This window comes from Pedobacter sp. UYP1 (assembly GCF_040547305.1).
GTDB lineage: Bacteria > Bacteroidota > Bacteroidia > Sphingobacteriales > Sphingobacteriaceae > Pedobacter.
On record NZ_JBEPPL010000004.1, the window covers coordinates 1 to 57,671 of the forward strand.

Annotated in this window: 50 protein-coding genes (1 of these 50 running past the window's edge); 34 read left to right on the forward strand and 16 right to left on the reverse strand. The window is 40.2% G+C overall.

Features of this window, described 5'->3' with window-relative positions:
- Positions 1–109 precede the first annotated feature (109 nt).
- Positions 110–1,345, reverse strand: a complete 1,236-nt coding sequence (locus ABIB30_RS10130) for a RagB/SusD family nutrient uptake outer membrane protein (RefSeq protein ID WP_354301635.1) — start codon at positions 1,343–1,345, stop codon at positions 110–112.
- A gap of 23 nt (positions 1,346–1,368) precedes the next feature.
- Complete coding sequence (locus tag ABIB30_RS10135) at positions 1,369–4,215, reverse strand: TonB-dependent receptor domain-containing protein (RefSeq protein WP_354301637.1); 2,847 nt, start codon at positions 4,213–4,215, stop codon at positions 1,369–1,371.
- Positions 4,216–4,413: 198 nt separating this feature from the next.
- Between ABIB30_RS10135 and ABIB30_RS10140 the strand changes: the two genes are divergently transcribed.
- The 3 genes from ABIB30_RS10140 to ABIB30_RS10150 all read left to right on the forward strand — a co-directional run bounded on the left by ABIB30_RS10140 (position 4,414) and on the right by ABIB30_RS10150 (position 6,747).
- Complete coding sequence (locus tag ABIB30_RS10140) at positions 4,414–5,067, forward strand: type II toxin-antitoxin system HigB family toxin (RefSeq protein ID WP_354301639.1); 654 nt, start codon at positions 4,414–4,416, stop codon at positions 5,065–5,067.
- Positions 5,068–5,171: 104 nt separating this feature from the next.
- Positions 5,172–6,164, forward strand: coding sequence for a sulfite exporter TauE/SafE family protein (locus ABIB30_RS10145; protein ID WP_354301641.1), 993 nt, complete (start codon positions 5,172–5,174; stop codon positions 6,162–6,164).
- Between the two features lie 94 nt (positions 6,165–6,258).
- Positions 6,259–6,747 (forward strand): hypothetical protein, encoded by a 489-nt coding sequence (locus tag ABIB30_RS10150; protein WP_354301643.1) that lies wholly within the window; start codon positions 6,259–6,261, stop codon positions 6,745–6,747.
- A gap of 15 nt (positions 6,748–6,762) precedes the next feature.
- On the opposite strand, the gene ABIB30_RS10155 is transcribed toward ABIB30_RS10150, so the two are convergent.
- A complete protein-coding gene (locus ABIB30_RS10155) occupies positions 6,763–8,187 on the reverse strand; it encodes an aminotransferase-like domain-containing protein (protein WP_354301645.1) in 1,425 nt (474 codons plus the stop codon).
- Positions 8,188–8,276: 89 nt separating this feature from the next.
- Here ABIB30_RS10155 and ABIB30_RS10160 point away from each other — a divergent pair, with 89 nt between their 5' ends.
- From ABIB30_RS10160 to ABIB30_RS10185, 6 genes are all read left to right on the forward strand, one after another.
- Positions 8,277–8,855 carry a GNAT family N-acetyltransferase gene (locus ABIB30_RS10160; protein WP_354301646.1) on the forward strand — a complete coding sequence of 193 codons (579 nt, stop codon included), beginning with the start codon at positions 8,277–8,279 and terminating at the stop codon, positions 8,853–8,855.
- Positions 8,856–8,937: 82 nt separating this feature from the next.
- Positions 8,938–9,420, forward strand: coding sequence for an FKBP-type peptidyl-prolyl cis-trans isomerase (locus tag ABIB30_RS10165; protein ID WP_354301648.1), 483 nt, complete (start codon positions 8,938–8,940; stop codon positions 9,418–9,420).
- Between the two features lie 287 nt (positions 9,421–9,707).
- Complete coding sequence (locus tag ABIB30_RS10170; RefSeq protein ID WP_354301650.1) at positions 9,708–10,649, forward strand: ion channel; 942 nt, start codon at positions 9,708–9,710, stop codon at positions 10,647–10,649.
- 214 nt (positions 10,650–10,863) lie between these two features.
- Complete coding sequence (locus ABIB30_RS10175; protein WP_354301652.1) at positions 10,864–11,403, forward strand: hypothetical protein; 540 nt, start codon at positions 10,864–10,866, stop codon at positions 11,401–11,403.
- Between the two features lie 160 nt (positions 11,404–11,563).
- Positions 11,564–12,319 carry a M57 family metalloprotease gene (locus tag ABIB30_RS10180; RefSeq protein ID WP_354301653.1) on the forward strand — a complete coding sequence of 252 codons (756 nt, stop codon included), beginning with the start codon at positions 11,564–11,566 and terminating at the stop codon, positions 12,317–12,319.
- A gap of 100 nt (positions 12,320–12,419) precedes the next feature.
- Positions 12,420–13,013: a hypothetical protein gene (locus ABIB30_RS10185; RefSeq protein WP_354301655.1), complete on the forward strand. Its 594-nt coding sequence runs from the start codon at positions 12,420–12,422 to the stop codon at positions 13,011–13,013.
- Here the strand turns inward: ABIB30_RS10185 and ABIB30_RS10190 are convergent.
- Positions 12,991–13,083 (reverse strand): hypothetical protein, encoded by a 93-nt coding sequence (locus ABIB30_RS10190; RefSeq protein WP_354302339.1) that lies wholly within the window; start codon positions 13,081–13,083, stop codon positions 12,991–12,993. The two genes, ABIB30_RS10185 and ABIB30_RS10190, sit on opposite strands and share 23 nt — an antisense overlap.
- Positions 13,084–13,216: 133 nt before the next feature.
- Positions 13,217–14,629 (reverse strand): MFS transporter, encoded by a 1,413-nt coding sequence (locus ABIB30_RS10195; protein ID WP_354301657.1) that lies wholly within the window; start codon positions 14,627–14,629, stop codon positions 13,217–13,219.
- 105 nt (positions 14,630–14,734) lie between these two features.
- Here ABIB30_RS10195 and ABIB30_RS10200 point away from each other — a divergent pair, with 105 nt between their 5' ends.
- Complete coding sequence (locus ABIB30_RS10200) at positions 14,735–15,223, forward strand: Lrp/AsnC family transcriptional regulator (RefSeq protein ID WP_354301659.1); 489 nt, start codon at positions 14,735–14,737, stop codon at positions 15,221–15,223.
- Between the two features lie 42 nt (positions 15,224–15,265).
- On the opposite strand, the gene ABIB30_RS10205 is transcribed toward ABIB30_RS10200, so the two are convergent.
- Positions 15,266–16,159, reverse strand: coding sequence for a bifunctional UDP-sugar hydrolase/5'-nucleotidase (locus tag ABIB30_RS10205; protein ID WP_354301661.1), 894 nt, complete (start codon positions 16,157–16,159; stop codon positions 15,266–15,268).
- Between the two features lie 201 nt (positions 16,160–16,360).
- On the opposite strand from ABIB30_RS10205, the gene ABIB30_RS10210 reads away from it, so the two are divergent.
- Genes ABIB30_RS10210 through ABIB30_RS10235 form a run of 6 tightly spaced genes read left to right on the forward strand, consistent with a single transcriptional unit; the run spans position 16,361 to position 27,757 of the window.
- Positions 16,361–16,891 (forward strand): phage tail protein, encoded by a 531-nt coding sequence (locus ABIB30_RS10210; protein WP_354301663.1) that lies wholly within the window; start codon positions 16,361–16,363, stop codon positions 16,889–16,891.
- A 24-nt stretch (positions 16,892–16,915) separates the two neighbouring features.
- Positions 16,916–17,476, forward strand: coding sequence for a phage tail protein (locus ABIB30_RS10215; RefSeq protein WP_354301665.1), 561 nt, complete (start codon positions 16,916–16,918; stop codon positions 17,474–17,476).
- Positions 17,477–17,487: 11 nt separating this feature from the next.
- Positions 17,488–18,045, forward strand: coding sequence for a phage tail protein (locus ABIB30_RS10220; protein WP_354301666.1), 558 nt, complete (start codon positions 17,488–17,490; stop codon positions 18,043–18,045).
- Between the two features lie 5 nt (positions 18,046–18,050).
- A complete protein-coding gene (locus ABIB30_RS10225; protein WP_354301668.1) occupies positions 18,051–19,202 on the forward strand; it encodes an ABC transporter substrate-binding protein in 1,152 nt (383 codons plus the stop codon).
- A 51-nt stretch (positions 19,203–19,253) separates the two neighbouring features.
- Positions 19,254–26,852, forward strand: coding sequence for a YDG domain-containing protein (locus ABIB30_RS10230; protein ID WP_354301670.1), 7,599 nt, complete (start codon positions 19,254–19,256; stop codon positions 26,850–26,852).
- Positions 26,853–26,863: 11 nt separating this feature from the next.
- Positions 26,864–27,757 (forward strand): PorP/SprF family type IX secretion system membrane protein, encoded by an 894-nt coding sequence (locus ABIB30_RS10235; protein WP_354301672.1) that lies wholly within the window; start codon positions 26,864–26,866, stop codon positions 27,755–27,757.
- On the opposite strand, the gene ABIB30_RS10240 is transcribed toward ABIB30_RS10235, so the two are convergent.
- Positions 27,737–28,114: a DoxX family protein gene (locus tag ABIB30_RS10240; protein ID WP_354301673.1), complete on the reverse strand. Its 378-nt coding sequence runs from the start codon at positions 28,112–28,114 to the stop codon at positions 27,737–27,739. The two genes, ABIB30_RS10235 and ABIB30_RS10240, sit on opposite strands and share 21 nt — an antisense overlap.
- Before the next feature lie 203 nt (positions 28,115–28,317).
- Here ABIB30_RS10240 and ABIB30_RS10245 point away from each other — a divergent pair, with 203 nt between their 5' ends.
- The 4 genes from ABIB30_RS10245 to ABIB30_RS10260 all read left to right on the forward strand — a co-directional run bounded on the left by ABIB30_RS10245 (position 28,318) and on the right by ABIB30_RS10260 (position 34,460).
- Positions 28,318–28,674 (forward strand): hypothetical protein, encoded by a 357-nt coding sequence (locus tag ABIB30_RS10245; RefSeq protein ID WP_354301675.1) that lies wholly within the window; start codon positions 28,318–28,320, stop codon positions 28,672–28,674.
- Between the two features lie 102 nt (positions 28,675–28,776).
- Positions 28,777–29,916, forward strand: coding sequence for an efflux RND transporter periplasmic adaptor subunit (locus ABIB30_RS10250; protein ID WP_354301677.1), 1,140 nt, complete (start codon positions 28,777–28,779; stop codon positions 29,914–29,916).
- A gap of 18 nt (positions 29,917–29,934) precedes the next feature.
- Complete coding sequence (locus tag ABIB30_RS10255) at positions 29,935–33,054, forward strand: efflux RND transporter permease subunit (protein WP_354301678.1); 3,120 nt, start codon at positions 29,935–29,937, stop codon at positions 33,052–33,054.
- A 23-nt stretch (positions 33,055–33,077) separates the two neighbouring features.
- Entirely contained in the window at positions 33,078–34,460 is a 1,383-nt protein-coding gene (locus ABIB30_RS10260) for a TolC family protein (protein ID WP_354301680.1), read from the forward strand.
- A 4-nt stretch (positions 34,461–34,464) separates the two neighbouring features.
- Here the strand turns inward: ABIB30_RS10260 and ABIB30_RS10265 are convergent, their stop codons facing one another.
- The gene (locus ABIB30_RS10265; protein ID WP_354301682.1) at positions 34,465–35,334 is read right to left on the reverse strand and encodes a lysophospholipid acyltransferase family protein; all 870 of its coding nucleotides are present in this window, start codon (positions 35,332–35,334) and stop codon (positions 34,465–34,467) included.
- A gap of 325 nt (positions 35,335–35,659) precedes the next feature.
- Between ABIB30_RS10265 and ABIB30_RS10270 the strand changes: the two genes are divergently transcribed.
- The gene (locus ABIB30_RS10270; protein WP_354301684.1) at positions 35,660–36,070 is read left to right on the forward strand and encodes a nuclear transport factor 2 family protein; all 411 of its coding nucleotides are present in this window, start codon (positions 35,660–35,662) and stop codon (positions 36,068–36,070) included.
- Between the two features lie 12 nt (positions 36,071–36,082).
- Here ABIB30_RS10270 and ABIB30_RS10275 read toward each other — a convergent pair whose 3' ends face one another.
- The gene (locus ABIB30_RS10275; protein WP_354301686.1) at positions 36,083–36,781 is read right to left on the reverse strand and encodes a L,D-transpeptidase family protein; all 699 of its coding nucleotides are present in this window, start codon (positions 36,779–36,781) and stop codon (positions 36,083–36,085) included.
- Positions 36,782–36,868: 87 nt separating this feature from the next.
- On the opposite strand from ABIB30_RS10275, the gene ABIB30_RS10280 reads away from it, so the two are divergent.
- From ABIB30_RS10280 to ABIB30_RS10305, 6 genes are all read left to right on the forward strand, one after another.
- On the forward strand, positions 36,869–37,684 hold the full coding sequence (locus ABIB30_RS10280) for an alpha/beta hydrolase (RefSeq protein WP_354301688.1): 816 nt from the start codon (positions 36,869–36,871) through the stop codon (positions 37,682–37,684).
- 11 nt (positions 37,685–37,695) lie between these two features.
- A complete protein-coding gene (locus ABIB30_RS10285) occupies positions 37,696–38,166 on the forward strand; it encodes a RidA family protein (RefSeq protein WP_354301690.1) in 471 nt (156 codons plus the stop codon).
- 154 nt (positions 38,167–38,320) lie between these two features.
- Positions 38,321–38,890: a Crp/Fnr family transcriptional regulator gene (locus tag ABIB30_RS10290; protein ID WP_354301693.1), complete on the forward strand. Its 570-nt coding sequence runs from the start codon at positions 38,321–38,323 to the stop codon at positions 38,888–38,890.
- Between the two features lie 60 nt (positions 38,891–38,950).
- Entirely contained in the window at positions 38,951–39,841 is an 891-nt protein-coding gene (locus tag ABIB30_RS10295; protein WP_354301695.1) for a pirin family protein, read from the forward strand.
- 62 nt (positions 39,842–39,903) lie between these two features.
- On the forward strand, positions 39,904–40,185 hold the full coding sequence (locus ABIB30_RS10300) for a GNAT family N-acetyltransferase (protein ID WP_354301697.1): 282 nt from the start codon (positions 39,904–39,906) through the stop codon (positions 40,183–40,185).
- Between the two features lie 12 nt (positions 40,186–40,197).
- Positions 40,198–40,665: a DUF1572 family protein gene (locus tag ABIB30_RS10305; RefSeq protein ID WP_354301699.1), complete on the forward strand. Its 468-nt coding sequence runs from the start codon at positions 40,198–40,200 to the stop codon at positions 40,663–40,665.
- Positions 40,666–40,739: 74 nt separating this feature from the next.
- Here the strand turns inward: ABIB30_RS10305 and yiaA are convergent, their stop codons facing one another.
- Positions 40,740–41,159 carry an inner membrane protein YiaA gene (gene yiaA / locus ABIB30_RS10310; protein WP_354301700.1) on the reverse strand — a complete coding sequence of 140 codons (420 nt, stop codon included), beginning with the start codon at positions 41,157–41,159 and terminating at the stop codon, positions 40,740–40,742.
- 131 nt (positions 41,160–41,290) lie between these two features.
- Here yiaA and ABIB30_RS10315 point away from each other — a divergent pair, with 131 nt between their 5' ends.
- Together ABIB30_RS10315 and ABIB30_RS10320 are read left to right on the forward strand one after the other, a co-directional pair.
- Positions 41,291–42,304, forward strand: a complete 1,014-nt coding sequence (locus ABIB30_RS10315) for an alpha/beta hydrolase (protein ID WP_354301702.1) — start codon at positions 41,291–41,293, stop codon at positions 42,302–42,304.
- Positions 42,305–42,432: 128 nt separating this feature from the next.
- Positions 42,433–42,681 carry a hypothetical protein gene (locus ABIB30_RS10320; RefSeq protein WP_354301703.1) on the forward strand — a complete coding sequence of 83 codons (249 nt, stop codon included), beginning with the start codon at positions 42,433–42,435 and terminating at the stop codon, positions 42,679–42,681.
- On the opposite strand, the gene ABIB30_RS10325 is transcribed toward ABIB30_RS10320, so the two are convergent.
- Positions 42,668–46,726 carry a CheR family methyltransferase gene (locus ABIB30_RS10325; protein ID WP_354301705.1) on the reverse strand — a complete coding sequence of 1,353 codons (4,059 nt, stop codon included), beginning with the start codon at positions 46,724–46,726 and terminating at the stop codon, positions 42,668–42,670. The genes ABIB30_RS10320 and ABIB30_RS10325 overlap by 14 nt on opposite strands.
- A gap of 247 nt (positions 46,727–46,973) precedes the next feature.
- Between ABIB30_RS10325 and ABIB30_RS10330 the strand changes: the two genes are divergently transcribed.
- Positions 46,974–47,699 carry a M949_RS01915 family surface polysaccharide biosynthesis protein gene (locus ABIB30_RS10330; RefSeq protein ID WP_354301707.1) on the forward strand — a complete coding sequence of 242 codons (726 nt, stop codon included), beginning with the start codon at positions 46,974–46,976 and terminating at the stop codon, positions 47,697–47,699.
- Between the two features lie 54 nt (positions 47,700–47,753).
- Here the strand turns inward: ABIB30_RS10330 and ABIB30_RS10335 are convergent, their stop codons facing one another.
- The 4 genes from ABIB30_RS10335 to ABIB30_RS10350 form a co-directional block, all read right to left on the reverse strand.
- Positions 47,754–47,960: a hypothetical protein gene (locus tag ABIB30_RS10335; protein WP_068401833.1), complete on the reverse strand. Its 207-nt coding sequence runs from the start codon at positions 47,958–47,960 to the stop codon at positions 47,754–47,756.
- A 130-nt stretch (positions 47,961–48,090) separates the two neighbouring features.
- Positions 48,091–48,771, reverse strand: a complete 681-nt coding sequence (locus ABIB30_RS10340; protein WP_354301710.1) for a type 1 glutamine amidotransferase domain-containing protein — start codon at positions 48,769–48,771, stop codon at positions 48,091–48,093.
- An 11-nt stretch (positions 48,772–48,782) separates the two neighbouring features.
- Positions 48,783–49,778: an NADP-dependent oxidoreductase gene (locus ABIB30_RS10345; protein WP_354301712.1), complete on the reverse strand. Its 996-nt coding sequence runs from the start codon at positions 49,776–49,778 to the stop codon at positions 48,783–48,785.
- 80 nt (positions 49,779–49,858) lie between these two features.
- Positions 49,859–50,296, reverse strand: coding sequence for a MarR family winged helix-turn-helix transcriptional regulator (locus tag ABIB30_RS10350; RefSeq protein ID WP_354301714.1), 438 nt, complete (start codon positions 50,294–50,296; stop codon positions 49,859–49,861).
- A gap of 118 nt (positions 50,297–50,414) precedes the next feature.
- Here ABIB30_RS10350 and ABIB30_RS10355 point away from each other — a divergent pair, with 118 nt between their 5' ends.
- Complete coding sequence (locus ABIB30_RS10355; protein ID WP_354301715.1) at positions 50,415–50,951, forward strand: hypothetical protein; 537 nt, start codon at positions 50,415–50,417, stop codon at positions 50,949–50,951.
- Here ABIB30_RS10355 and ABIB30_RS10360 read toward each other — a convergent pair.
- Positions 50,948–51,394, reverse strand: coding sequence for a DUF2059 domain-containing protein (locus ABIB30_RS10360; RefSeq protein ID WP_354301717.1), 447 nt, complete (start codon positions 51,392–51,394; stop codon positions 50,948–50,950). The two genes, ABIB30_RS10355 and ABIB30_RS10360, sit on opposite strands and share 4 nt — an antisense overlap.
- Positions 51,395–51,656: 262 nt before the next feature.
- Here ABIB30_RS10360 and ABIB30_RS10365 point away from each other — a divergent pair, with 262 nt between their 5' ends.
- The 3 genes in view from ABIB30_RS10365 to ABIB30_RS10375 are tightly spaced (at most 44 nt apart) and all read left to right on the forward strand, a layout consistent with a single transcriptional unit that may run on beyond the window.
- Positions 51,657–52,928, forward strand: a complete 1,272-nt coding sequence (locus tag ABIB30_RS10365; protein ID WP_354301719.1) for a Gfo/Idh/MocA family oxidoreductase — start codon at positions 51,657–51,659, stop codon at positions 52,926–52,928.
- Between the two features lie 44 nt (positions 52,929–52,972).
- Positions 52,973–56,392 (forward strand): DUF1080 domain-containing protein, encoded by a 3,420-nt coding sequence (locus tag ABIB30_RS10370; protein ID WP_354301721.1) that lies wholly within the window; start codon positions 52,973–52,975, stop codon positions 56,390–56,392.
- 7 nt (positions 56,393–56,399) lie between these two features.
- Positions 56,400–57,671: the 5' portion of a Gfo/Idh/MocA family protein gene (locus ABIB30_RS10375; RefSeq protein WP_354301723.1), read on the forward strand. The gene runs 189 nt beyond the window's last position; only the first 1,272 of its 1,461 coding nucleotides appear in the window; its start codon is at positions 56,400–56,402; its stop codon lies off the right edge, out of view.

The window sequence follows — 57,671 nt, forward strand, 5'->3', positions numbered from 1 at the left end:
GTCATAACGTTTTCCATTTCTTGGAAGAGCTAATCCTCCACCTTTTTTATTCTCCATACACTGTTTTTAGTGTATAGCTTTTTTAGGAAGTGACAATAACAACTAGTGATTACCTGGTCTCAATTTCAGGGACACCAATCCAGTGCCAGTTCCTTTTAGTAAAGCCTGGGATCAAATCTCCGTCGATATTGAACCTTCTCAGATCAATTAAACGAGTTCCTCTCCACGATAAAAAGATCCTGCGGATTGCTATGATATCGGTCAGGGTCAGGTTTTGCGCCGGAAAGTTAGATTTTCCTGTCGGATCGTATTTCATAATTACTGTGTTTACCGCGTCAACAGCGTTTCCAGTTAATAATCCACGGACAACCAGTTCTGCTCTGATGAGCTGCATCTCGTCAAAATCGGTAACCAATAGTGGGTCTCTTTCTTTAAAATAAGTTAATGACCAGTGTCCTTTAGGTGCTTTTACTACCGGATTACGTGCTTTATCTGCTGTAGTTTTTAATACAGCAACCAGCGTTGGGTCAACTGCTGCGTCTCTTACATTAATACTTAAAGCAGAAAAGAAGGCATTGCTTACTGTACCTACTGTATTTAAGAAAGCAAAGTTTTCGGTTGCTGAAAAAGATTGATTGATATGCGCTACAGCTAAAGCATAATTTTGAGTGTGTATACCTAGTTTCGTCAGTAAAGCATGTAACAGTCTTTTTTCCTGTTCGCTGGCTATTGGCAAAGCTTCTTCCCAATACCGCTGTGCTTTAGCATAAGCTTGTTCATGGGTAACCAGCATATGATCTGCATAAACTGCACGATTTGCTTCACTCACTGTAAAATAATCAGCCAGCAACATCCAGGCATATCCTGCGTGTAAACGGGCATTGATTAATGCACCTTGTTTGATTTTCAGCTTATCTTCTTCTGAAGGATTTTGCTGTGTTGCCAGTTTAATAGCATCTTCTGCACGTGCTCTGTAGTTTTGAACGTTTGACCAGGTGCTAAAAAGAGAAGGGTTATCCGGGCTTAGTTTATCTTCATCCAGCTCTTTGTAAAAAGGTGAATTGGGTACTGCAGTAGAAGTGATTTCATCTGCAATTGCACCTGATGCTACGAGCAAGTCTGAAGATGCTGTAGCACCTGCACGCCATACACCGGCAATAACTGGCCCATTGATGTAAAATCCTTTATCGATACGGCCTAACATTTCCAGGCTGCTCAATTGTGATTCATCTACTGTACTGTCTGGTGATTTAGGGTCATTTACCCATTTATTGCAGGCCGAAAAGGTTAATGCGATGCAAAGTACTGCTCCAATTCTAATAATATATTTTGTGTTCTTTAACATAATCTTTTGATAAACAATGCTGATTAAAATCCAATATTTAAACTAAATGCATAAGTGCGGGGAGCTGGAACAGCAGTCCAGTCTGATGACAGATAGCTGATGCCTTTAGTTCTTTTGCTACCACCCTGAGAATCAATCTGAGGTTCTGCACCGCCATAGTTAGTGGTTAGCCACAGGTTATTTCCTGTTACTGAGACTACGCAACGTTTCAATACGCCTTTTGTATAGCGTTTTGCCCAGTCGCCTAAATCATAAGAAAACGTTAAATTGCTTAACCTGATGAAATCTGCTTTTTGAATAAAATCACCTCTGACGCCTTCAACTTTGGATAGGGCAGTAGCGGTGGAGATATAATCGGCTGTGCCTGGGCTAAGGGTTGCCAGTTGTGCTTTTAAAGTTTCTTTGGCTTCGTAGTTATTTCCTTGTGAGGCTACGTTTCTTGCTGAAATATTATAAACTTTAGCGCCTTTTGAGTAAGTGAAAAGGGATTGTATGCGCAGGTTGTTAAACAGTTGCAGCCCAAATCCTAATGATCCATTATAAGTTGGGAAAGGTTTACCCAGTTCTTGTAAAGGGCCTTCTTTTGCACCTGTATAGACGCCTTTGGCATCAAAAACCGGGCCTTGTGAAAGGTTGGAATAAAAAGCAAATGCTGGTAATCCGGCGCGGATCAGGTTTACTGAACTCAGGATATCTTTATCGCCAGAATTGATTACTTTATTTGATTGCTGGTTGAAGATGGCATAAATGTCCAGACTGTGTTTTTTATTTGAACTGGTAAAGACTCTGCTGTTGTAAGAAATCTCCAGTCCCTGACCTTGTATTTTACCAATGTTTTCAGGGTAGTCACCGCTTAAGCTGGATGGAAAACCTAATGAAGGTAATAGAGTGGTATAAACGATCGCATCACGGGTATACTGCCTGTAATAGGTAAAGCTTAATTTCTGGTTAAATATTTTGACGTCAGTTCCGATTTCAAATTCACCTGTACGTTCTGGTTTGATATCCGGATTTCCTTTCCTTAAAGGTTTTACTATCGTTCCAAAAGAAGAATTCTCTACCAGGTAAGCGGTTTGTGCATCGCCCGGATAAGGTAAACGACCTGATTCTCCATAGGCGGCTCTGAATTTCCATTCTTCTACTTTGCCTTTCAAAAAGTCCATGCCAGCTACATTGTAGGCCACACTTACTGTTGGGTACCAAATGCTGGCTACGTTTCTTCCAATCATATTGGAGACATCACGTCTGAGTCCGGCATTGATAAATAATTTGTTGTCAAAGCTTAAAAAGGCTTCTCCATATAAGCCGTGGGTACGTTTTTCGAAGGTATTGTCTGTAGTACCTAAAATTTCTGCTGCAGAAGCGATGTTGCTGATTCCGGGAACAGCGAAATTACGGACACTGATTCCGGTAACTTTTTCTGATGCCTGGGTAGTTTGAGAAAGGAAGGACAGGTTTAACTGCCATTTCGGGTTGAATACAAAGTTGCGGGACAGTTTAAAGTCCCAGTTCATATTCTGGTTCCGGCGGTTACTGATTTGCTTGCTTCCGGTATTGTTTGTGCCTTGTAAGTAGCCGTAAGGAAGATAGTTTAAGCCGTCGATGCGGTTCAGGTCTAAGCCGACCAGAGTTTCTGCTTTGATTTCAAAAGGAAAGGTGTAAGCGAGTTTCAGGCTTCCTGTAAAGCGATCATTTTCATATTCTTTCTGAATCGCACGCCAGCTTTCTTCAGCAATAAATGGCCATGGGGTACGGTCACGCATCAGGTTCCAGATCGCATCATCACGTCCTGAGGCAGATTGAGGGATGCTTAATTTCCCTTTAACATAGCCTGCGGTAAATGATAGTTTAAAACGGTCTTTTGTAAAATCGTATCCGGTACGTACCGTTTGTCTGTTATCTTGATTTCCAGGAACGATACCGGCATTTTTATTGGCATTCGCAGAGAGGAAAATACTATTGTTCTCATCGATTTGAGAGGTAACATTGGCATATAGTTGTTGTTCTGTCCCTTTTCTGAAGAAATCATTTAAAGGGTCATTGTTGACAAATTGGTCATATTTTCTGGCCAGTTCGCTGAACCCTGCAGTGTATTTTACGTTAATAGCTATTCCTTTTTTGCCGTTTAAACCACGTTTAGTTTGAATGACAACAACACCGTTTGCGGCTTCAGCACCATAAGATGCTGCCGCTGCCGGGCCTTTAATAACATCAATAGATTCTATATCATTTAAAGGTAAGTCGTTTAATGCGCTCATGGCTTCCTGCGAAGAGTTAATGTCTGAGGTATTGCTGCTGCCATAGCGTACACCATCTATAAAAATCAGGGGATCACGATCCATACTGAAAGTAGCAGAAGAACGGATATCGAAGCGGATCGGCATACCTACTTTACCATTGGTGTTATAGACCTGGGCACCGCTGATCCTTCCGTTTACAATGTCTGCGAGTGAAGAAGGGTTGCTGGTGGCAACTATTCCAGCTGCATTAATGTGGTCGATGTTGGTTCCAATTGCTTTTTTACTCCTTGAATTGGCTAAACTGGCAGTAACCATAACTTCTTGCAGTTCAACGCCTGGTTCCAGGGAGATATTGATTTGCTGTCCGTCTTTAATGACCGGGTATTGCTTTTGGAAATCTTTATATCCAATCATTTTCACGATCAGGGTTTCGCCTGATTGCAGTTGTAAAGTGAATTTGCCTTGTGCATCTGCCATTACACCTTTTCCGGGGTGCTCTTTTACGGAAATGCTGGCTCCTATAACGGTCTCCCGGGTGTTTTTATCATGTACTGTACCTTTGATGACCTGTGCCTGAATTGTGCAACAGAGGAGCATAGCTGTTCCTAAACTGGTAAAAATTTTAATCATATGGTGCGTTTAATAGGGTTTGTGCTAATTTGTAATTAGCTGATAATGTTTGATTTAGACTACTTGTTTAGTGTTGGTCTAAATAAGAATTGGCGGGCGCAAAGATAGGAATTACTTTAAAAGTGGCAAGGGGTAAGGAGGAATAAATAACTGTATTTTGTTCCCAAATTGGGAACAAAATACAGTTATTTGCTAAGTATGCGGGTTATAGCAATAAAAACACTGAAAGATTACATTGCCGGGTTTCATCAAGCAGAGCAAGCTTTATTAAGTTGGCATGAAGAAGCAGCACTAGCTTCATGGAATAATCCAAATGAACTAAAGGCTCAATACAAAAGTGCCTCTATACTAAATGAAAAGAGGGTTGTATTTAATATTCACGGTAATACCTGTCGCTTGATTGTTGATATAGAATACCGTTTAAAAATTGTGTTTGTTGTTTGGTTTGGCTTGCATAAACAATATGATAAAATAAATGCTAAAACAAAAGTTATGTTAAAACCAATTAGAACTGAGGAAGAATACGATAACGCTTTAGCTCATATTTATGAGTTGATGCAAACAGATATTATAGAGGGGTCAGCTGTTTCTGATGAGTTGGAAATCATGAGTTTATTGGTTAAAGATTACGAATCAGTTCATTATCCTGTTGCTTATCCAAATCCAATAGAAGCGATAAAATTTCGTATGGAACAAATGAATTTATCTGAAAATGAATTAAGTGCTTTATTGGGAACCCGTTCAAGAAAGTCTGAGATTTTATCAGGAAAACGAAAATTAAGTTTAGCTATGATTCGTAAATTGATTGACATACTGCATATTCCTGCTGAAGTCCTCATTCAGGCATATTAATAACTATTATTTGATATGGATAGGTAAATTCAGTAATTATTCTTAGTCTATTAAATTAGTATACTTTATTGTATATTGGCAAACCTAATCGTCAGTATATCAATATGTCTTCATCCTCTTCAGAAAATCAAATCACACAAAAAGAAGGAGTTTCCTTCGTTAAAGAAAGTTCAACCCTATCTTCTGCTGCGCTTACTGTCCGTGATGGCAGGTATTGGAAGAAAATTGCTGGCCGGTGTTTGTTTGCGTTAGGGTTCATGATCATCGGGCATCTGATCGCTTCATTTTATCCTTTGATCAATCTTATAGAGGCTTTCAAGGCTTTTAGTAAAACGCTGGATCTGGATGCTGCATTTGGATGGATGTTGCTGGCAGGGTTTGTAGCGCAAATGGTGGATGGAGCTTTAGGCATGGGATATGGAGTGATTTCTACTACGGTTTTATTGTCAACAGGGCTTAATCCGGCAGCAATCAGTGGTAGTATCCATACGGCGGAAATGTTTTCCAGCGGTGCTTCTGGTTTCAGTCATTACAAGTTTGGAAATATCAATAAGAAGCTTTTTAAGACTTTGTTATTACCAGGAGTTTTAGGGGCAATTATCGGAGCGGGTTTACTTTCTTTTCTGGGTGAATCTTATGGAAACTGGCTCAGGCCGGCATTATCTGTTTATACTTTGTTTCTTGGGTTAAGGATATTGTTAAATGCTTTCAGGAAAAAGAATGAATCCAGAAAGGTGAAACATGCTGGCTGGTTGGCGGGAGCTGGTGGTTTCCTGGATTCCTTTGGTGGTGGTGGATGGGGGCCTTTGGTGACCAGTACATTAATTGCAAAGGGTAAAACTCCACGTTATATCATCGGTACGGTCAGTTTAACTGAGTTTTTTGTCACGCTGGCCAGCGCGTTGACTTTCTTCATTATTTTAGGTACCAGCCATATTCAGACTATCGCTGGTTTAATTATCGGAGGGTTGATCGCAGCGCCGATTGCAGCAAGGTTTGCAGGTAAATTAAATACAAAAACGATCCTGATTGCAGTTGGAATATTGGTTATTATTTCCAGTCTACGGACAATTTATAAAACTTTGGTGGGGTTCTGAAATTCTACTCCTTTTGGGGTTGCTTTACTGGCCGGTCATTTACATCTGCTAAATGTCATTTCACGTAAATGTTTGGAACCTATAACCAAAACCTATGAAAGCACGTGAAATGATATCGGCAATGATCAAAACAGAAAATAAGGCAATAGAGTGGAAAGCAAGACATGGTTTAAATATCTTGCGTGTCTCATTAGGGCTTATTTTTATATGGTTTGGTGTACTCAAGTTTTTTCCTGGTGTAAGTGCAGCAGAGGTTATAGCTGGGCGAACGATAGAAAAGTTAACTTTTGGCCTTATTCTTCCTCCGGTTTCATTACCTGTTCTTGCGGTGTGGGAATGTGTAATAGGTTTGGGCTTAATCTCTAAAAAATGGCTTGGGCTGACTTTATTATTGCTTTACTTCCAGATGATTGGTACTTTCTTGCCACTTGTGTTCTTTCCGGATGAAACTTTTGCACATAGCCTGTTTGTTCCCACTTTATTAGGACAATACATTATTAAAAATATTGTGCTGCTTTCTGGCGGCGTGGTGATCGGGGCAACTGTGAAAATCAGAAATACGGATATAGAGTCTTATCTTTAAATAGGATGAAAAACTTTAATGAATTAAGTTTCCAATGGTTTTTATAGCATTGTTGATTTGAGGCGTCCAGGGTAGTCCATAGCTGAGCCGCAGACAGTTGTTGTATTGGTTTTGCAGGGTAAACATCCTCCCCGGAGCAAAACTGATCTTCCTTTTAATGGTCTGGTCATATAGATCAGCAGTATTGATTTTAGGATCCAGTTCTACCCATAACATAAAACCGCCTTTTGGCCTGCTGATTTTTGTTCCTTCTGGGAAGTATTTCCGGATGGCCTCTCTGTAGTGCAAACTATTACTGTTTAAGGTATTTCTTAGTTTTTTCAGGTGGCTTTCATAGCGTCCTTTTTCTAAAAAATCGGCTACTGCTTCTTGTGTAAGTGTTGTGGATGAAATAGCTGTCGCAAATTTCACGCGCCTGATTTGTTCGGTAAATTTACCCGGTGTAAGCCAGCCGACACGGTACCCGGGGGCTAATGTTTTGGAAACTGAACTGCATAAGAGTACCAGGCCGCTTTCATCGTATGTTTTACAGTTTACTGGTCTTTCTGCGCCAAAATAGAGATCTCCATAGAGGTCATTTTCTATCAAGGGCACCTGATGATGGGCCAGGAGTCTGACTGTTTCTTTTTTATGTTCCGCTGGCATAGTACCTCCCATCGGATTACTGAAATTACTGATGAACAGGCAGAGTTTGATCTTGTTCTTTTGCAGAGCTGTTTTTAGAGCTTCCAGTTCAATTCCTGTTTCAGGATGGGTAGGAAGTTCCAGAACTTTTAGTCCCAAACTCAATGCTAACTGCAGAATTCCAAAATAGACGGGACTTTCTACTGCGATAGTATCACCTTTCTGGGTCAAGGCGATCATCGCCTGAAACATCGCGCCAGTACAGCCTGCGGTTGTCATAATCTCATTTTCTGTAAGTTTTCCTCCCCAGGTTACTGATAAACGTGCAATTTGACGCCGGAGTTTAGAATTTCCTAAAACGTGTTCGTAACCTGATCCATGTTCTGGTAAAGTGTGCAGGGCATGACTTAAGGCTTTATTCAATTTAGGCAATGGCAGGAGTTCGGCAGATGGAACGCCAAGGGAAAGCATAATATGGTCGGAACTGATACTATCGTAAACTTTGCTGACAATGTTGGAGGTGTTTTCATTACCAAGGGATAAAGACGGGGTACTTTGGGTGGGGAGAGCGATAGCTTGCGGTTGATAACTTACATAATAGCCCGATTGGGGTACCGACCGGATCAGGCTCTTGCTTTCCAGCAGATAATAAGCTTGTAATGCGGTACTGATACTTACTTTATAGTGCTGGTGTATGGCTCTGAGTGAAGGAAGTTTATCTCCCGAAATGAGTACACCTGAGTGGATCTGATGGGTAATGTCAGCTGCAATATTTTCATATAAATAACTATTGTTCACCGGATCAGATTTGGTCATAGGGTATAACTGTTATGGTTGAATTAGATAAAACTGTATCTGTACTGGTCCTTGTAAAATTAGGAAATTTGTTCAAAAGATGAATTGGTATGAAGAAAGAATCTATATCTGATGTTGTAGTTTTGGAGGTTGCGACTACGGACCTTCATTTTAATCAGATCCTGGCCTTGCAAAAAGAGAATCTGTATAGCTCGATCAGTGCGGCCCAGCAAGAGCAACAGGGGTTTGTATTTGCTGAACATAATTTAGCGCTATTAAAAAAGATGGCTGAGCATTTACCTCAGATTATTGCTACCTGTAACGGCCAGGTAGTTGGTTATAATCTGGCGATGCATGTTTCTTTGAGAAATGAGCTGGAAAGCTTGATACCCATGTTTAATGAGTTTGAACGCTGCCGTTATCAGGGAGAGTTATTAGGGAGTTATACTTATATGGTAGGGGGGCAGGTTTGTGTGCACCATGATTTCAGGGGGCAGGGACTTTTGAACCGTTTATATCAGGAAACTAAAAACAGAGTGGGGAATTTGTATCAATTGTGTGTAACGGAGATTTCCATTAGGAATATCAATTCTTTAAAGGTTCATCAAAGAATGGGATTTGAAGTTATTGGGACTTACAGTGACGAAAAAGAGCTATGGAACGTAGTGGCCTGGAAACTTGGGGAATGAGTTGTGATTTAACAGTATTTTTTCTTAAGAATTTGCTGAAACTTTTTAGTGATTTACTAAAATAAATTTACATTTGCATCCGATGATTAAGATTAAACACCTCCTGGTATTACTTGTTTGCACCGTAACTGCGTTTACGTCCTGCACGAAAAAGAATGATGATTATGACCCTGATCCGCAATTCAGGGCCGATACTACCGCAATAAGAGCTTTTATAATTGCTAATAAAATTCCAGCAGTTAAAGATCCTAAAACCGGCGTATTTTATCAGATTATAACCCCTGGATCGGGAACTGTTCAGTACGGTAAATCTACGAATGTGACTGCAAACTATACAGGCCGTTTCCTGGATGGTAGTATTTTTGATCAGAGTAAAGGGACACCGATTGGATTTACTTTGGGTGGAGTTATTCCTGGTTGGCAGATTGGAGTTCCATTCATTCAACCTGGTGGCCGTATCCGTTTATTGATTCCTTCCTGGTTAGGTTATGGAAATCAAGCTCAGGGGCCTATTCCTGCAAATTCAATATTAGATTTTACTATTGATCTGGTAACTGCGCAATAAGTAAATACAACTATAAGATTCAAAGCCACTGTTTATAATTATAAGCAGTGGCTTTTTTAATTTATTTTTTACCGGCAATAGGGGTATTGATTGGTATAGGCGTCTTAAGGGAATAAAAGACATAAATAATCTATATCATGATAGTAGAATCGACTAAAAACGCCCTTTTTATCATTATTGCGGGAGTAATCATTGCATCAATGGTTGTTTTAATTGGTGGCTGAAATTAACTGTTAAACGATGTATTTTAGAATACGCTGAATTTTCATTAAAATTAGGTGGAAATTATGGCGCTATTTAAACGTAAATCACAAATTGACGATGATCTCGGATTTGGTACACAACCCATCCTTGGAGATCAGCGAATGATGAATGCGGATGGGTCTTCGAATATAAGGCGCATTGGCTTGCCATTTATCAGAACATCTGATACCTACAATTGGCTGATCTCTATGAGCTGGAAGAAATTTCTGTTCATTCTGCTGATCGCTTATCTGCTGGTTAATATACTCTTTGCTTCGTTATATGTTTTAATTGGGATTGAAAATCTGAAGGGGGCTGGCGGAATTACTCCGAGGGACCATTTCTTTGATGCATTTTTCTTTTCAGCACAGACTATTTCTACTGTTGGGTATGGACATATCAGTCCTGATGGTTTTTTAACGAGTTGTTTAGCAGCCTTCGAATCTATGCTGGGGCTACTGGCTTTTGCACTTGCAACCGGGTTATTATATGGTAGGTTTTCGAGGCCAACGGCTAAAGTTGTTTACAGCGAGAACATGGTTATAGCGCCTTATAAGGAAATTAAGGGGTTGATGTTCCGATTGGCCAATTTGAGAAATAACCAGCTGATAGAAATAGAGGTGCAGGTAGTGCTTTCTTACAATGAGTTGGTTGGAGATCAAAAGAAAAGGCGGTTTTATCCTTTAGAACTGGAGCGTTCAAAAATAGGCCTGCTAACGATGAGCTGGACAGTGGTTCACCCGATTGATGAAAATAGTCCGTTGTACAATAAAACTGCGGAGGAACTGGCTGAGGCAGAAGTAGAAATCCTTGTTTTATTAAAAGCATTTGATGATACCTTTTCTCAGACGGTACATACCCGGACTTCCTATAAGGATGAAAATATCATTCACAATGCTAGATTTGTAACTATTTTCTCGCGTGATAGCAATGGTCAGCTCATGCTGGATCTTTCAAAGATAGGAAGTCTGGAGATGCTGGATTAAATTGGAGTTATTTTAAAGGATTGCTACATAGGGTTATTTTAAAGAATTGCCAAAATAAAACGACCTTCCTGCTGTCATTCCGCTTTCATGCTGTTGATGGTGTTCTGGTAAAGCATCAGAGGTATAAAGTTCTGGATATAGGTGATATAAATAACGGCGGAGAAAAAGGGTTTTTACTGATTAAATTCATAAATTAGTTAAAAAATATAACCCTATGAAAACTTCTTATCTAATGTATTTATTAATCATTTTAGCAATACCTTCTTGTAAAATGAAAAAAGCGGCAGTACAGCATGTTGCGGCAGCAGATTCTTTTATGCCGATGCAGATCGGGAATAAATGGTCTCATGGCGCAAGTTCCTACACTGAGATCCAGGATACAGTGAGGATTGACAAAAAACTCTATTATAAATTCTATTCTTTGGTTGGGGGGGATGCTACAGATGTTAAATATTTGAGAGTAGATGAGCAGAACCAGTTGCTGGAAGGTTATCCCGATCAGCCTGGGATGGTTTACACACATGCTAAGTTTAATGCCAATGTGAATGACGTGTTTTTTACTTTGAATGATAAAAGTACCAATGACTACCAGGTTAAATTAGTGGAAAAAACCGCTGACAGAAGAACTTTTGAGTTTGATATGGTCAACCAGCCCAATTTAAAAGGCAGTACGCACAGGGTAAGCTATCTTAAAGGTGTCGGATTGGATGATGGCTGGAAAAATATAAAAGTAAATGGGAAAATTATTAAGTAATATTTTTTGTCAGGCTATATTAATTGGGTTTTTGATTTAATATGGCACATTTAAACCAGTGTATTTTTAACACTGGTTTAAAATAAATATCAAAAAAGTTACAGAAATAAATGAATGTTCTGTATATTGTATTGTTACGATCTACCTAACACTCAACCCTATGAACAAAAATTTGAAAAACTTCACTTTCATTGCGCTTGCCGCAATAGTGATCGCATCGTGTTCTAAAACTAAAGAAACACCTGCAGCTCCAGATCCTCAAACTGAGAAATCTGAAAAGGTATTGTCCTATATTCAGAGTCTTGGATTTCCGTCGTCAGCTATTGTTGAAAATGGAGATCATTACGTGGTAGAGGAAGATATTATCTTCCCGAAAAACATGGTTATACCTGCTGGTCAGCCAAAAACTGAGCAGTATTATACTGGTAGCCTGGTAAATGCGACTAACAAGAGAAATATACGTGTAAAAGTTGATGCTTCTATGACCAGCATGAATGCAGAGGTAACTTCTGCTGTGAATCAATGGAATGGAATCGCTGGTTCTACCGTTAAATTCTCTATAGTAACAAGCGGAACTTATGATATCCTGATCAAAGATGAAAATCTTGGTAACGGTGTTTGTGGTCAGGGAACTTTTCCTTCTGGCGGTGCTGCGGGTAACTTAATTAAAATTAACAAGGCTTATATTGCTGCAAATAGTTTTGCTCAGCGCCAAAGAACAATTACACATGAATTCGGTCACAATATTTCATTGAGACATACAAATTGGTCTGCTATCGGGGAAGGCTCTGCCACAGCCGTACCAGGAGTTGGCGGAACAGATGCGTCATCATTGATGAATGGTGGCCAGTGTAATTCGGGTGCTACTGTATTATCTACAAAAGATAAACAAGCAACTGTTGCATTATATCCATAATAATTAACTGAAAAAAAATAACTTAAGATCGTAACTTAGCCAGGATAGATGACTCTGATAGTAAAAGAGCATCTGTCCTGTTTAAGAAATTAACCAATTTATGAAACTCGTATTATTCGCCCTGTTTTTTCCTCTTTTTTGCTTTGCCCAGAATGGTCAAAAGAAGTTCGCCGATGGTGTGCTGGACAGCGTCCCGGGTACTTCAGTGGTTTTAAAAAACTACGAGGTTATCTTTCAGAAAGTTTATACTTCCAAATTAACAGCTGATGAATTAGGTAACCAGCTTTTTGCACTTTTGTCTACAACCAAAGGCTTCAGGTTTGACCGTCGTGTTTCACCTGATGGTGATCAGCTTATTGGACGCCTTGTTCGGTATGCTTTTGATGCACAGCGATATAATGGTTATACTGTTTTCGGGATGGCGGGGATTTTAAGTTATCCTGCAGATGCCTCTGTGGTTGTGAGTATCAAAGACTTTAAATACCGGGTTACTGTTTCTGAATTGAGTTTTAACCATATGGAAACCGCAACCAAGGGTGAATTCAGGGACGTCAAATTAAGCGATTACATTACTAAAAAGAATCGTAGCCGATTCGCAACTGGTAAATCAGATCTGAAAATCGCCAGGGCTATTGATCAGGATCTTTCTAATAAATTTGACCTTCAAAAATCTAATTTGTCTGACGATTTCTAAACTGTTCAGCTGTTAAACTTGTTTGCTTTTTGAAGAATCTGCTGAAATAAGTCCGGTCCTGGAAATTCAGCTCATAAGCGACTTCTTCCCATTTTTGATAGTGTTTTCATGAGCTTTTGAGTGTAATCCATAGCTGGAATCAATGCTACAAAGATCATGGAAGCATTATGGACGGTCGTGTATTATCTCCTGATTTTGTTGCACTATTTGGAAACTTGTATGGCACTTTTAGTAGTGGTACTTTGATTTCTGATGAAAACAATTAACCAGCTCAGGCCAATAAAGGCATATATGCCCAGGATTACAATCGAAAGCGGGGTCACAGAAGCGGTCGCGTTTTGACTGGTCATAAACAAGGTCAGGATTGACAGTCCTATTCCGGCACCAAGAAAATACGAGGTGGTGGCCAGGCTTGAAGCTAAGCCGTAATGCTGGCTTGGGATATCCTGGATAGAAAGTACTGACAGACCGGTATAACTGATCGTGATTCCCAATCCTGAAGCAAATGCCGCAGAAAGCAAAATTAAGATTAAAGAGTGCCCTGTCATCAGAGAAGCTGCGAGCAAAACTGCACTGATTAGCATCATAGTCATTCCAAGGAAGCCTGTACGGGCTATATTCAGTCTTTTCATAATTGCAGGTAATGCAAATTTAGCCACTAGTGCAGATAGAATACTGAATGGTACAAGTAGCAGGCCAGACTTGGCTGCACTGAAGTTCATGTCTTTTTGAAGCAGTAATGAAATGATAAACAAATAGCCTGTCCAAAAAGAACCTAGCAGAAAGAAGACTCCGTTGGCAGTAACAACTGTTGGAGAGCGGAAAATTGATAAATCAATCAGGGGATCTTTTAAAGTGGTTAAACGGGTAAATAATACCTTCATACAAATGATTATGGCGATGGCCAGACCAGGCAATAATAAATAGTGTTTTTGAAAATTACCGAGTTCATGTACGCCGTAACTCAGCATCAACAAGGCTGCAACCAATATAAAGCCTGAGATAAGATCTGGTGATTTATTTTTGTCACGCGGGATGTCTGCGTCCAGGTAATACCAGGAGGTAAAAATAACGAGGGCCAGAATAGGGACATTCATCAAAAAGACCCAGTGCCAGCCCCAGTAGGTGCTAATGATACCGCCTATAGATAAGCCGCTTCCTGATCCTATAGCTGCAAAGGAGCTGAAAATCCCTATGGCTTTACTGCGTTCATTTTTTTCTGTAAAAGTATGGGTGACAATGGAGAGTGCTGAAGGCATAATCAATGCTGCGGCTAAACCTTGCAGAGCACGGTAAAATGCAAGTATGGCAAAGGAACCCGAAAGTCCGGCGCCCAATGAGGTGAGCAGGAACAGGGTAGCGCCAATCATAAAGATCTTTTTTCTGCCGATTACATCGGATAATTTTCCTCCGATAATCAGGAAACCTCCATAAAGTAATACATATAGTGTTTGCAACCATTGTACCTGGTCGTTACTGATATTGAACTGCGCTTGTATAGAGGGAATAGTCAGATTAATAATTGCGATATCGAGTGCTTCTACAAAAATACCCATCGAAGCAATGGTGAGAATAAGGTTCTTTTTTGAAATCATAAATTGGTATTGTTCTTTCAAAGGTATTTATATAGAATATATTATAGAAATTATAATAAATATTCAGTACAAACGTATTGTTTTTGTATATTTAAAAGAACAAATATCTTATTTGATGCTTGAATTATGACAAATACAGAACAGCCAGAAAAGGTTTCCGTATCCTTAGATGCGAAGGACTATGAAATACTCAGATTACTGGAAGAGAATGCCAAGCTTACGGTCAGGGAAATAGCTGCGCTTATTCATTTGAGTCCAACGCCTACTCATGAGCGGATCAAACGAATGGAAAAGAGTGGAGTGATTAAGCAGTATGCGGCCATCCTGAACAGGCAACTGGTTGGGAAAGGAATGATTGTTCTTTGTATGATCACTTTGAGAGAACATAATAAAAGATCAGGGGCGATTTTTATTAAGGCAATGCTGGAGTTTAAGGAAATTGTAGAGTGTTATAATATTTCGGGAGATTTTGACTTTATGGTCAAAATTGTAGCAGAAAGTATGGAAGATTACCATAATTTCTTTGTCAATAAACTAGGAGAAGTGAAAGGCATAGGGCAAACCAAAAGCATTTTCGTCATGGCAGCCGTTAAAGAAACCCATCAGCTGATTTAGGTAATGGGTTTCTTCATTTATTTCAAATCCGGATGTTTTTAGTTAGCAGGTCTTGTCGGTCATGTTAGCGAGATGCCTGTTTTCCGCAGAATATTTTTGCTGATCTTTAAATCTGAATACCAGCTTGCCCATTGTTAAACCTTGTGGAACAGGATGCCCGATAAAGACGTCGTGTTCAATTGCGTTTTTTAGAACTATTGTTTGATTTTTTTTATGCGCAATACCGGAGCCAATAATAAGATCAATCGCTTCAGACTGTTCTGCTAGTGTGATATTGTCAGTTGTATTGCCTTTTTTCTGATAGTCAAGGCTAGAAAGGCACACGACAAAATCACAATTCATCTTATTTTTGAGGTGCTGTGCGGTATCATTTGCTTTTTTGACTGGATCATGAAAACCGATACCGTTAATTTCAGGACCTACTCCGGTAATCCCTATTTTGAATTTACCGAAATTAATAATTTGCCATGGCTTTATTGCGGCAGTAAGTTTAAGATCGTTAAAAACATAGTTGCAGTTCACCAGACAGAAGTTCATGGTGTCTGATAATTTGGCGAGATAGTTTTCGCCATAACTAAGATCTTGTGGTGATGGCATGCTGGTGTGGTAGCCAGTTTTATTCATGGCTTCAATGACTGCATAATGATGGTTCAGGTCCTGGTCAGGTCCTAAAAAATTTCCTGCATCTAAAATCAGGCCTCCGGTGTCCTGATTGTTAAGTAGCTTGTTTAAGTTATTTATACCCCCGGATTCTTTTGAATCTTCACGTATCTGACCATTCAGCTGACTGCTGTAATAAATGATCACGTTTTTACCAGAAGCATGCAAAGTAGCAGCGGTCTTACTGAGATTAGCAAAGGAGCTGATTGGCTTGGTGAGTAGGGTAGCGGTTGCTACAAGGGTTGTGTTTTTGAGAAACGACCTTCGGTTTGACATAGCGTTAATTTTAAGAGCACTATAAACATAGATAAATTATATTGTCATTTCCAAGTCACGGAAAAAAAATAAAAAATATTGCATTTGTAAAAAAATAAACTAATTTTATCATACAAATAATAATACTTAAGCAACTTAATAATCAAGCAGGCTACTTTACATAAAAAAACGCTCACAATTATTCTTTAATCCGCTCTCAAAATGGATGAATATCTCGGTTCAATAGGCATATTTCCTTTCGGATTTGCGCCTAAATACTTTGCACAATGTAATGGGCAGCTCTTGCCTATAAATCAATACCAGGCTTTATTTTCTTTGCTTGGTACCACCTATGGAGGAAATGGGGTACAAAACTTTGCTTTACCAGATTTTAGAGGAAAAGTCCCTATGCACTTAGGTAATGGCTTTGTTCAGGGACAAGTAGCAGGTGAAGAAGTTCATACACTTAACCTGACCGAAATTCCTCAGCACAACCATACTTTGGGGTCTGGAAATGTCCGGGCAAAGGCAGGACTTGGAAATGCTACCGTACTCACTCCTGAAAATAATTATTATGCTGCAAACCCAGCTTTAGCTGGCCGCTTCAGTAATCAGACTGACACAGGGATGTATAATAATGCACCTTTCAATACTCAAACTATCGGTGCGGGGCAGGGACATGAAAATAGGATGCCATTTTTGGTGCTGAATTTCTGTATCTGTATTGCAGGTGTTTTTCCTTCAAGAAATTAAACAAGAAATTTAAATCTAATTATTATGGCTGCTAGCACAGAACCCTTCGTTGGGGAGATTGGTTTAGTTTGTTTTAGTTTTCCACCCAGAGGTTGGACAACCTGTGATGGACAATTAATGTCGATATCTCAAAATACTGCTCTCTTCTCTTTATTGGGCACTACCTATGGAGGGGATGGAAGGTCAACTTTCGCGCTCCCTAATCTTAAAGGATCAACTCCGATCGGGGTTGGTCAGGGTCCTGGACTAACTTATCGCAGTTTAGGAGAGGTTAGCGGATCAACCTCAGAAACAATACTGATAACTGAAATGCCCGCACATACGCACGCATTGGGCGCAGGTCTTAAAACTGGTGCGGCACCTAACACTGCAAATGCAGTGGCCAGTTTGCCTGCAACTTCTCCGGCTGTTGATCTGCTTTATTCGCCGTCACCGAGCCCTACAGATTATATGGCTCCTCTGGCAGTGAACCTGGATACCCAAACGAGTATACTGGGAGGTAATCAACCACATAATAATATGCAGCCTTACCTGGTTGTAGTTTTTGTTATTGCATTACAGGGAATTTTTCCTCAAAGATCTTAAATTATAAAATTATGTCAGCAGCGCAACCTTATATAGGTGAAATAACAATTTTTGGTGGCAATTTTGCTCCTGTGGGGTGGGCATTTTGTGATGGTAGCTTAATCTCCATTGCAGAAAATGATACCTTATTCAATTTAATCGGTACTACCTTTGGTGGCGACGGACAGAACACTTTTGCTTTACCTGATTTAAGAGGACGTGTACCAATTCACATGGGTACTTCACAATCGGGTACTAATTATGTACTCGGACAAATGGCAGGAGTAGAAAATGTCACTCTAACGCCAAACGAACTGCCTCCACATGCCCATACAGTAACCGGAGAACTGAATATGAAAGTCAGGGCAAATGATCCTGATACGCAGACATCTCCTGTAAACAATGGAATCGCTATCGCTGCAGGAAAACGCTATTTTAGCCGTACACCAACAGCATCAGGAATGATGCCACTGGAGACTAGTATTGTACTGTCTAGTGCTGGTAATGGTCTGTCTCATAATAATATGCAGCCTTATGTAACGCTCAATTTTATTATTTCATTGTTCGGTATTTATCCATCACAAAGTTAAAGTATATGAAAATAGGTATACTGCTTCCAAATTCTACTACTTATCCGCTGATCGCTCATAATTTTATGACCGGATTAAAGGGAAGTCTGGCTGAATTGGCGACCGCTTTGTCACCTGAGCTGATGACTGCAAGTATTGGTTTTGGAACGGATGGAGCACTGATGCTGAAGGAAGCAGAAATTATGCTCCTGGATAATCAGGCAGATCTGTTAATTGTTTTTGCAGACCATCCGGTTGTTGAATGCTTATTTCCTTTAATTAATGCGGTGAAAAAACCGCTGATTGTGGTGAATAGTGGTGCCAAATATCCCCCAGTTAAAAAACAACCGTTTGTAATTTACCACACGCTCAATTATGCGCTGCATTGCAGGCTGATTGGTAAACATGCGGCTAAAGTAAGCAGTAAAGCTGTTGTGGCAACTTCATATTATGATGGTGGCTATAGTCTTTGCCATGCCATCAGTAAAGGCTATGCGGATCAGGGAAGTTCGGTTGCTTTTAATTTCGTCAGTAAATTCAATGCCGCAGAATTTGATATGGAACCGCTGACCAGTTTTCTGTCTTCAAATCATGATGTCCGTCATATTTTGGCTGTATATAGCGATTTGAGCCAGGTCTTTTATGAAAAGCTTGCGATTGATTTTCCGGCAATTCCTTTAAATATTTTCGTTAATCCGGCAATGCTTGAAGAATCGCATCTGCCTGAGTACGGGATAACCAATAAAGAAATGTCTGTAAGCTCTTATTTGCCATGGATGGCTCAATTAACGGCGGGTGGAAATATTGATTATTGCAATGTTTTTAAAAGTAAATCCGGCCGTATACCTGATGCCATTGGTGCATTAGGATGGGATACTGGCAGATTAATAATCAAATATATCGAGGCTTCTTTAGAGAATCCCCTTTTCAATACAAAACAGCTGTTGAATGAATTGCTGGATGCTAAAGTAGAGGGTGCTAAAGGGACGATCTGCATAGATAGCAATACACATCAGGTGTTCTCACCAGCGTACCAGGTAAAACTGGGTGCTGGAAATCAACTGATCTTACAAGATACAGTGCCCTTAGTTGAGGTACTTCGCGAATGGACTGAAATATATGATGATCCACCTCAGGGATTAGTGTCAGGATGGATTAATACTTATATGTGCTCTTAAATAACTAAGTACAATCTAAATATATAATTAACGCTCTTAATCCATCATACCATGGAAATCTTTATTCAAAGGATAATCAAAGGCATACTCTTGTCCTTTGTTATCCTAACCAGCATTAGTTATAATGCTGCTGCACAGACGTGTACATTCGGTAAAGGAGACGTAATCATCACTGGTTACGATCTTCAGGACGGAGGTACGCCAGCTGGTCAGGACGACCGGTTCTCTTTCTTATTATTACGCCAGATACCGGCGGGAACAGACATCTATTTTACTGATTTTGGCTGGACTTCCGCCAATGCATTTCAGCCTGAAGCTCAGGCAACAACAGATGGTGTAATCAAATGGACTTCGGATAAAAGTTATCCTGCAGGCACAGAAATCTACGTCTTTTGTAAGTACCAGTTAAAGGCTTTTGACAATACAAATGTCCAGGCAGGAACAGTCACGGGGATTGTTGAATCAGTGGCAACCAGAGCAAATCCTGTGGGTGGAGATCACCAATATATGAGCCTGGGTTTATTCTCTGGTGATCAGATTTTCGCTTTTACAGGTAGTGTGGCTGCACCGACGTTACTTGCGGGGCTTAGCATGAACCATGACAATGGAGGTGGAGTGAGTGGCTGGGATGCTGCTTTAACTCCGGCAACTTTTGCTGCTGACCGTTCTGTGCTACCTGCGGCACTGGCAAGTGGTGCACAAAATATGTCAATCGTTTTGCATGATGATCCGGGAGATCCTGCTTTTAATACGGGATTTACTGCACGGTTCCAAAAAACTGGTGGTGCAGGTACTTTAACAGGTACACCTGCTGTAATTTTAGCACAACTTAATAATCCTGTCAATTGGGAGAAAAAAAGTGATGGTAGTTCTTATTCACCTTTCCTTGCTGGCGAAACGTTTACCGTATCAGGTGCTTCTATTACTACCCAGCCGTCTGACAGATTAAGTCAGTGCGCAGGTAGCGGCACAACTTTTACGGCTGCTGCTGCCAATTTTTGTAGTTTAAAATGGCAACTAAGTACAGATGGGGGAACAAATTATACAGATATTACTGATGCTGGTGTTTATTCAGGCTCCGCTACAGCAACACTTACCATTTCAAATGTTAACGGCTTAAATAATAACAAGTATAGGCTGAATGCTAATGGTTCTTCAGGCATAGTGAGTTCGACTGGTGCCCTTTTAACTTTATCCAGCCAGGTGATTAATTTATCGCCGGTTCTGGCTTCAGGAACTTATAAGACAGCCTATAGTCAACCTGTAACGGTTGCTTCGGGAGGGGGGGCGCCTTTCGCTTATACATTGGCTGTTCCGGGGAGTTTGCCTACTGGTTTAACACTTTCTTCTGCTGGGGTTATTTCAGGTACACCAACTATAGTGGGTACTTTTAATTTTACTGTGAATGTGACCGGCGCTTGTGTAAGTTCAGGTTCACAAGTCTTTTCATTGGTCATTGCACCGAAAGCCGTAACTGCAACTTTCGCTGCGGTAACTAAAGCTTATAACGGAGATGCAGTTGCAAATGTAGTTTTTGATCCGCTTACTGTGGCAAGCGGAGTGGTTGCACCAGATGTAGTCAGTGTAACCTACACTTCAGCTGCTTATAATACTGCGGGTGTAGGAATTAATAAGCCGGTAACTTTAACCGGTCTGGCTTTAACGGGCGCTAACAGTGCATCTTATACGTTAAACCCGGTAGTAGTTACTGGTACGATTACAACTGCTACTATTGTTCCATCTTTGGTATTACCTATTACCAAGGTATATGATGGTAATACTACAGCTGCTTTAACAGGAGCTAATTATAGTTTTACAGGTAAGGTAGGGGCAGAGGATGTAGCTTTAAATAATCCGGCTACCGGAACTTACGCGTTAAAGAATATTGGTAACAGTTTAGTTAGTGTGACTGGTTTAACACTCACCGGAGCAAATGCAGCTAACTACACGCTTTCCACTACAAGTGTAAGTGCAACAGGTACCATCACTGCGGCTACTATTGTTCCATCCTTAGTGTTACCTATTACGAAGGTTTATGATGGAAATACAACAGCCGCACTAACAGGTGCAAACTATACTTTTACAGGTAAGGTAGGCATAGAGAACGTAGCTTTAAATAATCCTGCTACCGGAACTTACGCCGTTAAGGATATTGGTAACCAATTAGTAAGTGTGACAGGTTTAACCCTGACTGGTACGGATGCTGGTAACTATATACTTTCAACAACAAATGTCAGTGCAACAGGTACCATTACTGCGGCGACTATTGTCCCTTCGCTGGTTTTACCAATTACCAAGGTATATGATGGAAATACTACAGCTGCTTTAACAGGAGCTAATTATAGTTTTACTGGTAAGGTAGGGATAGAAGATGTTGCTTTAAGCAATCCTGCTACAGGAACTTATGCACTTAAAGATATTGGTAACCAATTAGTGAGTGTTAGTGGCTTAACCCTGACTGGTACAGCTGCGGGTAACTATATACTTTCAACAACAAATGTCAGTGCAACCGGAACCATTACTGCGGCGACTATTGTGCCGGTACTGGCAGGGACAATTACCAAGGTTTATGATGGTAATACAACTGCAGCGTTGGCTGCTGGGAATTATAGCTTCACCGGAAAGGTAGGGATAGAAGATGTTGCGCTTAATAACCCTGCTGCTGGAACTTACGATCTGAAAGTTGCAGGCAACAGAACAGTAAGCGTTAGTGGAATTACACTGACAGGTGCTGATGCCGCGAACTATACCCTTTCTACTCCGAGTTTAACTGCTCCGGGTACGATTACCGCAGCGACAATTACTCCTGTATTAGCGGGTACGATTACCAAAGTTTATGATGGTAATACTACAGCTGCGTTAGCTGCCGGGAACTATAGCTTCACTGGAAATATTGGTGCAGACGATGTGGCGCTGAATAATCCTGCAGCTGGAACTTATGACCTGAAAGATGCAGGCAGCAGAACGGTAAGTGTAAGCGGAATTACCTTAACGGGAGCGGATGCCTTGAATTATACGCTTTCCACAACGAGTTTAACTGCTCCGGGTATAATCACCTCAGCGACAATTAATCCTGTATTAGCAGGTACGATTACCAAGGTTTATGATGGTAATACTGCAGCTGTATTAGTAGCTGCGAATTACAGCTTTACTGGAAATATTGGTGCAGATGATGTGGCACTGAATAATCCTGCAGCTGGAACTTATGATCTGAAAGAAGCGGGTAACAGAACGGTAAGCGTTAGCGGACTTGTGTTAACGGGCGCTGATGCTTTGAATTATACGCTTTCTACTACGAGTTTAACCGCTCCGGGTACAATCACCTCAGCGACAATTACTCCTGTATTGGCGGGAACGATTACCAAGGTTTATGATGGTAATACTGTAGCTGTATTAGCTGCTGGGAATTACAGTTTTACTGGAAATATTGGTGCAGACGATGTGGCACTAAATAATCCTGCAAGTGGAACTTATGACCTGAAAGAAGCGGGTAACAGGACGGTAAGTGTAAGCGGAATTACCTTAACGGGCGCTGATGCTTTGAATTATTCGCTTTCTACTACAAGTTTAACGGCTGCTGGAACCATTACTGCTGCGACGATTATACCAGTACTGGCAGGAACAATTACTAAAGTTTATGATGGTAATACTGCAGCTGTATTAGCTGCCGGGAATTACAGCTTTACTGGAAATATTGGTGCAGATGATGTGGCGATCACAAACCCTGCAGCTGGAACTTATGATCTGAAAGAAGCGGGTAACAGAACGGTAAGTGTTAATGGAATTACCTTAACAGGTGCCGATGCTGCGAACTACACACTTTCTACTACAAGTTTAACTGCTCCGGGTACGATCACTGCAGCTACAATTATTCCGGTACTGGCAGGAACGATCACTAAAGTTTATGATGGCAATACGACAGCTGCATTAGCTGCCGGCAATTACAGCTTTACTGGAAATATCGGTGCAGACGATGTGGCGATCACAAACCCTGCAGCTGGAACTTATGACCTGAAAGAAGCAGGTAACAGAACGGTAAGTGTTAGTGGCATTGCCTTAACAGGTGCTGACGCAGCGAACTATACACTTTCTACTACAAGTTTAACAGCTCCGGGTACGATTACCGTAGCGACAATTACTCCTGTATTAGCGGGTATAATTACCAAAGTTTATGATGGTAATACTGCAGCTGCTTTAGCTGCCGGGAATTATAGCTTTACTGGAAATATTGGTGCAGACGATGTGGCACTGAATAATCCTGCAGGTGGAACTTATGATTTGAAAGAAGCAGGTAACAGGACGGTAAGCGTAAGCGGAATTACCTTAACAGGTGCTGATGCTTTGAATTATGCGCTTTCTACTACAAGTTTAACTGCTCCGGGTACAATCACGGCAGCCACGATTATCCCGGTACTGGCAGGAACGATTACCAAGGTTTATGATGGCAATACTGCGGCTGTATTAGTTGCTGGGAATTACAGTTTTACTGGGAATATTGGTGCAGACGATGTGGCACTGAATAATCCTGCAAGTGGAACTTATGACCTGAAAGAAGCAGGTAACAGGACGGTAAGCGTAAGCGGAATTACGTTTACTGGTGCCGATGCTGCGAACTACACCCTTTCTACTACAAGTTTAACGGCTCCGGGTACAATCACCTCAGCAACAATTACGCCTGTATTAGCAGGTACGATTACCAAGGTTTATGACGGCAATACTGCAGCTGTATTGACTGCTGGTAATTACAGCTTTAGTGGAAATATTGGTGGAGATGATGTGGCACTGAATAATCCTGCAAGTGGAACTTATGACTTGAAAGAGGTAGGCAACAGAACGGTAAGCGTAAACGGAATTACCTTAACGGGTGCTGATGCAGCGAACTATACTATTTCCACAACGAGTTTAACTGCTCCGGGTACAATCACCTCAGCGACAATTACTCCTGTACTGGCAGGAACAATTACGAAGGTTTATGATGGGAATACTGCAGCTGTATTAGCTGCTGGAAACTATAGCTTCACTGGAAATATCGGTGGGGATGATGTGGCGATAACCAATCCTGCAAGTGGAACTTATGATTTGAAAGAGGTGGGCAACAGAACGGTAAGCGTAAGCGGAATTACCTTAACGGGTGCTGATGCTGCTAACTATACCATTTCCACAACGAGTTTAACTGCTCCGGGTACAATCACCTCAGCGACAATTACTCCTGTACTGGCAGGAACGATTACCAAGGTTTATGATGGTAGTACTGCAGCTGTATTAGCTGCTGGAAACTATAGCTTCACTGGAAATATTGGTGCAGATGATGTAACCTTAAATAATCCTGCAAGTGGAACTTATGATTTAAAAGAAGTGGGCAACAGAACGGTAAGTGTGAGCGGAATTACCTTAACGGGTGTTGATGCAGCGAACTATACGCTTTCTACTACAAGTTTAACTGCTCCGGGTACAATCAATCAGGCTACGATTATTCCAGTATTGGCAGGAACGATTACCAAGGTTTATGATGGTAATACTGCAGCTGCATTGACTGGTTCTAATTATAGCTTCACCGGGAATATTGGTGCAGACGATGTGGCACTGAATAATCCTGCAGGTGGAACTTATGACCTGAAAGAAGCAGGTAACAGAACGGTAAGCGTTAGCGGAATTACGTTAACGGGTGCTGATGCTTTGAATTACACGCTTTCTACTACGAGTTTAACTGCTCCTGGTACAATCACGGCAGCTACGATTATCCCGGTACTGGCAGGAACGATCACCAAAGTTTATGATGGCAATACAACTGCTGCATTAACGGGTGCTAACTATAGCTTCACCGGAAATATTGGTGCTGATCAGGTAGCGATCAACAATCCTGCTGCCGGAAGTTATGAGCTGAAAGATGCGGGCAACAGAACAGTAAGTGTTAATGGAATTACGTTAACAGGAGCTGATGCTGCGAACTATACACTTTCAACAATCAATCTGACTGCTCCGGGTACAATTACATCTGCAGCAATCACACCTGTACTTGCTGGTACAATTACCAAAGTTTATGATGGCAATGCAACCGCAACTTTAACGGGTACTAACTATAGTTTTACAGGTCAGGTGACTGGCGAAAATGTAGCTTTGAATAACCCTGTTGCTGGAACTTATAACAGCTCATTGGTTGCAACAGGTAAAACGGTAACAGTTAATGGAATTACGCTGACTGGAACTGATGCAGGTAATTATGTACTGACTACAAATAGTCTGACTAGTACAAATGGCGTAATTACTGCACAGCCGCTAACGATTACAGCCGATAACAAGCAAATGATACAAGGTACTGTTGTGCCTGTGTTAACATTAACCTATAGCGGATTTGTAAATGGAGAAAACAGCAGTGTATTAACGGCTCCTGCCAGCTTAAGTACGCTGGCAACCAACAGTTCAGTAGCCGGTAATTATCCGATTACTGTAAATGGAGCAACAGCAGCCAATTATGCGATCACTTTTGTAAATGGAATATTGACTGTAAGTCCGGGCGTACCTACAAGTATTACCCTTGCTCCAGTGCCATTATATGAAAACAAACCTGCAGGAACTTTAGCCGGTACGTTAAGCAGTACATCGCTTGATCCGAATGCAATTTTCACTTATGCATTGGTGAGTGGTAGTGGGGATACAGATAATGCCTTGTTTACTATCGCTGGTGACCAGGTAAAAACAAATGCGATTCTGAGCTTCCAGCAAAAACCAGCTTACAGCATTTTAGTGAGAAGTACAACGCAGTATGGTTTAACACTGGATAAACAGTTTACTATCAATTTGATTGATGTAAATGAAGTACCAACGTTGAATCCTATCGCTGATGTAACGCAGTGCAATACGACCAGCAGACAATCTATTGCTTTAACAGGGATTACTCCGGGACCTGAAACCAATCAAACCACCACCCTTACTGTGCGTTCTGATAAACCGGCTATGTTTAGTGACTTGAGTGTGAGCCTGGGGAATGGTGGAAATGGAACCTTGACTTACCGTTTAGCTAATCAGACTGTTTCTGGAACTGTAAATATTACAGTGACCGTGAAAGATAACGGCGGCACAGCAAATGGTGGAGTGGATACTTACAGCAGGACTTTTGCACTGACTATTAATCCATTGCCTGTGTTGAGTATTGTTTCTTCAGCAGGTTTGGAAATATCGAAAGGCATAACAACCAGTTTGACTGCAAGCGGTGGTACCAGCTATGTATGGGCTGACGCTGCGGGTATTATCAGCGGACAAAACACGGCGGTACTGACTATCAGACCATCACGTACTGCTTCTTATACAGTTACAGCGTTGAATGCGACAGGTTGCAGCAGCACACAGCTGATTACGATTACCGTGCTGGATGATTACAGAACTATTGATGCAACGAATATTTTAACACCTAATGGAGATGGGGTCAATGATAAATTCATCATCAGGAATATTGATATGTACCCTGATAATGTGGTGAAAATATTTGACCGTGCTGGAAGATTGCTTTATACTAAACAAGGATATGATAACAGCTGGGACGGAACGATCAGTGGTAATCCTTTAAGTGAAGGTACTTACTTCTATGTATTAGATTTTGGTGACGGCAGAAGCAAATTTAAAGGCTTCATTACGCTGGTAAGAAACAATTAATAATTAAAGTTATGAAAAGGAATCTAGCAATATGGGGATTAATCACGGGGCTGTTTTTATTTACTGCTAAACAGTCTTACGCGCAATTGAATCCACTGGCAGCAATGTATTATCAGAATCAATATCTGGGTAATCCTGCGATGGTTGGAATTGATAGCGGGCTGGCTTTTAATCTGGCTTACCGTGCACAATGGAATGGTGTACCTGGATCACCTGTTACCCAATCGGTAACAGGTAATTATGGGGTTACCGACAGAATGGGATTGGGGATTAATGTGAGTAATGATAAAATAGGTTTGCAGCGCTGGACAAGAGCAGTGGCTTCTTATGCTTATCATTTGCCACTCAATGGAAAAGGTGATCAATTACATTTTGGTTTATCTTTTGGTTTCTCGAATGAGAGATTGAATGAAAATCTGGTGAATGGTGATCCGACTGATGTAGGGATTAGTCAGTATAATCAGCGCTCAACTTATGTTGATGGTGATTTTGGTATTGCTTATACCGCTAGCAGACTTACTTTACAAGCTGCGTTACCTAATCTTAAAAGTGTATTTCATAAAAATGACCTGAATAACTTAGTAGATCAGGCTACTTTCTATACTGCAGCAAGTTACCGGTTGGCAATCAGTGAGGGGCAAGAAGGGGTAGATGTTGAACCTAAAGTAGCCTTAAGGGGAGTAAAGGGATACGATGATATATTTGACGCAGGTGCAAATCTTATTTTTGCCAATAAAAGAGTCAATGTATATGGCCTGTATCACTCGACAAAAAGTTTTACTTTCGGCCTGGGCATGCAGTACCGGGGATTAAACCTGAGTGGTTCTTATACCTCTGGTACTTCAGCATTGCGGGGTTACGTTGATGGTAATTTTGAGCTGAGCTTAAGGATTCGCGTGTTTTAATAGTTTATGATAACATAAATAAGAAATCAGTAAGATCGCAAATGCGATAAGCGGAGTGAATGACATTGCAATAACTCCGTCAATACAGAGGTGGGCTATGAGTGCTGACAGGTAGACAATACCTAAGGCCACATAGCCCCACTCTTTTAAACGCGGTGGTAATTTGGGCAAGAGCAAAATCAACCCTCCGATAAAAGTACCGATGCCGGCCTCCAGATGAAACCAGTATGGGAGTCCTAAATGCTGCGTGCCTTCAAGTGCCATCGGCGTATTCAAGAAGAAAATTCCAGGTAAAATAAACAGTGCCAGCAGTACTGTTGAGATCCAGTAAATGAGTTTAATGCTTTTGATATTCATAACAGATTTGGTTTTTTATAAAATTACACCCAAATTTTCTGAATAAAGCAGGCGTTAAAGACAAATTAAGGGGGGATTTGCGACAATAATAAAAAGGTCGGTTTTGAAACAAAATATATTATTTTTTCGTTTTAGTCTACAGTATTCAAACAGAATTTTTAAATATATTTGAACCTTTCAGACATTATATAGTCTACCCTTTGATGAAAATGCAAAAAGCACTCAATATCTTAATTAAAATTACCCTGATGGTAGTCATTGTTTTTGGCTTAAACGGAAGAGTGATTGCAAGATATGCGGATGGTTTTTTTCACAAAGGTGCTTCTACTGAGATCGGGAATTTAAAAACTCCTATGTGCAGGGCTAAAGTTATGCATTGCAGATTGCTTTGTTTTGAAGAGGATTTTCAACATATTATCTTACCGTCTGCAAATTTTAAGATTGATTTGGTACCACCTGTTCTTGTCGTTGTACAAGCTTACCAGGTATTATATACTACAAAAAGTCTAAGTGGCCATGAATTCCGGCTGCTCCCGCTGCGTGCCCCTCCTTACTGCTAGTATAGGTTAACAGACGGATTCTATTCTTTCTGTTTTTTTTAATTCCAGTTAACTCGTTAAGGGTTAATATGGTTATCTTGTATATGGTCAATTTTATTGACTATGATTCTTTCTGAAGACGACATGAACACTTTCAAAACTCCTTTAGCCATTCTGGCTTCCCTGGTTATCTTTTCCTCTTGTGGAAATAATAAAGGTAAAGATAAGACAGGCGATCAGGTTAAACCCTACCCCGTAATTACGCTCGCTCCCAAAACAGCTGATATCTATTCTGATTATCCTGCAACTATACAGGGAATACAGAATATTGAAATACGTCCAAAAATAGATGGATATGTAGCAGACATTTTTGTTGATGAAGGTGCATCAGTAAAAAAAGGGCAGCTTCTTTTTAGAATTAATGCGCCGCAATATGAACAGGATGTGAAAACAACTGAAGCCAATATCAAAATAGCGCAGGCAGATGTCAATGCAGCAAGGATGAATGTGGACAAGGTAAAGCCATTGGTAGATGAAGATATTGTGAGCCCTTATCAGCTGGAGTCGGCAAAATATACACTCGAATCGAAACAGGGTGCGCTTGCACAGGCCAATGCTGCATTGAATAATGCAAAAACAAATCTGAGCTACACGCAGATTTTTAGTCCTGTTGATGGCGTAATTGGTATCCTTCCTTATAAAATCGGAAGTCTGGTGAGCAGTACTACTGCTAATCCGCTGACTACGGTGTCAAATATTGAAAGTATTTATGCGTATTTCTCGATCAATGAAAGACAGGGCCTTGACTTTTTTCTTGCCGCCAAAGGGGTGACCATGCAGCAAAAACTAACGACGCTGCCTCCGGTTAATTTGGTGCTGGCGAATGGAAATGTGCTGCCGGCTGCGGGAAAAGTGGAAACTGCAAGTGGTTTAATCAATGCACAAACAGGCTCTATTAATATGAGAGCGACTTTTCCTAACCATGATGGACTGGTGCGTAGTGGTAGCAGTGCCGTGGTCAGGATTCCAAGAACAATTAATTCTGCTTTACTGGTGCCACAGAAAGCTACTTACCAGATCCAGGGAAAATTATTTGTTTATGTAGTGGATAAATCAAACAAGGTAAATTCTGTAGAAATTACAACTACAGCCAGTACAGATGATTCTTATGTGATACAGAAAGGGCTGAAAGTGGGTGACAGGGTAGTGGCAGATGGTATTTCAAACCTGAGAGAAGGATTGGAAATTAAACCAACAAATTAATTTAAGAAATATCAGCATATGTTAAAGCTATTTATTGAACGTCCGGTGTTATCAACCGTGGTCTCTATTATTATAGTTACCCTGGGTATACTGGGCTTGGTTTCCCTCCCGATTTCCCAGTATCCTGATATTGCACCTCCAACTGTCCAGGTTTCAGCCAACTACAGCGGTGCAAGTGCCGATGTGGTACTGAAGAGTGTAATTGTGCCGCTTGAACAGCAAATTAATGGGGTTGAAGATATGGATTATATTACCTCGACTGCGGGTAACGATGGGTCAGGAAATATAACTGTAAGTTTTAAAATTGGTAGTGATCCGAATATGGCTGCCGTGAACGTGCAGAATGCTGTTTCCCGTGCTACCCCTTTATTACCTCAGGAAGTAACCAAGGCAGGTGTTACGGTTCAGAAAAAACAAACCAGTACCTTATTGATCTTTTCGGTTTATAGTGATAACCCGGCTTATGATCAGACCTTTCTACAGAATTATGTAGATATTAATATTGTACCAGAGGTGAAAAGGATTCAGGGGGTGGGAGATGCTTCTGCCTCTGGTCAGATGGATTATTCTATGCGGATCTGGCTTAATCCTCAGGCCATGGCTTCTTATGGCTTGGTACCTGCAGATGTTACTGCGGCTCTTTCTGATCAGAATATACAGGCTGCTCCGGGGCAGTTTGGTGAGCGTGGAGGACAAGCCTTTCAATACGTTATTAAATATCCGGGTACACTGGTAGATACTGCGCAGTTTGGAAATATCGTGATCCGTTCCAATGACCGGAGCCGTTTGTTAAGGCTAAAGGATATTGCAAGGATTCAGCTTGGTGCGTTGAGTTATTTTAACAGCACAAGAACTAATGGTCACCCTGCTGTATCTATTAACGTTGCGCAGGTAGCTGGTTCAAATGCCCGTGAAGTAATTCAGCAAACGCTTAAAGTAATGGACAAGGCTTCTAAAACCTTTCCCAAGGGGATACATTACGTCGTCCTGCAGAGTGTAGATGACTTCCTGACGGCCTCCATCGACAAGGTGCTGCATACCTTATTTGAAGCATTTATATTGGTGTTTGTGGTTGTGTTTGTCTTTTTACAAGATTTCCGTTCTACTCTTATTCCGGCTATTTCTGTACCCGTGGCCATTATAGGGACATTTTTCTTTCTGAAGCTATTTGGGTTTACGATTAATTTATTGACACTCTTCGCGCTGATCCTGGCGATTGGTATTGTGGTGGATGATGCAATTGTCGTCGTCGAGGCGGTTCATGCGAAGCTGGACAGCGGGTATACTTCGGCAAAGGAAGCAAGTATTGATGCTTTGGGCGAAATTTCAAGTGCAATCGTTTCTATTACTTTAGTGATGTCTGCTGTATTTATTCCCGTCAGTTTTATTAGTGGGTCATCGGGGGTTTTTTATAAGCAATTTGGGCTTACGCTGGCTATTGCGATCATCTTGTCAGCGATTAATGCGTTAACGCTTAGTCCTGCGCTTTGTGCATTATTTTTAAAGAGTCATCACGAAAAGGGAAAGGCTAAGATGAGTTTTATGGAGAAATTCTATATGGCTTTTAATACTGGTTTTGAACGGATGAGTACTAAGTATGCCAATACAATTGGCTTTTTTAGCAATAAGAAATGGATTCCGCTTTCGATATTGGCTTTCTTTATGGTTGCCTTATTTTTCCTGGCTAAAAATACGGCAACAGGATTTGTACCGAATGAAGATTTGGGCGCAATCAATTGTAATATCAGTTTACCGCCAAGTGCTTCGCTGGAAAGAACAGATATGGTGACCCGTAAAATAGAGAAATTGGCGCATACCATTCCGGAAATCAATAATGTACTGGCCATTACAGGTCGTGGGCAGCTTTCTGGAACAGGTAGTAATTATGCGACCGTAGTGATGCGGCTTATTCCCTGGGATAAGCGGAAAAGAGATGTGCAGGCAATTATCAGTGAGTTGATTAAGAAGTCTTCCGATATTACAGAGGCCGAGGTTAAGTTTTTTGCTCCGGCAACGATACAGGGTTTTGGAACTACGAATGGTTTTGCTTTCCAGTTGCAAGACAGAACTGGTGGTGAAATCCCAGCATTTTATAAAGCAAGTAAAGACTTTTTATCGGCTTTGTCAGAGCGCCCTGAAATACAGTTTGCTACGACCTCTTTTAATCCGAATTTCCCTCAATATCTGATGAATATGAATGTTCCCAAGATCAAAGAGGCTGGGTTGAATGTAGTGGATGTTACTTCTGCGATGCAAGGATACTTTGGAGGGGTTTATGCGTCAAACTTTAACCAGTTCGGACAACAGTTCCGGGTGATGGTACAATCATCGCCTGAATATAGGATGACTCCTGAAAGTTTGAATGGAGTTTTTGTACGTACACCTGATGGACAAATGGTTCCGGTAACGGAGTTTTTTACCTTGACACAAACTTATGGGCCACAGGCGATCACCCGTTTCAATTTGTATAACTCTATCAGTATTAACGGAACACCTAATGCTTCTTATAGTTCGGGACAGGCAATCGCTGCGATACAGGAAGTTGCTGCAAAAACATTACCTGCTGGTTATAGTTACGAATATTCAGGGATTACAAGGGAAGAGCTTGCTGGAAACAGCCAGACAATTTTCATCTTCCTGCTTTGCTTAATCTTTGTTTATTTACTGCTGAGTGCGCAATATGAGAGTTATTTATTGCCCTTATCTATTTTGCTGACCATACCTGTAGGTACTGCGGGAGCTTTTATGTTTGCCCATTTATTTGGCATCAGCAATAATATCTATGTCCAGATTACCCTGGTCATGCTGATCGGATTACTGGCTAAAAATGCGATCCTGATTGTAGAGTTTGCTGTAGAGAGGAGGCGTTCGGGCATGGAGATCGTAGAGGCTGCGGTGAAAGGTGCACAAGCGAGGCTCAGACCTATATTAATGACCTCCTTTGCGTTTATATTAGGACTGGTCCCTTTGATGCTGGCAACTGGTGCCGGAGCAAATGGTAACCGTTCTATTGGTGTTGGAGCTGTTGGCGGGATGTTGATTGGAACAGTCTTCGGGTTGTTTATTACACCGACTTTATTTATTGTGTTTCAAACGCTTCAGGAGAAGTTGAAGAAGAAACCCGATCACAAATTATAATTTAATTACCGGAACTCGTAATTATGAACTCATACTTGAAAATTTATCTGCCTGTCATTGGGTTGATTATTGTATTATTCGCTTCCTGTAAAGTCACTAAGCCTTATCAAAAACCGGCTGTCGATATGGAAGGTTTATACAGAGAACATGTAGCCGCCGATACGGTCACTATTGCAAATCTGCATTGGAAAGAGATGTTTACGGATACTTTATTACAGAAGCTTATTGGTGAAGGTATCCAGCGGAATCTGAATTTACAGGCTGCTTATTCGCGTATTCGTCAATCTAAGGCTTATTTTGAACAAAGTAAAATGGCTTTTTTGCCTTCTTTAAATAGTGATGCAAGTGCAATCGCAACAACTTCTTCCAGTCAGAATGAAGTGAAAAGTGTTATTCCTTACCAGTATCAGGCGGAGCTTACTACAAGCTGGGAAGCTGATTTGTGGGGAAAGCTGAGCAGCGCAAAACGTGCTAATCTGGCTTCTTTATTGCAGGCTGAAGCGAATGCGAGGGCTGTTCAAACTGAACTGGTTGCAAGTATTGCGACCGGTTATTACCGGTTGCTGGCTTTGGATGATCAGCTCTTGATTACCCAGCAAAGTTTAAAAAACTGGCAGAGTACTGTCGATATCATGAAAAAACTGAAAACCGCAGATGTGGTAACTGGTGCGGCAGTGGTACAAAGTGAGTCTAGTAAATATGCTGTCGCAGTTACAATCCCTGATCTGATGCAATCGATCAGGGAGACTGAGAATGGGCTGAACTTATTGCTGGGCAATGTTCCGGGGCCTGTTGCAAGGAGTAAATTTGATCAGATTCATCCGATTACTTTGCTGCAGACAGGTGTTCCTGTACAGTTGTTAGCCAACAGGCCGGATGTACAGGCTGCGGAATATGGTTTTAAAAATGCCTTTGAACTGAGCAATGTTGCGCGGACTTATTTTTATCCTTCGTTAACAATTTCGGCGGGTGGTGGCTATACGAGTTATAGCAGTTTCTTTGGTCCGGGATCATGGATTGGTAGTTTGACTGGCGGTTTAATGCAACCTATATTCAATAAAGGAGCGAATAAAACGAGGTTAAAGGTTGCCCTGGAACAGCAGCAGCAAGCTGTGTTGAGTTTCCAGACTGCAATTTTGACTGCAGGGCAAGAGGTTTCGAATGCGATGTATTCTTACCAGAAGGCTTCAGAAAAGAAAATTACCAGGGCAAGTCAGTTGGAGAACCTGGAAAAATCAGTACAGTATACGCAGGCTTTGGTGAGGTATGGTTCTGCAAATTATACGGAAGTATTAACTGCTCAGCAAAGTTTTCTGGCTGCACAGTTGAGTCAGGTTAATGATCAATTACAACAATTACAGGCTACTGTTTCTTTGTACAGAGCGCTTGGAGGGGGATGGAAGTAACTTGTCAGGCCTTCCATCTTCTGTGAGACCATAACCAGCAGGAAGGATCTGTTTTGATAGTTTGCTGAAGTTGGTTGGCAAAACATTTAGTAATTTCCTGGTTACTGGTTTCTTTTGGAGATTCAGTAATCAGGGAAAAACTTATTTCCCAGCAGTTATCGGGCTTTCTTTTCATCTCCAGGTAAACAACTGCTGAATTGGTGGCAATGGCGAGCTTTTCTGCGCCGTTAAACATATTGGTAGATTGATGCAGAAAATCAAATTTCTCCTGTTCACAACTGCCTGGAAATTGATCGGCAATGAAAATGGACAGTTGTGGTTTATCTTTTTGTTTTAAAAGATGCCTGAGTGCCTGGTTTGCTGGAACAAGCTGCATTCCAAAACGCCCTCTTACGTAATGAACCAGTCTGTTCATCAATGGATTAGAAAGTGGTTTGTAAATTGCATTTACTTTAAAGGGGAGTTGCGCGGGGAGTATGTTTAAGTATTCCCAATTGCCGTAGTGCCCCAGAACAGCAATAATGTTCCTGTTTTGCTGATGGTAGCTAATCAGTAATTCCGTATTGACCAGTTGTACTTTTTTATCCACTTCCTGGCTACTGGCAGAGAAAAGTTTAATGGTTTCAATGGCCATGCTTACCAGATGCCTGTAGAAATCTTTTGCAATTTGCTGGATCTCGTGGTAAGATTTAGTGGGTAATGCTCTGGATAGGTTTTGCAGGACTACACTATAGCGATACCTGAATATCCGGTAGGAAATAAAATAAAGAAATCTTCCAATGGTTAATTTTGCTATGGAATGAGGAAGCAGGCTAACCAGGTAAATCGGGAAGAAGACAAAGGGGTACAGCTGATTGAAAAGTTTATTCTTCACAAGATTCGTGGACAAGTTTTAATAAATAAATAACGATGATGATAGCCAGAACCAGGGCAATCGATAGGAAGCCGCTGAACATAATACATGGGTGAATATGACTTGTCATAAGATTACTAAATTAGGGTGTGAGTTTTGGTTGCAAGAGAACAATTGACCAGCAGGGAACAGGTATTGACGAATAGCTTGTTTGGATGGACAGTCATTTTCTTGTGGTTTATCTTGTGACAACCTGATTTGATTTTACCCTGACTCCGGATTGAAATAAATAATACTATTTTTATAAACTGATGCACGGGGCAGCAAAAATTAATTAACAATAGCTATGGATATCATCGCAGAGGCAACAGCAGAGATTAACCTTTTTATACAAAATATTGGAGAATGGTTTCGCAGTGATGTGGAAGGAAACAAAGCAGCAGAGGATGCGATACTAGATATGTTTCACCCGGATTTTATCATGATTACGCCGGGTGGTGCAGCCGTGAATTTTAAAGAATTATCTGCATGGTTACCTACAGTTTATGGGTTGAAACCCGATATTTCTGTAGAGGTAGAAGACATTAAAGCACAGTATGTACAAGCTGATAGTGTATTGATGACTTACACAGAATTTCAATATAGGGAAGAGGGGGATAATAAAAGAATTGCGACTGCTTTCTTCGTCAGAGCGGAGGACGGAAAGCTGAAATGGCATCATTTGCAAGAAACATGGTCTCCGATAGCAGAGAGGTAGACTGTCGGGCTTTCAGCTCGTAGTTTTAAAATTCTTAAAATTGTCATAAGCCAGTTGTAGTGTCTTCCAGAATATTTTGTGCTGCGGGAAAATGGCTGTTTTTTTGTTCATATTTTCCTTTGTCATTCTAAAAGGAAAAATATGAACAGGAATTTGTACTTGTCCGCCATTACTGGCCTCCACTGAGATTACGTAAACTTCTTTGATCTTATCATCCGTCAAAGGGATGCATCCTACAGTAAGCTGGTTACCATGAATATAAATATCTGACCCAGGGTTTTGCTGACCGCTTCTTAACAGGTCAATTGCATTTGGGTAATTTATTCTTAAGGATAAGTAAAATCTGCTTTCGGGATTAAACCGGTCAATAAAATAGATGCCCTCTGGTGTTTGCAAGTCATCTTTTTTAGTCTTTGGTCCTAAAGTGCCTGAATGTGCACTGAAATCATATGTTCTGAACAGGCTGTATTTAGCCTGATTACTGTTCTTTAACCAGACTTCTAGTTTGCCTTCGCTTTTGTAGGCTTCCAGGTGTACTTCGAATTTATCTTTAAATCCTTTTTGATGCAGTTCTTCTTTTAAACCAGCCCATTTTTGTGCGTATGCAGTTTTTACTCTTTCAAAGGTGAGCTGCTTTTGTTTGAAGGTATTTTGAGCGGATAAAGATGGAGACATCGCAAAGAATAAAATAAAGGTAAAAAGGCTTCTCATCACAAGTTTTATAATTTCCCCGTTTCATCAACATATGTAAATGTTTTGCAGATAAATTAGGCGGTACTTTGTTGCAAATTAAGAAATATGAAACAATTATCAGGGCTTTTAATAGCAATGCTGTTTGCGGGTTCTGCATTTGCAGCAAAAATAGATACCGTATCAGTTTATAGCGAGGCTATGAAAAAAGAGATCCGCTGTGTTTTTATCACGCCTGACCAAACAAAGGAGAGTAAAAAGTTTCCGGTTGTTTATGTACTGCATGGTTACAGTGGGAATGCAATCAGAACTATCAAACAGGATATTCCGGATCTGGCTGCACAGGCAGAAATTTATCAAATGATTTTTGTACTTGCAGATGGTGGTTTTGACAGCTGGTATTTTGATAGTCCGGTTAATGCGCAATTGCGGTATGAAACTTTTGTGAGTAAGGAGCTGATGGGCTACACGGATAAAAATTATCCCTCATTAGCTGTCAGAGAAAAAAGAGCTATTTGTGGGTGGAGTATGGGTGGTCATGGAGCGCTTTTTATCGCTATACGCCATAAAGACTTGTTTGGAGCTGCTGGGAGTATTTGCGGGGCAGTAGATTTCAGACCTTTTGCAAGTGGTTATGGTATTGAAAAAAGCCTTGGTGAATATAATAAGCATCAGAAGGAATGGGAAGCGCATACGGTGAATTATACCGTGTCTTCTTTGAAGAACAATGAATTAAAGCTGATGATTGATTGCGGGATTGATGATCCTTTGCTGGAAGTCAACAGGTCTTTACATCAAAAACTGATCAAACTTAAAATTGCGCATGATTATGCAGAGCGTCCTGGGGCACATGATACTGCTTACTGGTCAAAAGCATCGGCTTTTCAATTGCTGTTTCTGCACAACTATTTTATCCAATCTTAAGCTAAATTATTATGAAAATTATTCAATCGTTATTAATGATGACAACACTAGGTTTATTAACTCAACAAGTGATAGCACAAGAAATTACAAATCCTAAAGGGCTTTATGATCCGCGTCCGCATGGGTATTCTCATGTAGCTACTGTGCCTGCTAATAGTATATTGGTATTTGTTGGCGGACAGGCAGGAACGGACAGTAAAGGAGAATTGAGCGCAGATTTCAGGACACAGGTGAAGTATACTTTTGAAAATCTGGCTATTGCGTTAAAAAGTAAGGGGCTGCAGCTGCAACATATTGCTAAATTGACGACACTGGTCGTCGATTATGATGCAGATAAACACAAAATACTGATTGAAGAAGGTAAAAGAGTCTGGCCTGATGAGCAGTTCCCGGTAAATACGCTAATTCCGGTTCCAAGACTGGCTTTAGATGGGATGTTAATTGAAATTGATGCTACTGCGGTGATGGCTGCGGCTAAGTAATTGAGGATTGGTTTAATTGGTAAGAATTAAATTCAATCTTTGAAAACTGACGTTGAATTAGGTGATGTTTTGACGTTAAATAAGCATTAATGGCTGCGTAACTGGTGTATATCCGGATGAAAAGTATCACCTTTGTATTTAGGTAAATACAAGGATGGATTCATTCGTTAAAGCATTAAACAGTTACGCGCCGTTATCTGCTGCCTGTATAACAGAGGTTGTCAAAATAGTACGGAGTAAGTCCATTCCAAAACATGGCTTTCTACTCAGAGAAGGCAGTGTTCCAAAAACAGTTGCGTTTGTTAAAAAAGGTCTTTTCTCTTATTATTACACTACAGAGGAAGGTAATATTGTCATTAAGAAGTTTTTCGCTGAGCATTCATTTGTTGCTTCTACGTCGGCCATGCTTCAAAAGAAACCCAGTTTGTTTAATATTTGTGCGCTTGAAGATGCAGAGGTGCTGGAATATGATTTCTCTTGTTTTCAGCAGTTGATCGCAAAGTTCCCTGACCTGGCTATGTTCTATATTAACTATATGGAAAGGCATTGGATCGTAGCTAAAGAGGTTTTGGAGATTACTGCAAAGTATCAAAATGCTAAGGAACGTTATTTAACCTTCCAGGTCATGTATCCTGGTCTGAACGAGCGGCTTAAACAGCATCATGTTGCTTCTTATCTCGGAATCACGCCAACGCAGTTGAGCCGTATCAGAAAAGAATTATAGTTTGCGATTTGGGAGGAAACAATTAATCCTATCTTAGTTCTGTTAAAAAACAAGATTAAGATGTCAAATATTAAACTGATTATAGAAGAAAGAGCAAGCAATATTGGCAATTTTATGGTAGGCAGGTTGCTACCTTTTCGGGAGAAAAGAATGGTAGGCCCGTTTTCTTTTATTGATCATATGGGCCCGGTGTGTTTAAGTGATCATGAAAATCTGGATGTACCTCCTCATCCGCATATTGGCCTTTCGACATTGACTTATCTTTTTGAAGGCAGTATTATGCACAAAGATAGTTTAGGCAATGAAGTGGAAATTAAGCCGGGTCAGGTAAACTGGATGACAGCAGGTAGTGGAATTGTGCATTCAGAACGTACACCGGCGTATTTGCGGCACTCAGATAAAATGTTGCATGGACTCCAGATTTGGGTAGCTCTGCCGAAAGATAAGGAAGAAATGGCTCCGGAGTTTTATCATATTGAAGAAAATGAAATGCCGGTATGGGAAACTGGTGAGGTTTCTTTTAAGCTGATTGCCGGAGAGGCCTTCGGCAAAAAATCTCCTGTACCTGTTTTTAGTCCGTTGTATTTTCTGGAATTGAAAACAACTACCCGCCAGACTGTTAAAATTGGTGAATACCTTTATGGTGAAAGTGCTTTATATATCCTTGAAGGAGCTATTGAAAGTGAAGGAAATGTTTATGGGCCAAAACAAATACTGATTGCTAAAGACAGTCAGCTTTGTGAATTTGAAATGCAGGAAAATACGACCGTATATATTTTTGGTGGGGAGCCATTTCCAGAAGAAAGATTTATTTACTGGAATTTTGTGGCTTCCAGCAAAGAAAGGATCGAACAGGCAAAAATGCATTGGCTTGAACAGTCATTTCCTCCGGTTCCGGGCGAAACAGAGTTTGTCCCTCTTCCAGAACAGGGAAAACAGATCAGGCCTTAGTATTGTCATTAGCTTAAATAGCTTCGGACATGAAATAAATTCAGTTATAGAAAACAAACGAGATGAATATTGAACAGACTAACGACGAGAAAAAGGGCCTTTTTAAAGCGATTGAAGATGGAAAACTGGCTGGAGAAATGACTTATGTATGGGCTGGGCCGGATAAGCTTATTATTGACTATACTGAAGTAAGTCCTGATTTTTCAGGAAAAGGAGTGGGCAAAAAACTGGTAATGGAGGCTGTGGAATATGCAAGGGCCAAACATGTGAAAATCCTGCCTTTATGTCCTTTTGCAAAGAGTGTTTTTGATAAGAATCCAGATTTACAGGACGTCCTGTTTTAAAAATAAAACGAAATGAATACTGAATTTTATACGCAATTATATAAACGTGATCTGATCAGAGTTACTGAGGAATTGAAAAAGTATCCTGATGATCAGTCTTTATGGGAAGTATTGCCAGGAACAACCAATTCTGGTGGTCATCTATTACAACATTTGATTGGTAATCTGAAAGCCTTTGTCGGCAATCCGTTCGGACATATCAATTATGAAAGAAACCGGGATGCGGAGTTTAATGACCGGTTGTTTACGCAGGATGAATTGATAGTAGCGTTTGATCAATTGCAGGAGGTTATTGCTGGTGCGATTTCATCGCTGACAGATCAGGCTTTGAATGACAGTTATCCCGCAGAAATAAAGTTGGTTAATGAGCAGCAGACTGTTGAATATGTTTTAATCCATCTTTTAGCTCATTTATCTTATCACACCGGGCAGATTAATTATCACAGACGTTATTTTACGACGCTGAAAGAATCGGTTTAACCGATGTGCTATAAAAAGAAGACCTGAATTTTATAAAGGAATGAAAAAGTCTTTATAGAATTCAGGTCTTTTAATTAGAAATTAGTAGTGTCGTTAGTTGTTTTAGGCTCAGCTCCAAGACTGTCCCTGGTATTCTTCTGTACAGCAATAGCTGCGAAGATTGTTAACACAAATGACATCGCATAAAATCCTTTTTCACTTAAAGCCAGTGTTGCGTTCCACAAGCCTATTGACAGTAATGCAAGTGAAAGTATAGTACAGAACCAGGCTATTCCATAATAAATATTGGTTACCGGAATTCCTTCCAGGCGGTCGCGTACACATTTTTGTACGGATATAGCAGCAAAGACGCCTAAAATAAGGATGGTAAAGTAATATCCTTTTTCATTCAATAACATTGTTGCATTGAAAAGGCCGATGTTATAGGCTGCGAATCCTACCATTAAAGCTACCCAGGAAGCTCCTATAAATGCATTCGATGGTTTTTGGTTCATTGATCGTGAGATGATAATTGTTGATAATTCTAAGTTAATTAAACAAGTATAATTAATTGTCACTATATCTGACAGGTTTAATTATAATAAATTAAAAATGCTAATTTTGGTACGGTCACAAAACGCTTGTTATGAAAATCCTTATAGGTCTGGGAGTGCTGATACTTCTGCTGGTAGTTGTTTATTTTTCAGGCCCTAAGCCTGTTACTCCTGTTTATGTAAATACATTGCCAGAAGTCCCGGGTCAGCTTACGGAGCTGGATACCTATATTAATCAAAGGGAAGCAAAACTTCCTGTGAAAACGGCTAATGAAGCAAGAATTGTCTGGGCTGACAGTACGCATAAAGAGCAAACTGAATATGCGCTGGTATATTTGCATGGATTTACTGCAAGTCAGGGTGAAGGAGATCCTGTGCACCGCGATTTTGCCCGGAAATTTGGTTGTAACCTTTATCTGGCCAGACTAGCCGGACATGGGCTGAAAGGCAAGGACGCCATGCTTGAGTTTACACCAGAGAAACTATGGGCCTCTACCCTTGAAGCTTATGCGATTGGTAAAAAATTGGGTAAAAAGGTGATCATCATGGGAACTTCTACTGGAGGTGCATTAGCGCTGAGGTTAGCTGCAAACTTTCCTGAAATTAAAGGAGTTATTCTTTATTCCCCTAATATTGCCATCAATGATGGTTCTGCCTGGTTAACTAATAAGCCATGGGGGCTCCAGTTGATCCGAAAGGTAATGGGAGGTATGTATTCAAAAAAGACTGCTGATACAGATCCAAAAGTACTGCAGTACTGGTATAGTCAGTATCGTCTGGAGGCTGTTCCGCAATTACAGGAATTTATAGAAACGTCTAATACGAAGCAGACTTATGAACAGGTCAGACAACCAGTTTTAATGCTGTATTATTATAAGAATGAACAGCATCAGGATAAAACAGTAAAGGTTGATGCGATGTTGAATATGTTTGAAGAATTGGGTACGCCTGCTGCACTTAAAATAAAATCGGCAATTCCTGAAGCTGGAACTCATGTTATTGGTTCTCCATTATTGAGCAAAGGCGTTCGGAGTGTGGAATCGAAGACTTTTAACTTTGCCATTACTATATTAGGAATGAAAGTTGTTCCTGTTGCTGGAAAGTGATAAAAAAGTCTATTTTTTTGACATTAACGTTAAGTTGATGTAGGCTAAATGGTAGTTGGTGTAGTAAATTTTTTTATCTGCTTTATTATATAAATATTTATCGAACAATGAATATTTATATAATAAGTATGAGACTTTTACTGATGTTGTTTGCTTTAATGGTATTTATCAGCGCAGGATGCAAACAAACGACCGATTCTTTTACCTTTGATAGTGTAGTTGGAATGGCTTATTCAAATCTGACCACGATAAACAAGATGGATACTACAGGTAAAATTGAAAAGTCGAAAAGTTTTAAGCCAGTTAAACCAAAAAAAGAAAGCAAAAAAACTGATTCCTGTAATAATAAGATTAATTGCTATCTCAGGGTAATGTAAACCAGAAAGAAGTGCCTTTACCGACTTCACTGTCCACACCAATATTGCCACCATGACGTTTAATAATCTCTGAACAGATATAAAGACCTAAGCCAAGGCCGGAATATTGTCCCCCCTGATAGTCTGTACGGTAATAGCGGTCAAATAGATAAAGTCTTTTCTCTTCAGGAATACCAGGGCCACCATCCTTTATGGATACTTTGGTCATCCCATTTTCTTTAGAGATAATCATGTAAATGTTTTTGGAAAGCGGTGCGTATTTAACTGCATTATTCACAAAATTGACTACAACCTGGTCTATTCTGTTTTCATCGGCAAAGACTTCAATAGTTTCATCGCCCTGTACGATGAGTTCATGTTTGCCGCCTATCCTGACGTGCGAGCAACATGCATTGAGTAAGGCAGCTATATTAAAAGTAGATTTATTCAATTCGATCTGTCCTTCATTGAGCCGGGTTACATTTAATAAATCATCAATCAGGCTGGTTACTTTTTCCATACTCCTGGTAGATTGGTCTAACAAAATAGGAAGCATGGTAGGGGATGGGTTATCTTTCATCCGCACTAACAATTGCAGGGCCGCTTTAAGACTGGTGATAGGCGTCTTCAGTTCGTGACTTGCAATACTTATAAATTCATCTTTTTTTAGTAGAAGTTCTTTAGTGTTTTCTTCCTGCGTTTTCTCGATGGAAATATCCAGCACGGTTCCAATGAAACGTATAGCTTGATTTTTACTGTTGAAATAAGCTTTACCTTTTGATTTTATCCAGCGTTGTTTTTGATCCTTTGATCTGAGAGAGCGGTATTCGGTATTAAATTCTCCATCAGATATACCCTTTAGGGCTTCATCCATTTTTTGTTCGACCATTACACGGTCTTCCGGAGCAATATGAGCCATAAAAATAGATTGGTCAATGTAGTCACCCGGTGCGAGCCCAAATAATTCTTTGCAGCGGTTATCCCAAATGAGCTCATTAGTAGAAGGATTAAAATCCCAGGCCCCTATACCTGCTGATTCAATCGCAAACTGTAATCTTTCCTTACTTTCTTCTAATAATCGCTCTGCTTCTGCAAGTCCTTCTTCTACTTTTCTTTTGTCCGTTATATCATGGATGGCCAATAAGATTAATTTCTCCTGATTGTGTGTGTCAAATTGTCTGGCAGTTAAACGCATAATTCTGCGTCCAATCTGATGAAATACATGATCGACTTCGAAGGCTTTGAAATGGCCTTCCTGCGGCAAAATATTATCTAACTGAAAACGCAGCGCAGCAATATCCCACTGTTTATTTCCAAGGTCATATAAAAATACACCCTGGGTTTCTTCTTCTTTTACTTTAAACATGTGAAAAAAGCCTTCAGATGCGCGTAATACCTTAAGTTCTTTATCCAGAATGACAAGAGGATCGTGTATGGTGTTGAATATTTCTTCAGTATATCTTTTGGAGTTGTTTAACTGCTCGTTGCGCTCCAGGAGTTCGGCATTGACTTCCGTGATTTGTTCATTTTTTTTAAGCAGATCTTCATTACTGATTACTATTTTGGAAGATAAACTTTTTAATTCTGTAATGTCATAAAAGCTGATAATTGCTCCACTTGCTTTTGTACTGTTTTTTCTGATATAAGGCATGGTCATGATCTGATAGATCTTTCCTTTTTCAGATTTTGCCTCGCGTACAATTGTGTTGTTGATGAACATTACTTCTTTGATATCGTCTATCCATCCATCCATCTTAATATTGGTCGTGATATTGCTCAATGGGCGTCCAATATCACTATCACGGATGTTAATATGCTCAACTGCTGCCGGTGAGAATTTTTTAAGCAATAGATCGTGGTCTACAAATAATTGTCCGTTTGAATTGCTGCGGAAATAATTGTTCAGGTCATCGTTTAATTCTGCAAGTTCGGCGTTCGTGTAATGTTGCTCTTTGTTTATAGTTTGTAGTTCCTCATTTAAAGATTGTAATTCTTCATTCGCGCTTTGCATTTCTTCATTGGCAGATAAAAGCTCTTCGTTAAAAGACTGCATGTTTTCATTGGAAGAAGCGATCCAGTCATGTGCCACTTCCAGCTGATGTTTTGATTCTGCAAGTTCATTTTCCAGGTTAGTTACATATTCTGTAGTCAGTTGAGAAACGTTATTATCAAGTACATGACTATCCATGTCTTTCTTGTTTTTTTTATCTAAAAACAAGACCAGTAACAATTTTGTGGTGGATTTAGCCATCAGAAAGGGTTTAATCACCAGATCAACCATACGATTTAACGGTTCGTCTTTAAGCTCAAATTCAAGGTTTTTAAGTACAACTCTTTGATTTAGTTTGAGGGATTTGTGAGCGGCTGCCTTAAAAGCAATTGCTATGTGGTCAGGAATCAGCTCATTGAGGTCAAAGTTGAAAAGTTCATTTTTGAGATAAACTGCCGGATCACCAAAAGAGTAAATAACCTTTAAATTTTCATCTGTACAAACACCTCTGAATCCTGATTCCTCTAATAGTGCTTTATTGATCTCATCCGTAGCAGCTAATTTTGACAAAGGGGCTATAGTTTTCTTGCTGATTTCCATTGTGGTATTTTTTATTCCTTCAATAACTGGTGATGGGAATATATCGAAGCGGATAGTGCTTCCATTTTTATTGCGTTTGAGTATATTCCATTTGTTGCTGATTTCCGAAAAGTTATTTTGCAAAACTGCAGCACTTTCGCTTGGCCCTAAAAATAGATAACCATCTTTTTTTAAGCCAAAATACATCATAGAAAATACTTTTTTCTGCAAAGTGGCATTCATGTAGATTAACAGATTGCGGCAACTAATCAGGTCAATATTACAATATGGAGGGTTTTTAGCCAGATCATGATGTGCAAAAATAAGCATTTTCCTGATCTCCGGTTTGATCTTATAATGTTCTCCTTCCCGGTTGAAGAATTTCAATCTGTCTGGCCTTATACTTTTGACCAGGGCTGCTGTATAAACTCCTTTTGAGGCAAATTCCAAAGAAGATTTACTAATATCGGTTGCGAAAATTTTCACCTCTGTCAGCTGTTGTTTCTGATCTAAATATTCTCTTAATAATATGGCTAAGGAGTAAGCTTCTTCGCCGGTTGCACAACCAGCAACCCATATTTTAATAATATCTCCGGGGTTTTTATTATTGACAATATCCGTGATTACTTTTTCTTCAATAGTAGTGAAAGCCTCCGGATCTCTGAAAAAGCTGGTTACTCCGATTAAGAAGTCATTGGCAAGCAACTCTATTTCTTCAGGATTTTGCTGTAAAAAAGTATAGTAATTGGTAACATCTTCAATATGATGTTGTTCCATCCTCCTTTTGATTCTGCGTAATATAGTGGGATGCTTATAATTTGTAAAGTCAAAAGGCAGGGTTTGTTTGATTAAATTAATAATTTCTATATGCCCGTTTTCACTGATTTCCTGCTCTTTAGGGAAGGTTGGTTCTCTTGATTCTCCTTTGTTTACATAATCCTCTATAATTTTAGGCATTTCTTTGGGAGATAGTATATTATCTGCAACTGAAGCAGTAATGACTGCCATTGGCATTTGTTTATATGCGGCAGTTCCGGGATCCTGAACTATAACGATACCGCCCGCTTTCCTAATGGCTTCCGCTCCTTTTGTACCGTCATTTCCGTTGCCGGATAAGATGACTGCTATAGCTTTATCTCCCTGTTCTTTTGCCAGGGAAATGAAGAAATGGTCAATGGTCATATGAGGCCTCGGCTTATCTTTTTTCTCGGATAAAATAAGCCTTCCGTTCTCGATCTGCATAAAATCAGAACTTGGTATCAGATATACTTTATTAGATTCTATTTCAATATCATTCGTTGCTTCTATGATATGCAGTTTACTGTGTCTGCTGAGTAATTGCACCATCTGACTTTTAAAATCAGGAGATAGATGCTGGATTACAATATAAGATACTGCATCTAGCGGCGTATAGTCAAAGAATGAGGAAATCGCTTCAAGACCACCGGCAGATGCTCCAATGGCTATAATATATTGCTTACTGGAATTTATAGCCATGGTAGAAAAATATCGGGGAGAACGGTGTTGATGTACCCAAATGTAAACAATAATAGCGGTTGATTTTTTTGTTATTTCCCGGATTTGAGTAGTTGTAGTATTGATTGGGGTAAATATGTTGCGATTTTATAGGCTTTCGCTCTCCGAATAAGTAAAATATACTAAAAAGCTGCTTGTGAATAAATTGTTCCGGCAGATGCGCGCAGTTTTTTCTGAGTATGCAGATTAAATTATAGCTTTATGGGCTATGAACAGACCGCTTTCTTCCGTTTTGAGTGCTGGCTTACGTGCTGGCGCTGTAGTTGTACTTATCCTTTTATTGTATGCTTGCAGTCGTTTAAATACTGCTGACAATAAGGATAATGTTTCTAAAAATGACAGTTCGCTTGTTGATCCTGGTCAAAAGAAATCTGCTGAAATTGAAAGTGATACCTTAAAATCTGCAGATTTGCCTGCTATTATTGTGTATCAAGGGAAACCTGTTAAAGTGATGAGCTGGAAAGATAAATTGGGCGACAATCTTTTGCTGCTTACTGAAACTGGTGAGTTCGCCTCAGCAGATTCGGCAGAATTTTCAGATAACAGAGATTCGGAGCTACATGTTTATCACTATGTGAGGCAGGGTACTGCATGGACTAAAATCGCCACTGTAAATGATCAGATCAACTCCTGTCCGGTAGATATTGTAACCAGGTTTATTCCTGGCGCTTTGTTTATTACTGACCTCAATGCGGATGGGGTTGCTGAATGTACTTTTGCTTATCATTTAACTTGTACGGGTGGAGTTGATAATAAAGTGATGAAATTGATTATGCTGGAGAATAAGAATAAATATGTGATCAGAGGAACAACTTCTGTGAATATTGGCGGGGAAATTCCAGGAACGATGAAATATGAAGCAGGAATCCCTGAACGTTTTAAGGTTTTTATGATTGCAAAATGGAAGGCGTTTGAAAGGGAACATTATAATTAATGCGCTAAATCTGCTGCATAAAAAAAGAGTGCTCATTTGAGCACTCTTTTTTATTTATGGTTTGACTTCCGTGTAGGGGTCAAGCTCTGAATTGTATTTCTGTTCTATATCATCTTTAAAGCGTTTAGCTTTATCCACCCATTCAGGAGCTTTATCCTGAAGATCGTCGACTATAGATCTGCCAAAGGCATCTTTCTTTGTTATATACTTAATTGCACCGTAAACTGCGGCTCCAATTAACGCTGTTTTTAATAATCCCATTCCTTTTAATTGTTGATATATCTAAGTAACAGTATACTACAGGAAATGTTTAGAAAAATATATTCCGCACGTTCAGGATGGAGTATTTATCGGAGCGTTTACTTTTTGGAGTGGATTAAATAGAATCAAGCTATTTTTTTAGTGCTTTTAATAATTCTAAAGCTGCTTCTTGTGAGGAACCTGGGTTCTGACCGGTAATTAATAAACCATCTTTTTTTACATATGGGCCCCAATCAGCACCTTTACTATAGACTCCGCCTAATCTTTTCAATTCATCTTCCAATAAGAATGGAACGACATCAGTCAGTTGAACAGCATCTTCTTCAGAATTGGAAAAGCCAGTTACCTGTTTACCTTTAACCAGAGGATCACCATTTTCATCCTTAACTTTTACTAAAGCTGCTGGTGCATGACAAACCAGGGCAATTGGTTTTTGTTGTTGAAGAAAGGTTTCTATCAATTGAATAGAAGTCGTATCATTTGCAAGATCCCACATTGGTCCATGGCCACCTGGGTAAAATACAGCGTCGTAGTCAGCTGCATTCACTTCGCTTAATTTTATAGTTTGTGCTAATCTGTCTTGTAGCTCAGTATCCTTATCAAAGCGGTGAGTTGCTTCGGTCTGGAAATCAGGTAATTCGCTTTTAGGATCAATAGGTGGCTGACCGCCTTTTGGAGATGTTAATGTCAATTCAGCGCCTGCGTCTGCCAGTACGTAATAAGGTGCTGCAAATTCTTCTACCCAAAAACCGGTTTTTTCACCTGTGTTACCTAATTCACTGTGTGAGGTTAATACAATTAAAACTTTCATGATATTTATTTTTAGATTTTTACGACCATTTTACCTTCATTCTTACCTTCAAAAAGATCCATAAAGGCTCCCGGAATATTATTGAATCCTTCAACAACAGTCTCGGTATATTTTAATTTATCTTCTTTCAGCCATTTTGATAGTTGTGTAATTGCTTCTTGTGATTTAGCAGCAAATTCTGACACAATAAATCCACGCATTAATACACTTCTGGTCACCAGAATTGGTTGTAACCTTGGCCCCATCGGTGCCTCTGTTGTATTGTACAAAGAGATAGCACCGCATACTGGAACACGCGCAAATCTGTTAAGATTTGCCATAACTGCATCAGAAATGTCACCGCCTACATTGTCGAAATAGATATCTACCCCATCCGGACATGCAGCTGCAATGGCTTCTTTCATATCTGTTGTTGTTTTATAATTGATCGCTTCATCAAAGCCAAAACGGTTTTTTAGAAGTGCTATTTTTTCATCAGTTCCGGCAATTCCAACTACCCGCAGACCTAGTATTTTACCAATTTGTCCGACAATACTTCCTACCGCACCAGCGGCACCTGAAATAACCAGTGTTTCGCCTGCTTTTGGTTGACCGATTTCTGTTAAGCCGAGGTAAGCGGTTAAACCGGTCATGCCTAATGCACCGAGGTAGGCAGTCAGGGGGGCTGCTTCAGGATCAACTTTTGAAAGACCTTTTCCGGTAGAAACCTGAAATTCTTTCCAGGCTAAACCGCCGGAAACAAAGTCGCCTTTAGCAAATCCGGCATGTTTAGATTCGACAACTTCAGCAATAATACCGGATTGAACAGGTTCATGTAGTTGAAAAGGGGGTACATATGATTTTGAATCGTTCATCCTGCCTCTCAGATAGGGATCAACAGATACATATAGCGTTTTTAACAAGACTTCATTTTCACCTGCTACTGGTATAGGTTCAGTGACAAATTTAAAGTTGTCAAGCTGTGGTTTTCCAACAGGTCTGCTATTTAAAGTGATTACATTATTCATAGTTACTTGTATTAATTCAATTATTCTATTTATTATCCCCCTGGATTTATAATCCATGGATTATATTTAGGTAAATTTTTTTAAGGCCGCATTTTTTCTAAAAGTTCATTTAATAAATCTGCGTTTTCGTCGCTGATACCGACAGAAATATTGTTTAAGATCTGCCTTCCTTGTATTCTTAGTTCTTCTCCAGCAGGAGTCAGTTTAACATAAACAACGCGTTGATCGGAAAGGTTTCGTTCTTTTTGAATTAATCCTTTTTCCATTAATTTGTTTAATAGCCTTGATACATTTGGCATCCGGTCAATTAAACGGTCTTTGATTAGATTAACTGTTGCGGTGTGCGCTGGCTGCCCATTTAAAATACTCAGCACATTGAATTGCTGAAGAGACAGGCCTGTTGGTTTTAAAGAAACAGAAATCTTGTTTAAAATCCAGTTGGCGGTGAAGATGATATTGGTACTCACTCTTTGTTGAGCACTAAAAAACTGATGTTGTAATTCATCTTCGATCTTCATGAAACAAATATATATACCATGGATGATACTTTGGTTGGAAAATTGGGTTTTTTACATTGTATTGATGTTTCCGGGAAGGTAAATCCTTATTTTTAACTATGAAATTGATGGATTGAAGATGAGCCCGAATGATTTAAGCCTGGATTATGATGGAAATAATGTGTGTATTACGGTTAAGAGCCGGATAGGTATGACGCACCGGATTCTTTTAATCAGTAGTAACCTGGCTTTTTTAGGAATGGCAGTTCTTGCTGTGTTTTTCCGGATGCCTGCAGTGGCTTTTGCGGGTATTCTGTTTTTAGCTTTCTTTTTACGGCATAGCTTGTGGAAGCTTTACGGAAGAGAGCGCTTGATAATCAATAAAAGACTGGTCACTTATAGCCATAGCTGTCTTTTCTTTAAAACGAATTTACAAACCAGACAGGTAGGTAAAAAAATAACGGTAATTCCTTATGAGTTGTATGGACAACGTACACCGAAAATGGTTAATGTGATTTTTGAAACTTGTAACGTTAACAATGTTCCTGAAAACATTTATGAATTCTCTCTGCCTGTCCAGGTAGATCAGGCAGAGATGATCAGTTATATGCTCAGTCTTTTATACTTGAATAAGGTGAGCTTTGATTTTAACAAGACTAAGATCTGTCTGAATTAATTTCCTTTTTCTTCGATCTTTTTAGCGAATTCTTCTCCAATTTTCTGACCCCATACTTGTCCGGCCTGCATGGATTCTTGTGTAATGGCAGGAGTTTTTTGTGCAAATCTTTTTCCGGTTGGGGTCTGATAAAATGCAGTCATGTTATTGATATCTTCCAGTGACAAATGTTTTTGATAAACTGGTAACAACAAATCTAAAAGTTCTTCGATGCCGACTTTGCGAAAAGTCTCGCCAAGCCCATCCCATATTTCCTGTTTTACTTCTGGTCTTTCTGCTTTATAATTGCTGACCATCTGATCAATTACGGTCTTAAAAGTTTGCTCAGATCCATTAGCAATCATCATCTTTTTGAAACTTTCTCTGTAAGTAGCTTTATCCTGGCTAAATGATAAAGTAGCGGTGAATAAAATAAATGTGAATAACAGGATGATTTTCTTCATGTTGTTGATTGTATTTTTAATTGGTAATTCTTTAAGTGATTTTTCGTGCAATGTTAGTGAAAATAACGCTTAATTGGTGCTTTAACTTTCTGTTAACAATTTGCTATTTATCAACAATGATACATCGGTTTTTCGGTAATAATATTATATTTGGAATAAGAGAGATGCTGATTTTAAGGTTGGTGGGGAACGTATTAAAATAAAAAAAACTGAACAATATCCTTACAATAGTATATATGAAACCTAACCAAATAATATATATATGCAACCTGAAGAACCAAATTCAAGAAGAAACTTCATTAAAAAAACGGCGGTGGGACTTGCCGTATTTTCAATTGTCCCGAGATACGTCCTTGGAGGAAATGGATTTATAGCCCCAAGTGACAAACTAACTAAAGCTGTTATCGGTGTCGGCGGAATGGGCCGGAATCATTTTCCTTATGATGGTACACAAGTAGTTGCAATTTGTGATGTTGATAAAAGACATCTTGCATTGTCTTTGCCAATGCTGGATAAAGGCGTAAAAACTTTTAGTGATTACAGGGAACTGATCAAACTTCCTGAAGTGGATATTGTACATATTGCGACTCCTCCGCACTGGCACGGTATTATGTCTGTTGATGCGGCAAATGCTGGCAAAGATGTCTGGTGTGAAAAGCCGATGACGCACAGTATAGGTGAAGGAAAAAGGGTAATGGAAGCGGTTCAGCAACATGGCCGGATCTTCCGTTTGAATACCTGGTTTCGCTTTAAGGATGATTTTTATGGAATGGGAACCCCTGTGAAACCAATTAAGAAATTGGTTGATAGTGGGTTACTTGGCTGGCCTTTGAAAGTAACTGTGAGTAAGCATACCGGTTTTGACTGGAAATTTTACTGGGTAGGAAAAGATAATTTACCTGTTGAGCCTGTACCTGCAGAATTAGATTATGAATCATGGCTGGGCCCTGCACAGTATAAGCCTTATAGTACGCATCGTGTACATCAGACTTTTAGAGGCTACTGGGATTATGATGGGGGTGGATTAAGTGATATGGGGCAGCACTATATTGATCCGATCCAGTATTTTCTGGGTAAGGACGATACCAGTCCGGTTTCAGTTGAAATAGATGCGCCGCAACAGCATACAGATGCAGTAGGTGTCTGGCGCAGAATTACTTATACTTATGCAGATGGATGCCAGATTATTCTGGATGGTGAAGGAAAGGATACCAATGTACCTTATATTGAAGGGCCAAAGGGTAAACTCTATCCTGGATTTAAGTCGGATATTCCGGACCTGGAAAGAAAACTGGCCAGTTTCCCTGATCCCGCACCGCAAATGACTGATTTTACGCAGGCGGTTAAAACCAGGCAGCAATTTGCATTGAATGAGCAGAATGGTCACCGGTCTTGCAATATCATCAATATGGGATTGATTGCTTTACGTTTAGGACGTTCGCTAAAATTTGATCCCGTAAAGCAGGTATTTATAGATGATGATGCCGCAAACAGGTTAATCAACCCGGTTTTGCGTGCACCGTGGACTATTTAAATTATTCATTTTTCAACTTAAAAAACCGCTAATTATTCTAGCTCATGATAAAAAATATATTTTTTATACTGCTGGCTGTTGCCCTGTTACAAAACGATGCTTTTGCCCAGGGGAAAACCGACCAGCGCACAACAACAACCCAAATTGCAGATTTATATGCACAATTACCTGCTCAAAATGCTGAATTGTTAAATGCAGGAATGCAGGAAATCTCTAATATGGGAGAAGATGGCTATGCAACGATGATTAGTGGCATGGCCGACCAGGGAAAAGGCAATAATGCTTTATTGGAATATGCGGTAGGTGGTTTCTCTGCTTATGCAAGCAAAACCGGGCGTGAAAACGCAAAAAAGATGAGCATTAGCGCTTACTGTAAGGCTTTGACCAAATTATCTGATGTCAAAAATAAAGCTTTCATTATTAGTCAGCTGGAATTAGTTGGAGATGATAGCGCCATTTCTTGTTTACAAGGTTTTCTGAGCGATAGCCAGCTTTCAGATCCTGCAGCCAGAGCCTTGGTGAAAATCAACTCTCCGGCTTCAAAAAGTGCTTTGTTAACCGGGCTGGCGAAGGCTACCGGCCAGTCACAACTGGCTATTGTAAATGCACTAGGAGATAGCCGCTCCAAAGATGCGGCAGAAGCGATTAACAAACTTGCTGGTAGTGATCAACCGGAATTGAAAAAAGTAGCATTGTATGCGCTGGCTAATATCGCTGACCCTTCGTCAGAAAAAATAATGACTGCAGCAGCAGAGAAAAGTGGGTTTCAATATGAAAATACGAATGCTACTGCGTCAGCATTACTTTATGCAGAAAATTTGTTAAAAGATGGAAATAATACTTTGTCTGGTCAGCTCGCAGAATCTTTTTTGAAACAAGCATCGGCAGACAACCAGAATGGTATTCGCTCTGCGGCGCTTAAGATATTGACAGACAGTCGTAAAGATCAAGGGTCAAATCTCTTAATTGAAGCAGTCGGTGATAAGAATAGTCAATACCGCGCTGCAGCATTAAAATTTGCTGTACCTTATTTAAATCCAACATCTACAGTTCTTTGGATTAGTAAATTAGACAAATCTGATGCAGCTACGAAAGCAGAAATCATTAATATGCTGGGTGCAAATGAGGCGAAAGATGCTTTACCAGCCATACTTAAATTATTGAACAGCAATGATCAGGGGGTTAAATATGCCGCAATCAATGCGGCTGTAAATATAGGTCAGAGCCTGGTTTTAGGTGATTTACTCCGGGTGATGAGTAAAGGCGATGCGGCTACCGCAGCAGTAGTGTCTGATGCGGTTAAAAGAATGAAAGGTGACGGTATTACCTCGCAGTTGGCACAATACATAGCGAAATCGAATCCTGCAATGCAGATTACCCTGATTAACCTGCTGGCATCGCGTGCAGCAAATGATCAGCTGCCTGCAATAACTGATTTGCTGAAGAATAAGAATCCCGAAGTCAGACAAGCTGCTTTTACTGCCTTAAAATCGGTAGTGACGGGTGCTAATCTTTCTCAATTGTTCACACTATTGAACGAGACTTCTGATCAGACCGCATTAACTAGTATACAAGATGCAATTATTTCAGCTAATCTGGGAACGGCAAATAAAATTGAGCAAACAGATCAGCTATTACAGCAAATGGACAAAGCTGCTGCTGATAAAAAGCCTCTTTTTTACAAAATGCTGGCTAGTTTAGGTGGAGCTAAAGGCCTGGAAGCGGTTCAAAATGGTTTCAACACCGGCAATGAACAGCAGCAAAAATCTGCTATAGCTGCTTTGGCTTTTTGGGCGGATGGTGAAGCTGCCAGACCATTGATCCGGATTGCAAAAGAAACTAAAAATAGTGATCAGGCGAACCAGGCAATTGATGGTTACCTGACTTTGATCAGAAAAGGTGACTACCCTGCGGAACAGCGGTTATTATTATTGCGCGAGGCGATGATTTTGGCGAAAATGCCAGTACAGCAACAACAAATTTTAAAAGATGCGGAAAATGCTAAATGCTTTAATTCGTTGATTTTTGCAGGAAAATATCTTGATGATCCTGCGCTTGCGGCAACTGCTGCCAATACTGTGATGAATATTGCATTAGCTGATAAATCTTATCAAGGTGATTTTGTAAGGGGCTTACTGGATAAAACGATCGCTTCTTTAAAAGGCGCAGATGGTGAATATCAAAAGCAAGCTATACGTAAATATCTGGCTGAAATGCCGCAGGGTGAAGGGTTTGTTCAGGTTTTTAATGGAAAAGACCTGACTGGCTGGAAAGGGTTAGTTGAAGATCCAATCAAAAGAGCTAAAATGGATCCTAAAGATTTAGCTGCTGCACAGGAAAAGGCTAATGTCGAAATGCTGGATAGCTGGCATGTAGTTAATGGTGAACTGCTGTTTATGAGCCATGGAAATAACCTGGCGACTATTAAAAAATATGGTGATTTTGAAATGTTGGTGGACTGGAAAATCATTGACGATCATAAGCAGAAAGGTGATGCTGGAATTTATCTCCGTGGATCTCCACAGGTTCAAATCTGGGATAATGCAAGGGTAAAAGAAGGTGCACAGGTTGGCTCAGGTGGTTTATATAATAACCAGGTGAATGAAAGTAAGCCTTTGAAGGTTGCTGATAATAAGCTGGATGAGTGGAATACCTTTCGTATTTTAATGAAAGGAGATCGTGTTACGGTTTATTTAAATGGTGAATTAGTAACAGATAATGTGATTCTTGAAAATTACTGGGACAGAACGCTGCCGATCTTTGCAGAAGAGCAGATTGAGTTACAGGCACATGGCTCTCCGGTTGCTTATCGCGATGTGTATATCAGAGAAATTCCGCGTGAAAAGCCATTTGAATTAAGTCCGGCAGAAAAAAAAGAAGGTTTTAAAGTTTTATTTGACGGTACTAATATGCATAACTGGATGGGAAATACTACTGATTATGTAATTGAGAATGGAAATATAGCTATCCGTCCTAAACCAGGAAAAGGCTCTGGCGGTAATTTATTCACGAAAGATGAATATAGCAATTTTGTGTTCCGCTTTGAATTTCAATTGACCCCGGGTGCAAATAATGGACTGGGAATCAGGGCTCCGCTTGAGGGAGACGCCGCATACGAAGGGATGGAACTGCAAATTTTAGATAATGACGCACCGATTTATAAAGATTTGCATGCTTATCAGTTTCACGGGTCAATCTATGGAACCATTGCTGCAAAAAAAGGATTCCTGAAGCCTGTCGGAGAATGGAATTATGAAGAAGTAATTGTAAAAGGGTCTAAGGTTAAAGTGATTTTAAATGGCACATCTATTCTGGATGCAGATATTACCGATGCGCGGAAAAATGGTGCTGCTGATGGGCAGAAACATCCTGGATTAAGCCGTGATAGTGGCCATATTGGTTTTTTGGGCCATGGTTCTCCAGTACAGTTCAAAAATATAAGAATCAAGGATTTAGGTAAATAAAAAATTTATGATTGAAGAGCAAAAAAATTCAACTGCTGATAATTCAAGAAGAGACTTTATTAAAAACTCTGCGATTGCCGCAGCAGCATTCATGATTGTGCCCCGCCATGTTTTAGGTGGAAAGGGTTTTTTGGCACCTAGTGACCGTTTAATGGTTGCTGGTGTTGGGGTAGGAGGAAAAGGAGAGAGTAATTTAAGCAATATCTATAAAGGCGGAAAAGCTGATATTGCCTTTCTCTGTGATGTAGATGACAGAAGAGCTGCAAATTCGGTAAAGAGCTTCCCTAAAGCAAAATATTACAAGGACTACCGCGAGATGCTGGAGAAAGAAGGCAAAAATATTGATGGTGTAGTGGTTTCTACACCAGATCATAACCACGCCATGATCGCTATGGCTGCTATGCAGTTAGGGAAACATGTTTATGTGGAGAAACCTTTGGCTCATGATATTTATGAGGCGCGTAAATTAACAGAAGCAGCTGCGCGTTACCGTGTAGTTACACAGATGGGTAACCAGGGCGCATCAGGAGATGGTGTAAGACAGCTACAGGATTGGTGCGATGATGGTGTGATTGGAAAGGTACATAATGTGTATTGCTGGACTGATCGTCCGATATGGCCACAGGGAATTCCGTGGCCTGCTGCGGGTGGTACGCCCGTGCCGAAAGAACTGGACTGGGATCTTTGGCTGGGCAGTGCACCCAATAAACCCTATATCGATAAATTAGTTCCTTTTAACTGGCGCGGTTGGTGGGACTATGGAACCGGAGCAATCGGAGATATGGGCTGCCATTTGGTGGAACCGCCTTTCAGGGTATTAGGCTTAAGTACACCGATTGATGTGCAATGTAGTGTTGGAAGTATTTATGTAGATGAATTTAAACGTGGATATTTCCCGGATAGCTGCCCTCCTTCGAGTCATGTAATTATGACGTTTGAGAAAACTAAAAAGACGAAGGATGATTTGCAGATTCACTGGATGGATGGAGGTATTAAGCCGGCACGTCCGGAGGAATTGGGTGCAAATGAGAGCTTTGGAGCCAACGGAGTTTTATTTGAGGGAACGAAAGGTAAAATGATGTGTGATGTTTATGGTTCTAACCCGAGACTTTTACCCTTGTCGCGCAATAATGAGGTCCATACTAAACAAAAGATAGAGAGAGTGAAAGGTGGTGTAGACGGACATTATTGGCAATGGGTAGAGGCTGCTATTGCTGGTTATGGCAAAATACAGTTAAGTTCTCCTTTTGATATTGCAGGGCCTTTGACTGAGACGCTG

Bases quoted from the DNA above. Each gene is read 5' to 3' on its own strand.
- ABIB30_RS10345 (WP_354301712.1), bottom strand. From the start codon at position 49,778: ATGAATAATGTAATCACTTTAAATAGCAGACCTGTTGGAAAACCACAG.
- ABIB30_RS10180 (WP_354301653.1), top strand. From the start codon at position 11,564: ATGAACAAAAATTTGAAAAACTTCACTTTCATTGCGCTTGCCGCAATA.
- ABIB30_RS10215 (WP_354301665.1), top strand. From the start codon at position 16,916: ATGGCTGCTAGCACAGAACCCTTCGTTGGGGAGATTGGTTTAGTTTGT.
- ABIB30_RS10280 (WP_354301688.1), top strand. From the start codon at position 36,869: ATGAAACAATTATCAGGGCTTTTAATAGCAATGCTGTTTGCGGGTTCT.
- ABIB30_RS10145 (WP_354301641.1), top strand. From the start codon at position 5,172: ATGTCTTCATCCTCTTCAGAAAATCAAATCACACAAAAAGAAGGAGTT.
- ABIB30_RS10230 (WP_354301670.1), top strand. From the start codon at position 19,254: ATGGAAATCTTTATTCAAAGGATAATCAAAGGCATACTCTTGTCCTTT.
- ABIB30_RS10185 (WP_354301655.1), top strand. From the start codon at position 12,420: ATGAAACTCGTATTATTCGCCCTGTTTTTTCCTCTTTTTTGCTTTGCC.
- ABIB30_RS10210 (WP_354301663.1), top strand. From the start codon at position 16,361: ATGGATGAATATCTCGGTTCAATAGGCATATTTCCTTTCGGATTTGCG.
- ABIB30_RS10200 (WP_354301659.1), top strand. From the start codon at position 14,735: ATGACAAATACAGAACAGCCAGAAAAGGTTTCCGTATCCTTAGATGCG.
- ABIB30_RS10350 (WP_354301714.1), bottom strand. From the start codon at position 50,296: ATGAAGATCGAAGATGAATTACAACATCAGTTTTTTAGTGCTCAACAA.
- ABIB30_RS10325 (WP_354301705.1), bottom strand. From the start codon at position 46,726: ATGGCTATAAATTCCAGTAAGCAATATATTATAGCCATTGGAGCATCT.
- ABIB30_RS10320 (WP_354301703.1), top strand. From the start codon at position 42,433: ATGAGACTTTTACTGATGTTGTTTGCTTTAATGGTATTTATCAGCGCA.
- ABIB30_RS10130 (WP_354301635.1), bottom strand. From the start codon at position 1,345: ATGTTAAAGAACACAAAATATATTATTAGAATTGGAGCAGTACTTTGC.
- ABIB30_RS10170 (WP_354301650.1), top strand. From the start codon at position 9,708: ATGGCGCTATTTAAACGTAAATCACAAATTGACGATGATCTCGGATTT.
- ABIB30_RS10205 (WP_354301661.1), bottom strand. From the start codon at position 16,159: ATGTCAAACCGAAGGTCGTTTCTCAAAAACACAACCCTTGTAGCAACC.
- ABIB30_RS10160 (WP_354301646.1), top strand. From the start codon at position 8,277: ATGAAGAAAGAATCTATATCTGATGTTGTAGTTTTGGAGGTTGCGACT.
- ABIB30_RS10135 (WP_354301637.1), bottom strand. From the start codon at position 4,215: ATGATTAAAATTTTTACCAGTTTAGGAACAGCTATGCTCCTCTGTTGC.
- ABIB30_RS10355 (WP_354301715.1), top strand. From the start codon at position 50,415: ATGAGCCCGAATGATTTAAGCCTGGATTATGATGGAAATAATGTGTGT.
- ABIB30_RS10330 (WP_354301707.1), top strand. From the start codon at position 46,974: ATGAACAGACCGCTTTCTTCCGTTTTGAGTGCTGGCTTACGTGCTGGC.
- ABIB30_RS10300 (WP_354301697.1), top strand. From the start codon at position 39,904: ATGAATATTGAACAGACTAACGACGAGAAAAAGGGCCTTTTTAAAGCG.
- ABIB30_RS10260 (WP_354301680.1), top strand. From the start codon at position 33,078: ATGAACTCATACTTGAAAATTTATCTGCCTGTCATTGGGTTGATTATT.
- ABIB30_RS10140 (WP_354301639.1), top strand. From the start codon at position 4,414: ATGCGGGTTATAGCAATAAAAACACTGAAAGATTACATTGCCGGGTTT.
- ABIB30_RS10315 (WP_354301702.1), top strand. From the start codon at position 41,291: ATGAAAATCCTTATAGGTCTGGGAGTGCTGATACTTCTGCTGGTAGTT.
- ABIB30_RS10370 (WP_354301721.1), top strand. From the start codon at position 52,973: ATGATAAAAAATATATTTTTTATACTGCTGGCTGTTGCCCTGTTACAA.
- ABIB30_RS10150 (WP_354301643.1), top strand. From the start codon at position 6,259: ATGAAAGCACGTGAAATGATATCGGCAATGATCAAAACAGAAAATAAG.
- ABIB30_RS10335 (WP_068401833.1), bottom strand. From the start codon at position 47,960: ATGGGATTATTAAAAACAGCGTTAATTGGAGCCGCAGTTTACGGTGCA.
- ABIB30_RS10240 (WP_354301673.1), bottom strand. From the start codon at position 28,114: ATGAATATCAAAAGCATTAAACTCATTTACTGGATCTCAACAGTACTG.
- ABIB30_RS10155 (WP_354301645.1), bottom strand. From the start codon at position 8,187: ATGACCAAATCTGATCCGGTGAACAATAGTTATTTATATGAAAATATT.
- ABIB30_RS10365 (WP_354301719.1), top strand. From the start codon at position 51,657: ATGCAACCTGAAGAACCAAATTCAAGAAGAAACTTCATTAAAAAAACG.
- ABIB30_RS10245 (WP_354301675.1), top strand. From the start codon at position 28,318: ATGAAAATGCAAAAAGCACTCAATATCTTAATTAAAATTACCCTGATG.
- ABIB30_RS10255 (WP_354301678.1), top strand. From the start codon at position 29,935: ATGTTAAAGCTATTTATTGAACGTCCGGTGTTATCAACCGTGGTCTCT.
- ABIB30_RS10270 (WP_354301684.1), top strand. From the start codon at position 35,660: ATGGATATCATCGCAGAGGCAACAGCAGAGATTAACCTTTTTATACAA.
- ABIB30_RS10305 (WP_354301699.1), top strand. From the start codon at position 40,198: ATGAATACTGAATTTTATACGCAATTATATAAACGTGATCTGATCAGA.
- ABIB30_RS10295 (WP_354301695.1), top strand. From the start codon at position 38,951: ATGTCAAATATTAAACTGATTATAGAAGAAAGAGCAAGCAATATTGGC.
- ABIB30_RS10340 (WP_354301710.1), bottom strand. From the start codon at position 48,771: ATGAAAGTTTTAATTGTATTAACCTCACACAGTGAATTAGGTAACACA.
- yiaA (WP_354301700.1), bottom strand. From the start codon at position 41,159: ATGAACCAAAAACCATCGAATGCATTTATAGGAGCTTCCTGGGTAGCT.
- ABIB30_RS10360 (WP_354301717.1), bottom strand. From the start codon at position 51,394: ATGAAGAAAATCATCCTGTTATTCACATTTATTTTATTCACCGCTACT.
- ABIB30_RS10285 (WP_354301690.1), top strand. From the start codon at position 37,696: ATGAAAATTATTCAATCGTTATTAATGATGACAACACTAGGTTTATTA.
- ABIB30_RS10175 (WP_354301652.1), top strand. From the start codon at position 10,864: ATGAAAACTTCTTATCTAATGTATTTATTAATCATTTTAGCAATACCT.
- ABIB30_RS10250 (WP_354301677.1), top strand. From the start codon at position 28,777: ATGATTCTTTCTGAAGACGACATGAACACTTTCAAAACTCCTTTAGCC.
- ABIB30_RS10220 (WP_354301666.1), top strand. From the start codon at position 17,488: ATGTCAGCAGCGCAACCTTATATAGGTGAAATAACAATTTTTGGTGGC.
- ABIB30_RS10165 (WP_354301648.1), top strand. From the start codon at position 8,938: ATGATTAAGATTAAACACCTCCTGGTATTACTTGTTTGCACCGTAACT.
- ABIB30_RS10225 (WP_354301668.1), top strand. From the start codon at position 18,051: ATGAAAATAGGTATACTGCTTCCAAATTCTACTACTTATCCGCTGATC.
- ABIB30_RS10235 (WP_354301672.1), top strand. From the start codon at position 26,864: ATGAAAAGGAATCTAGCAATATGGGGATTAATCACGGGGCTGTTTTTA.
- ABIB30_RS10275 (WP_354301686.1), bottom strand. From the start codon at position 36,781: ATGAGAAGCCTTTTTACCTTTATTTTATTCTTTGCGATGTCTCCATCT.
- ABIB30_RS10290 (WP_354301693.1), top strand. From the start codon at position 38,321: ATGGATTCATTCGTTAAAGCATTAAACAGTTACGCGCCGTTATCTGCT.